We start from the raw sequence: 42408 nt of genomic DNA on the forward strand, positions 1-42408 counted from the left end.
GCGGGCGGCGCTCGCCGCCCGGCATACCTCGAGCACGACCGTCGACCCGTAGAAGCGGGTCGATCGGGGCGCTTTGCGCCAAAAAACCGCAAACAAACAATAACAACAGCCGGGAATCACACCATGAAACGGATCACTTCATCTCTCCTGCTGGGCGGCGGACTGCTGGCAGCCTTGCCTGCAGTCGCGGGAGACATGCTGCTCTGGCAAACCAACAGCATCAGCTACCTGTACGGCAAAGACTTCACCGTCAACCCCGCCATCCAGCAAACGGTAACCTTCGAGCACGCCGACAAATGGAAATACGGCGACAACTTCCTGTTCGTCGACAAGACCTTCTACAACGGCGCAACCGACCGTAACAAAGGCAACAACACCTACTATGGCGAATTCAGCCCTCGCCTGTCGTTCGGCAAGATCTTCGACCGCAAATTCGAGTTCGGCCCAATCAAGGACGTGTTGCTGGCCATGACCTATGAGTCTGGCGAAGGTGATAACGAGGCCTACCTGATCGGCCCAGGCTTTGACCTGGCAGTTCCCGGCTTCAACTACTTCACCTTGAACTTCTATCAGCGCAACACCGAGGGCAGCCGCCCGGGCGATCGCGTATGGCAGATCACACCGACGTTCTCCTACACCATCCCCGCAGGCAAGTCCGACATCCTCGTCGACGGCTACATGGACTGGGTCGTTGACAACGACAGCACTCGCCGTGGCACCTACCACGCCAACCTGCACTTTAACCCGCAGGTCAAATACGACCTGGGCAAAGCCTTGAACCTGGGCGCCAAGCAGCTTTACGTGGGCGTGGAGTACAGCTACTGGAAAGACAAGTACGGCATCGAGGACACCCAGCGCTTTGACACCAACGAGAGCGTCACCAGCTTCCTGGTGAAAATGCACTTCTAAAAGCTGACTGAGTGCACAGTATTAACCCCTTGCGCCCCTGAACAGGGCATTCAAGGGCCGGCGCGACAGCCCCACGCTGCGCGCCCTTCAATCGAGGGCAGGCCGCATCCTGCCCTCGTTTGCTGACGGCTCAGTCAATATCGCCGTCAACGGGTGCCTCTACGCACCTCACCCTCGCGACATCCATCACTTCAGCGTGGACAGCTATCCGCCCAGCCAGTAATCTGCGCGCCCTTTTACACAGGGCAAGACGGCATGCGCCCGGGTTTGCTGACCCACCCGTCAATAAACACAGGCGTTCGACAGACGCCTTGCCCGCTTGAAGCGCCTCTTTTCCATCGGTTCACAGCACGGTCGAACACGCTGATTGCGCGCGCCCCGAAAGGTTGGCGCAACCCTTGCTGTATCGCTGCGCCGAACCGAAAAACCGACCATTAAGTCAACAAACGGCATCACTCGAGAATGCCGACAACAGAACAACGAGAAATCAACCTTTGGAGCACACCATGCGTACCCGTAATAGCCTGATCCTTGCCGGCGGCCTGCTGGCTGCCAGCAGCGCCATGGCCGGCGACCTGCTGCAATGGCAGAACAACAGCCTGACCTACCTGTACGGCAAGGATTTCACCGTTAACCCGGAGATCCAGCAAACCTTTACCTTTGAACATGCGGACGCCTGGAAGTACGGCGACAACTTCCTGTTCATCGACAAGATCTTCTACAACGGCAAGAAAGACTCGAACGCCGGCCCTAACACCTACTACGGCGAATTTACCCCTCGCCTGTCGTTCGGCAAGATCTTCGACCAGAAACTTGAGTTCGGCCCAGTGAAGGATGTGCTGCTGGCCATGACCTACGAGTTCGGTGAAGGCGACAACGAGTCGTACCTGATCGGCCCGGGCTTTGACCTGGCAATTCCAGGCTTCGACTACTTCCAGTTGAACTTCTACCAGCGCAACACCGAAGGCAGCCGCGCAGGCGATAACGTCTGGCAAATTACCCCGGTATGGTCCTACACCATCCCGATGGGCAAATCCGACGTTCTGATCGATGGCTACATGGACTGGGTCGTGGACAACGACGAAACCCGCAACCGTGGCACCTACCACGCCAACCTGCACTTCAACCCACAGATCAAATACGACCTGGGCAAGGCCTTGAGCCTGGGTGAGAAGCAGTTGTACGTGGGTGTCGAATACGACTACTGGAAAGACAAGTACGGTATCGAAGACACCCCAGCCTTCGACACCAACCAGAACACCACCAGCCTGCTGGTCAAAGTGCACTTCTGATCGGTTGAGCCGCGACAGCCAGGGCCAAAGCGTTAAACAGCGCAGCCCTGGCACGCATCCAGATAATTGCGGCACGCCCAAGCACACGCTGTCATGAGCATTTAAAGCGAACGGCCAGACAACTGGACGTCGTAAAAACACAAGTTTGTCTTTTCAGTTATACGCTTCCTGCCAACGTACAACTCACGACAATAGTCAAACACGTTACATAAATAGCGCGCGAAATGCGCCTGCGCATGATTTACCAGACAGTGCGCAAACGGCGGTATGCCACTCCGAATGCCAGCGTCGGCAACAATAGGCCGACGACAATCAAGCCAGTCATCACGACGGGTTTATCGAGTAATTTCAGGACATCGATCACCAGCGATCCAAGGCAGACTGCGAGCGCCAGTATTGGCACTGTCCAACGGCTAAACCTTTCCCATTGCGGAAAAAGCAAATGCGCGTTGAAGGTCAATAGCAAACAAAGGCACAACCATGCCAATGCCGCAAACATATAAATGCTCAAATGAACTACACCGTAGGCCACGGCACTACCGAGCATAAGAGGCTCCCTGACGCGACACGATATCGCGAACAACTTTTATTATCATTCACGCCATCCATGTGCGTGTATTGCAGCCGCCGAGCGTAGTTCAGTTTTTCATCCATGCCTAGCAATGCATTGACGTTTTTTTCTCTTTGAGCCTGTTATGTTTCACCGCTGCCATGAACACACGACACAACACCGCCGCTGATGCGGCTGCAATACTGCTTTGCCTGCAAAGGCCAGGGCTTCAAGAAAGACAAAAGGAATTCATATGCGCGTTCCACAATCAGCGCCACAGCGCTACCTCTTGCTACTGACCTCAGTATGGCTGGCGATTTTTCTGCTCACCCGAGGCGTGCTGTTTTTCAGCCACTTGAACGAGGCCGGGAGCAATGTCTTCTCGATCTTCGGTATCGGGCTGCTGTACGACCTGAGCTTCCTGCTCTATGCCGCACTGCCACTGGGCCTTTACCTGCTGCTGTGCCCTGCGCGGCTGTGGCGCTCGCGAGCACATCAGTGGTTCCTGCAGGGCATCATGGTGCTGAGCGTGTTCGTGATGCTCTTCACTGCTGTCGCCGAATGGCTGTTCTGGGACGAGTTCGGCGTGCGCTTCAACTTCATTGCTGTCGACTACCTGGTCTATTCCGATGAAGTGTTGAACAACATCCTCGAGTCCTACCCGATCGGCCTGCTGCTGAGCATCCTGGCCGTTATCGCCATTGCCCTGAGCCTGGCACTGCGCGCACCGCTCAAGCGGGCCCTGAATGCACCGGTGCCCGCTTTTCGCCAGCGCCTGATGAGCTTTGCCGTACTGGCCGTGCTGGCCGGGCTGTGCGTGCAGGTGATCGACCAGGACCGCCCGCGTGGCCAAGGCGGCAATGCCTACCAACATGAATTGGCCAGCAACGGCCCTTACCAGTTCTTCGCCGCGTTCCGCAACAACGAACTCGATTACCCGCAGTTCTATAGCAGCCTGCCTGAGCAGGATGTCAACGCGCAGATCCAGAGCGAGCTGCGCCAACCCGATGCGAGTTTCGTCGGCAAGGAACCCCTGGATATTCGCCGCACCATCACCAGCAACGCACCGGCGCGTACACCCAACGTGGTCCTGGTGACCATTGAGAGCTTCAGCGCCAAGTACATGGGCAGCAACGGCGATAACCGCAACCTGACCCCAAACCTGGATGCCCTGCGCAAACAGAGCCTGTACTTCAACAACTTCTATGCCACCGGCACCCGGACCGACCGTGGCCTGGAGGCCATTACTCTGTCGATTCCACCAACCCCTGGCCGCTCGATCGTCAAGCGCGTGGGTCGTGAAAGCGGTTTCGCCAGCCTCGGCCAGCACATGAGTGAAGCCGGCTACGACAGCGTGTTCGTCTATGGTGGCCGTGGCTACTTCGACAACATGAACGCGTTCTTCAGCGGCAACGGCTATCGGGTTGTTGACCAGAGCAGCGTGAAAGAAAGCGACATCAGCTTCAAGAACGCCTGGGGCATGTCCGACGAAGACCTCTACAACCAGGCCATGCAGCTGGCAGACGCCGATTTCGCCAATCAGGTGCCGTTCTTCCTGCAACTGATGACGACCTCCAACCACCGCCCGTACACCTACCCTGACGGCCGTATCGATATCCCGTCTGGCGATGGCCGTGAAGGTGCGGTGAAATACACCGACTACGCCATCGGTCGTTTCCTTGAGCAGGCCCGCAGCAAGCCGTGGTTCGACAACACCCTGTTCATCTTCGTTGCCGACCATACCGCAGGCAGCGCGGGCAAAGAGGACCTGCCGGTGCGCAACTACCAGATCCCGCTGTTCATCTACGGGCCGAAGTTGATCGAAGCGCGTGAGGAATCGAAACTGGCCAGCCAGATCGATCTGGCGCCTACCCTGCTTGGCCTGTTGAACATGAGCTACACCTCGACGTTCTTCGGCCGCAACCTGATGCTTGAAGACACACTGCCACCGCGCGTACTGATTGGTAACTACCAGCACCTGGGCCTGTTCGATGGCCAGGACCTGGCCATCCTCAGCCCTCGCGATGGCCTGCGCCTTCATGAGCAGGCCCTGGGCGAAAGCCGTGAGGTGCTGGGTGACAGCAACAACCCGCTGATCAAGCGCGCCATTGCCTACTACCAGGCAGCCAGCTACGGCTTCAAGCATCACCTGCTCGACTGGGTGCCTGAAGACATCGAAAAGACAGCCGGTAAAAACTGATTGAACTGACGCGGCGCCCATGAACAGGGCGCCGCACTTAGCCTCTTGCAGCCCGCCAGAGCTTGCTGGCCAGCGATACCACGGCCAGTACGGCGGCACCGGCAAGAATACCGATGCCCGCATTGAGCAGGCTTGAGGTCAGTACCCCGCCCCGCCCTTCACTGAAGGCTTCGACGGCATGATGCAGCGGCGCAACGCCATGCACCAGAATCCCGCCCCCGACCAGAAACATCGCCGCCGTGCCAACGACCGACAGCCCCTTCATCAAGTACGGTGCGGCCTGCAGAATGCCCTTGCCGATCGTCTGGGCGGCCCGCCCGGTTTTGTGCGTGAGCCACAGGCCAAAGTCATCCAGCTTGACGATACCGCCAACCAGGCCGTACACCCCTACGGTCATGACAAAGGCAATACCCGACAACACGACGATTTGCTGTGTCAACGGCGCGCCAGCGACCGCACCCAGGGTGATGGCGATGATTTCCGCCGACAGGATGAAGTCGGTACGCACGGCACCTTTGATCTTGTCCTTCTCATAGGCCACCAGGTCGACTGACGGGTCGGCCACCGCTTCACTCAGGGCGGCATGCCCGGCATCGTCCTCGGCTGCACTGTGAAGAAATTTATGCGCCAGCTTCTCGAACCCCTCAAAACACAAGTAGGCGCCACCGACCATCAACAATGGGGTCACCGCCCACGGGATGAAGGCGCTGATTGCCAACGCCGCAGGCACCAGAATCACCTTGTTCAGTAGCGAGCCCTTGGCCACGGCCCATACCACGGGCAACTCCCGGTCGGCGCGTACGCCACTGACCTGCTGAGCATTGAGCGCCAGATCGTCACCCAAAACCCCGGCGGTCTTTTTCGCCGCTACCTTGGTCATCACCGAGACATCGTCCAATACGGTGGCGATATCGTCGATCAGCACCAGTAGACTGCTTCCTGCCATGCTTGCGTATCCAGAGAGTTGAAAGGCCCAAAGCATAGCGTGACTGTGCGTGAAAGTGGCAGCCTTGAGCCTCGCGCAAACCCGGTGCTACCATGCGCCACCGCCTGCCCAGGCCTGGGCCGCCTGCGGCCCGACACAAGGAACAGCGCCAATCATGAGCAGCATTCGCGAGCGCAACAAAGAGCTGATCCTGCGCGCAGCCAGCGAAGAATTCGCCGAAAAGGGCTTCGCCGCCACCAAGACCAGCGACATCGCGGCCAAGGCCGGGCTACCCAAGCCCAACGTCTACTACTACTTCAAGTCCAAGGAAAACCTCTACCGCGAGGTGCTGGAAAGCATCATCGAGCCGATCATGCAGGCCTCCACCCCGTTTAATGCCGAGGGTGAGCCTGAGGAGGTGCTGAGCGCCTACATTCGCTCAAAAATCCGCATATCACGCGACCTGCCCTTTGCCTCCAAGGTCTTCGCCAGTGAAATCATGCACGGTGCGCCGCACCTGAGCCCGACACAGGTTGAACAACTCAACCTGCAGGCCCGGCACAACATCGCGTGCATTCAGCGCTGGATCGACCGCGGCCAGATCGCCCCGCTCGACCCACACCACCTGATGTTCAGCATCTGGGCCGCAACCCAGACCTACGCCGATTTCGACTGGCAGATCTCCGTCGTCACCGGCAAAGCCAAGCTGGACGATGCCGACTATGAGGCCGCGGCACAGACCATCATTCGCCTGGTACTCAAGGGCTGCGCCCCCGACGCCCATACCACCGGTTGATCTGGGAGCAGTTCACCAGACGAGCGCCGCGCACGCGCTGACAACCCGCCGCTACCCTCAGGCTGCCACGCCCGCATCCGCGGTCAGCCCTACCTCCTCGATCGCACTGATCGCGCACTGTTCGTCGATGTCCGAGGTATCACCACTGATACCGATCGCTCCCAGCACCACACCCCTCTGATCACGGATCAGCACCCCACCCGGCGCCGGAACCACGGCGCCCTGGCCCAGGCCATTGAGCGCCGCGAAAAACGCCGGGCGCTGCTGCGCGTCCAGCGCCAGCAAGCGCGAGCCCTTGCCCAGGGCAATGGCGCCCCAGGCTTTACCCATTGCCACCTGCGGACGCAGCAGGCTGGCACCGTCTTCACGTTGCAGGGCCAGCAGATGACCACCGCTGTCGAGCACCGCAATGGTCAAAGGTGCAGCAGAGATCTTGCGCCCGGCGGCAATGGCGCCGTTTACCAGGCTGACAGCGACTTTCAAGGTCAGAGCGTTCATGGACAGGTCCTCTTGTTGTTAGAAGCCCAGAGGGGCAAGTGAAAATCCAATACGACAAATAGAACACAATGGAGAATATTTTTGTATACAATAATTTTCGCCAGATGATCACAATCGGACAAAATGCCTTTTCTAGCGGCACGACGAGCAAAGCACTGGCAGCCGATGAAAATGGATTGACCAGAGCCACATACCGTGAATACACTCTGACGCAAAGCCATTTGTATACAATTACAAAACCAATGAGGCACAAAACCATGAGCAAAATGAGAGCAATTGATGCAGCCGTTCTGGTGATGCGCCGCGAAGGTGTTGAAACCGCTTTTGGCATCCCGGGCGCAGCGATCAACCCGCTGTACTCGGCGTTGAAAAAAGTCGGCGGTATCGATCACGTCCTCGCTCGCCACGTTGAAGGCGCCTCGCACATGGCCGAGGGCTACACCCGTACCAAGGCCGGCAACATCGGCGTGTGCATCGGCACCTCCGGCCCAGCCGGTACTGACATGGTCACCGGCCTGTACAGCGCCTCGGCAGACTCGATCCCGATCCTCTGCATCACCGGCCAGGCACCTCGCGCACGCCTGCACAAGGAAGACTTCCAGGCCGTCGACATCACCAACATCGTCAAGCCGGTGACCAAGTGGGCGACCACCGTTCTGGAACCCGGCCAAGTGCCTTACGCCTTCCAGAAAGCCTTCTATGAAATGCGTTCCGGTCGCCCAGGCCCGGTACTGATCGACTTGCCGTTCGACGTGCAGATGGCCGAAATTGAATTCGACATCGAGGCCTACCAGCCACTGCCCGTGCACAAGCCTGCGGCCAACCGCGTGCAGATCGAGAAGGCCCTGGCCATGCTCGACAGCGCTGAGCGCCCACTGCTGGTCGCCGGTGGCGGCATCATCAACGCCGACGCCAGCGAGAAACTGGTCGAGTTCGCTGAACTGACCGGCATTCCCGTGATTCCAACCCTGATGGGCTGGGGCATCATCCCTGACGATCACCCACAGATGGTCGGCATGGTCGGTTTGCAGACCTCGCACCGCTACGGCAACGCCACCCTGCTGAAATCCGACATGGTGCTGGGTATCGGTAACCGCTGGGCCAACCGCCACACCGGTTCCGTGGACGTCTACACCGAAGGTCGTCGTTTCATCCACGTCGACATCGAGCCCACCCAGATCGGCCGCGTGTTCAACCCGGACCTGGGTATCGTCTCGGACGCGGGCGCCGCGCTGGACATGTTCCTGGAAGTGGCCCGCGAGTGGAAAGCCGCCGGCAAGCTCAAGTGCCGTGGCGAGTGGCTGAAAGACTGCCAACAGCGCAAAGCCAGCCTGCACCGCAAGACCCACTTCGACAACGTGCCGGTCAAGCCACAGCGCGTATACGAGGAAATGAACCAGGTGTTCGGCAAAGACACCTGCTACGTCAGCACCATCGGTCTGTCGCAGATCGCCGGCGCCCAGTTCCTTCACGTCTACAAGCCACGTCACTGGATCAACTGTGGCCAGGCCGGCCCACTGGGCTGGACCATTCCGGCCGCGCTGGGTGTGGTCAAGGCTGATCCGACCCGCAAGGTGGTCGCACTGTCCGGCGACTATGACTTCCAGTTCATGATCGAAGAACTGGCCGTCGGCGCGCAGTTCAATCTGCCTTACGTCCACGTGCTGGTGAACAACTCCTACCTGGGGCTGATCCGTCAGGCCCAACGTGGCTTCGAGATGGATTACTGTGTACAGCTGGCGTTCGAGAACCTCAACGCGCCGGAGCTCAACGGCTACGGTGTTGACCACGTTGCCGTGGTTCAAGGCTTGGGTTGCAAGGCGATCCGCGTCTTTGAGCCGGGCGAGATCGCGCCGGCCCTGCTCAAGGCCCAGAAGATGGCCGAAGAGTTCCGGGTACCGGTTGTGGTCGAGGTGATTCTCGAGCGTGTGACCAATATTTCCATGGGTACCGAAATCAACGCCGTCAACGAATTCGAAGACCTGGCGCTGGTCGGCAACGATGCACCGACTGCGATTTCGCTGCTCGACTGATCGCACAAGCGGCCCCTGCCCTCGCGGCAGCGGGCCCTTACTTTGCAAGGAGACAACCATGCCACGTTTCGCCGCCAACCTATCCATGCTGTTCACCGAACAGGACTTCCTCGACCGCTTCAAAGCGGCCGCCGATGCCGGGTTCACCGGGGTCGAATACCTGTTCCCGTACGATTACAGCTCGGCTGAAATCAAGCAGCAACTGGACGCCAACGGCCTGACCCAGGTGCTGTTCAACCTGCCGGCCGGCGACTGGGCCAAGGGTGACCGCGGAATCGCCTGCGACCCGGGCCGTGTTGAAGAATTCCGTGCCGGTGTCGACCTGGCCATCGCTTACGCCAAGGTACTGGGCAACACCCAGGTCAACTGCCTGGCCGGCATTCGCCCACAAGGCCCGGATTGCGCCACGGTGAAGAAAACCTTCATCGACAACCTGAAGTACGCGGCCGACAAGCTCCAGGCCGAGGGCATCAAGCTGGTGATGGAGATGATCAACACCCGCGACATCCCCGGCTTTTACCTGAACACCACCCAACAGGCGCTGGAAATCCAGGACGCCGTGGGCAGCAGCAACCTGTTCCTGCAGTACGACATCTACCACATGCAGATCATGGAAGGTGACCTGGCGCGCACGATGGAAACCCACCTGTCGCGCATCAACCACATCCAGTTGGCCGACAACCCGGGCCGTCACGAACCGGGTACCGGTGAAATCAACTACCGCTTCCTGTTCGAGCACCTGGACCGTATTGGCTACCAGGGCTGGGTCGGCGCTGAGTACAAGCCACTGACCACCACTGAAGCAGGCCTGGTCTGGCTGAAGACCCACAACGCACTCTAACGCGCACTCACGCCCCAGGGGCGCTGCGCGCCGGCCGTATGCATACAACTACAAGAGGCATTTCTCATGGCTAAAATCGGATTTATCGGCACAGGTATCATGGGCCGCCCAATGGCTCAGAACCTTCAGAAAGCGGGCCACAGCCTGTTCGTCTCCACCCACCACGACGCGGCCCCGGCTGAACTGCTCGCCGCTGGCGCCGTCGCCCTGGCCAACCCGAAAGAAGTGGCTCAGGAAGCTGAATTCATCATCGTCATGGTGCCGGACACCCCGCAGGTCGAAGCCGTCCTGTTCGGCGAAAACGGCGTAGCTCAGGGTGTTGGCCCGAACAAAGTCGTCATCGACATGAGCTCGATCTCGCCGACCGCAACCAAAGTCTTCGCAGAAAAAATCAAGGCCACCGGCGCCACCTACCTCGACGCACCGGTCTCCGGCGGCGAAGTCGGTGCCAAAGCCGCGACCCTGAGCATCATGGTCGGCGGTTGCCCGAATGCCTTCGAGCGCGCTCTGCCACTGTTCCAGGCCATGGGCAAGAACATCACCCGCGTCGGCGGCAACGGTGACGGCCAGACCGCCAAGGTTGCCAACCAGATCATCGTCGCCCTGAACATCCAGGCCGTTGCCGAAGCGCTGCTGTTCGCCGCCAAGAACGGCGCAGACCCTGCCAAGGTGCGTGAAGCGCTGATGGGCGGTTTTGCTTCCTCGAAGATCCTCGAAGTGCATGGCGAGCGCATGATCAAGGGCACCTTCGATCCAGGCTTCCGCATCAGCCTGCACCAGAAAGACCTGAACCTGGCCCTGCAAGGCGCCAAAGAGCTGTCGATCAACCTGCCCAACACTGCCAACGCCCAACAGGTGTTCAGCACCTGTGCCGCCATCGGTGGTGCAAACTGGGACCATTCGGCACTGATCAAAGGCCTGGAGCACATGGCCAACTTCTCGATCCGTGGCGACAAGTAAGACCTGCTCTACCGTGAGATGAGGTGTCGTCACTACGGCCCTCACCGCCGCCAAGGCCGCCCTACCTGCGCCGGCCCTGGCGGCGATTGCAGACGACACCGCCCTCTCAGACAGACACAGAACAACACGATTGGGAGCCTGCCATGTCGGTCGATCCGCAACACTTTCTGCGCGAACTGTTCGCCACGGCCATCGAAGCCGCCCACCCGCGCCATGTCCTTGAGCCCCACCTGCCCAGCGATCGCAGCGGTCGCGTCATCGTCATCGGCGCTGGCAAAGCCGCAGCCGCCATGGCCGAAGTGGTCGAAAAAAACTGGCAAGGCGACGTCTCAGGCCTGGTCGTCACCCGTTACGGCCATGGCGCCAATTGCTCGAAAATCGAAGTAGTCGAAGCCGCCCACCCGGTACCCGATGCCGCCGGCCTGGCAGTGGCCAAGCGTGTGCTGGCGATGGTCAGTGACCTGAGTGCCGACGACCGGGTGATATTCCTCCTGTCTGGCGGTGGTTCGGCCCTGCTCGCACTGCCAGCAGACGGCCTGACCCTGGCCGACAAGCAACAGATCAACAAGGCCCTGCTCAAATCCGGCGCCACCATTGGCGAGATGAACTGCGTGCGCAAGCACCTCTCGGCGATCAAGGGTGGCCGCCTGGCCAAGGCCTGCTGGCCGGCCACGGTGTACACCTATGCGATTTCCGATGTACCGGGCGATCTGGCCACGGTCATCGCCTCCGGCCCCACCGTGGCCGACCCCAGCACCTCGGCAGAAGCGCTGGCGATTCTCAAACGCTACAACATCCAGGCACCGGCCGCGGTCATCGACTGGCTGAACAACCCCGCCTCGGAAACCGTCAAAGCCGGTGACCCCGCCTTGGCCCGCAGCCACTTCCAGTTGATCGCGCGCCCCCAGCAGTCGCTGGAAGCGGCCGCGGTCAAAGCCCGCCAGGCCGGTTTCAACCCACTGATCCTAGGCGACCTTGAAGGCGAGTCGCGGGAAGTGGCCAAGGTTCACGCCGGTATCGCCCGGCAGATCGTCCAGCATGGTCAGCCATTGCCGGCACCGTGCGTGATCCTCTCTGGCGGTGAAACCACCGTGACCGTGCGCGGCAATGGCCGTGGCGGGCGCAATGCCGAATTCCTCCTGAGCCTGACCGAAAGCCTGAAGGGCTTGCCTGGCGTCTACGCCTTGGCGGGCGACACCGACGGCATCGACGGCTCGGAAGACAACGCCGGGGCCTTCATGACCCCCGACAGCTATGCCCGCGCCGAAGCCCTGGGCCTGTCGGCTGCCGACGAGCTGGACAACAACAACGGCTACGGCTACTTCGCAGCGCTCGATGCCTTGATCGTTACCGAACCGACCCGGACCAACGTCAACGACTTCCGCGCCATCCTGATTCTTGAGACTGCCCAACATGACACCTGACAAAAAAGTCAAAATCCTCGCCACCCTCGGCCCTGCGACCAATGGCATCGACGACATTCGTCAACTGGTCGAGGCCGGGGTGAATATCTTCCGTCTCAACTTCAGCCACGGTGAACATGCCGACCACGCCCAACGCTACCAGTGGATCCGCGAAGTCGAGCAACAACTGAACTACCCGCTGGGCATCCTCATGGACCTGCAGGGCCCCAAACTGCGCGTTGGCCGCTTTGCCGAAGGCAAGGTCCAGCTGCAACGCGGCCAGGCCCTGCGCCTGGATCTGGACCCAACCCCGGGCGATCAACGCCGGGTCAACCTTCCACACCCGGAAATCATCGCCGCGCTGGAGCCGGGCATGGACCTGCTGGTCGACGACGGCAGATTGCGTCTGCAAGTGACCGCCAAGCACGCCGACGCCATCGAAACCCAAGTGCTCAACGGTGGCGAGTTGTCCGACCGTAAAGGCGTCAACGTGCCACAGGCCGTGCTGGACCTGAGCCCGCTGACCGCCAAAGACCGCCGCGACCTGGCCTTCGGCCTCGACCTGGGTGTGGACTGGGTGGCCCTGTCGTTCGTACAGCGTCCCGAGGACATCCGCGAAGCCCGCGAACTGATCGGCGACCGCGCCTACCTGATGGCCAAGATCGAAAAGCCCTCGGCAGTCACCCAACTGCAGGCCATCGCCGAACTGAGTGACGCGATCATGGTTGCCCGGGGAGACCTGGGTGTAGAAGTGCCCGCCGAAAGCGTGCCGCACATCCAGAAACGCATCATCGGCACCTGCCGACAACTGGGCAAACCCGTGGTTGTGGCCACGCAGATGCTCGAGTCGATGCGCTTCTCTCCGGCACCGACCCGTGCAGAAGTCACCGACGTTGCCAATGCGGTAGCCGAAGGCGCCGATGCGGTGATGCTCTCCGCCGAGACCGCATCGGGCGACTACCCACTCGAAGCCGTGCAGATGATGAGCAAGATCATCCGCCAGGTGGAAAGCGGCCCGGACTACCAGGCCCAGCTTGATGTTGGCCGGCCCCAGGCCGAGGCGACCGTGTCCGACGCCATCAGCTGCGCAATCCGGCGCATCAGCAGCATCCTGCCGATTGCCGTCCTGGTGAACTACAGCGAGTCGGGCAACTCGACCCTGCGCACGGCCCGCGAACGGCCACGCTCACCGATCCTCAACCTGACCCCGAACCTGAACACCGCACGCCGCCTGACCGTTGCCTGGGGCGTGCATTCGGTGGTCAACGACCGCTTGCGCCAGGTTGACGAAGTCTGCTCCACCGCATTGGAAATCGCCCAGGCGCAGGGTATGGCCGAGCGTGGCGACACCCTGTTGATTACCGCCGGTGTGCCTTTCGGCAAGCCAGGATCAACTAACTCACTGCGGATCGAAACACTGATCTGACAACAAATCGCAGGCAAGCCAGCGCCTACCTGTGTGTTGGCGCTGGCTTGCCTGCGAGGCTTGTCTGCGATAGAGCAACCCCAAAATACGTTTCACCCCAGACCGACTGCCATGTACACCAAGAATTTCGTGAACCCGTGCCCCGACTGGGCCACGGCCTTGCTCAACGGCTTCAGCCAGGTACTGCTGCAGCGCAATCCGCTGTGCGGCCTGTTCTGCCTGCTGGCCATCCTGCTGACGGCCCCCGACCTGATCGGCGGCGCCTTGCTGGGAGCGCTGGCCGGGCTGCTCACTGCCCAGCGCCGTGGCTACACCCGCAGCGACCGCCAAGCGGGCCTGTACAGCTACAACGGCGTCCTGATTGGCCTACTGCTCAGCCACGCGTTGCCCTGGACGGCAATCCTGCCGCCGCTGATCATTGCCGCAGGCGGCATGAGCAGCATACTCGTCCACCAGTGGCTCAAGCGCGCGGGCCCCAACAGCTGGCTGCCGGCCTATACCGCACCGTTCGTACTGCTCGGCTGGGCGACACTGGCGCTTAGCGAGCCGGCCGTGAGCAACACAGCGGTCGATAGCAACCCGTTGTTCGCCCTCGCCCGTGGCATGGGCCAGATCTTCCTGCTCGACCAGCCTCTGGCCGGCCTGCTGATTGCCCTCGGCCTGCTGATCGCCAACCGTTACGCCGCAGCCTGGGCCCTGCTCGGCTCAGCCCTCGGCGGCAGCGTGGCAATGCTTGCTGGTGGTGAACCCCATGCGGCCTTCAATGGCCTCTATGGCTTCAACGCCGCACTCGCCGCGCTCGCCTTCAGCCAAACCCGAAGCCAGCCCTGGCGCCCACTGCTGGCCATTGCCCTGGCGATTCTGCTGCAACCGGGCTTCACCCACCTCGCTATACCGGGCCTGACTGCACCCTTCGTGCTGGCGTGCTGGCTGCTGCATATCGGTATTCGTGCAGTGCGCCAGCCGCTTACCCACGGCTCACGTCGCTTGCACAGCTAAGACCCAACCCCTAGGCTCTGCTCCGTTAATTACCGGAACGAGCCTATGGACACCCCTGTGAGCTGGCGAGAGCGGCTCTATATCATTGTTTTCCAAACCGACACCCGCGCGGGCCGGCGCTTCGACAGCATCCTGCTGCTGATCGTCCTCGCCAGCCTGGTCACCGTGGTACTGGACAGCATCGACGAGATACACCGCGACTACGTTGGGCTGCTGACGACGCTCGAGTGGGGCTTCACCGCGATTTTCCTGGTCGAATACATTCTGCGCCTGTACTGCTCGCCCAAACCGCTGCGCTATGCCTTCAGCTTCTACGGCCTGGTAGACCTGCTGGCGATCGTGCCTGGCATCATTGCCCTGTACTACAGCGATGCGCAGTACCTGTTGATTGTCCGGGTGATCCGAATGCTGCGGATTTTCCGGGTGCTCAAACTGATGCCCTATCTCAAGCAGGCCAACTACCTGCTCGCGGCCCTGCAAGGCAGCCGCCAGAAGATCATCGTGTTCCTGCTCAGCGTGTCGACCCTGGTAACGGTGTTCGGCACCCTGATGTACGTGATTGAAGGGCCGGACCGTGGCTTTACCAGCATCCCGAAAGGCATCTACTGGGCCATCGTCACACTGACCACCGTCGGCTACGGCGATATCGTGCCGAAGACCCCTTTAGGGCAGATGCTCTCATCACTGGTGATGATTGCCGGTTACTCGATCATTGCCGTGCCCACCGGCATCTTCACTGCCGAGCTGGCCAACGCCATGCGCGGTGAAAAGCTGCAGCACCCCTGCCCGGTATGCCGCAAGGACAGCCATGAAAACAGCGCCGCATTCTGCTCACGCTGTGGCAACGCGCTGTTCAAGAAAAGCGAATAAACAAATCACTTTTTAATCTTTTATCGACTAAGGGCGAACCGCTATAGTCGCGGGCATAATGCCGCTAACCCCACTAGAACAAGGAATGCGCAGTGAAAAAACTCTTCAGTGCCTCGCTTCTCGCCGCAGGCCTGGCCTTGGGCAACCTGGCCCAGGCCGCGCCACCCCTGCTCAACGTCTCCTATGACGTGATGCGCGACTTCTACAAGGACTACAACAGCGCCTTCCAGAAGCACTGGGAAGCCGAGCACAAAGAGAAAATCGCCGTACAGATGTCCTTCGGCGGCTCGAGCAAACAAGCACGCTCGGTGATCGACGGCCTGCCTGCCGATGTCATCACCATGAACATGGCCACCGACATCAACGCCTTGGCCGACAACGGCAAACTGGTCCCGGACAACTGGGTGACCCGCCTGCCGAACAACAGTGCGCCCTTCACCTCGGCCACCGTGTTCATCGTCCGCAAAGGCAACCCGAAAGCCCTGAAAGACTGGCCAGACCTGCTCAAGGACGGCGTACAGGTCATCGTGCCTAACCCGAAAACCTCGGGCAACGGCCGCTACACCTACCTTTCGGCCTGGGGCTATGTGCTGAAGAACGGTGGTGACGAGAACAAGGCCAAGGCCTTTGTCGGCAAACTGTTCAAACAGGCGCCAGTGCTCGACACCGGCGGCCGTGCCGCCACCACCACCTTCATGACCAACCAGATTGGCGACGTGCTGGTAACCTTCGAGAACGAAGCCGAGATGATTGCCCGGGAGTTTGGGCGCGATCAGTTTGAAGTGATCTACCCGAGCGTTTCCGCCGAAGCCGAGCCACCGGTGAGCGTGGTCGACAAAGTGGTCGACAAGAAAGGCAGCCGTGCCGCCGCCGAAGAGTACCTGAAGTACCTGTGGTCGCCCGAGGCCCAGGAAATCGCCGCCAACAACTACCTGCGTCCACGCGACCCTGCCGTACTGGCCAAATACACCGACCGCTTCCCGAAAGTCGACTTCCTCTCGGTAGAAAAGACCTTCGGTGACTGGCGTACCGTGCAAAAGACCCACTTCAATGACGGCGGCGTCTTCGACCAGATCTACACCGGGCAGTAAGCGAAGAACACTGCATTCTGTGTGAGCAGGCTTGCCTGCAAGTTCGCGGCGCCTGCATCGCGGGCAAGACCCGCTCCTACAATCTCTGTTGGAGCTGGCTTGCCTGCGATGGTTTCGGTGGGGTGCCAATGAGTTCGCGGGCCTGCATCGCGGGCAGGCCCGGCTCCTACAATCCCTGTTGGAGCTGGCTTGCCTGCGATGGCGTCGGTGGGGTGCCAGTGAGTTCGCGGCGCCTGCATCGCGGGCAAGACCCGCTCCTACAATCTCTGTTGGAGCTGGCTTGCCTGCGATGGCTTTGGCAAGCCAACTCCAACAGGGTGCGCATATACCCTCTCACCTTATTGGCTGAACCCAGCCATAGGAATTATCCTACAACCTCTGTCCACCTCGAGTGATTGCACGGGGAAGCGCTTCGCACGTAGTCTCGAACGGTCGCTGACGTTTCAGCGATCGGGTTTGGCGACCCGGGAATATATGCAGAGATGCCCCGATTTCGATGGTTGGCGTGTTAGACGTCTGCGTCGTTTTTATGGTGGCTGTGCGCGGGAGGGCTTCGGCCCTGCCGGATTTCCTGTGTTGACCGGTTCGCCAACCTGCGTACAGCTGCCACCCTTTCGTTTGGCGACGATTCAGGTGGTAGCTCCAGTTCAATACAGGAGTTCATCGTGAAAAAAATCGTCCCCGATCCCCCCGCGTTTCTTTTCGCCAAAACAGCCGAAACCACCTTTGGCGAGTGCGAAGGCCACCCGCCGTTGTTTACCGTGCGACCGGGCATCAGTGCTGAAGACGCACTGGTCCATGCGGCGCTTTTCCTCAAGTGCGCCATCGATACGTGCCCTCAGGCCGTGCAGTACACCGACGAAACGGGCCGTGGCTTTGCCTGGAGCACGCTGCATTCCGTGCAAATGGCCAAAGGGCTGGTCGATGCCGTGCTCGACGGCATCGAAAGCCACAACCTGAACGCGCACCGTGACGCGCAAAACCACTAGACGCCTCGGGTAAACACCAGTGCCTTGAGGCCACCCGCCGGATCGTTGTCGGGAAACTCCGGCGGGTTGCTCAGGCGCTCGACGAAATGCAGTTGTGGCGCTTCGGCGGCCATGCCCTCGATGAGAAACTCAGGGCCAATGGCCGGGTCGTTGACGCACGCCAGCACCACGCCCTGCTCCGTCAGCAGTTCCGGCAAGCGGCGCAGGATCTTGCTGTAGTCGTGGGTCAGGACAAAGCTGCCACGCTGGAAGGTCGGCGGGTCGATGATGATCAGGTCATAGGGGCCGCCCTTGCGCACCTTGCCCCAGGACTTGAACAACTCGTGGCCGAGGAAGCTTACCCGCGCCAGTTCATGCTCATTCAACCGGTGGTTCTCGCGCCCACGGCTCAAGGCGGCCTTGGCCATGTCGAGGTTGACCACCTGTTCGGCGCCACCGGCAATCGCCGCCACGGAAAAGCCGCAGGTATAGGCAAACAGGTTCAAGACGCGCTTGCCCGCCGCCTGTTCACGTACCCAACGACGGCCATGGCGCATGTCGAGAAACAGCCCGGTGTTCTGCTTCAGGCCCAGGTCGAGCTTGTAGCGCAGGCCGTCTTCGTCGATCAGCCAATGCTCGCTCGGTGTACCCAGCAACCAATGCCCCGGGCTGTCCGGCAGATAGCGGTGTTGAATCAGAATCGCCTGCCCGGGCCACTGCGGGCCTGCCGCCAGCGCCAGCAGCATCTGCTCGAGGGCCGGCAACTGGCCCTCAGGCGGTTCGCGAAACAATGACACCAACAACACGCCCTGCAACCAGTCGACGGTGATCTGCTCAAGCCCCGGCCAGCAGCGACCGCGGCCATGGAACAGGCGCCGGGTTTCCGCCGGAGCGGGGTTGAGGGCGTCGAGCAGGTGTTCGCGCAGGGTGTCGATAACAGAAGTCATGGCAAGGATCGAGGCTGTAAAGCGGCCTATTCTAACCCGACTCCCCCACCCTGGGCGCAGGCCTTGCCGGCTTGAACCACCAGCCCTGCTGCATACCGGCCGCCGCCAGCAAGATCGCGGCGACACCTAGCCACTGCAGCAGGCTCAGGCGATGGTCAAAGGCCAGCCAGTCGACGAAGATCGCCGCAATCGGGTAGATGAACGACAAGGCGCCAGTCAGGGCGGTTGGCAGTTTTTGAATGGCGCCGTACAGCAGCACGTACATCAGCCCGGTGTGAACCATGCCCAATGTCACCAGGCTGGCCAGCTCGCTCGCTTCGTGCGGCAACCCGCTGGTGTTGGCCCAGGGCGCCAGCAGCAACACGCCGGTGCCGACCTGAATCAACGCGATCAGGTGCGGTGGCGTGCCGCTCAGACGCTTGATGATCAACGCGGCGACGGCATACAAGAATGCTGCCCCCAAGGCCAGGCCAATCCCCGCCAGGTAGTCTTCCCCCGAACCTTGCTGAGCGCCATGAGCGCTGACAATCGCCAGCATGCCGGCAAAGGCAATGCTCAACCAGAACACTTTCGGCAGGGTAATTTTCTCGCCGAGAAACACTGCAGCCAGTGCCACCAGCATGAACGGCTGGACGTTGTACACCGCTGTACCAATGGCAATCGACGCCCGCGAATAGGAGGCGAACAGCAACACCCAGTTGCCGACGATGGCCACGCCACTGAGCACCGCCAAGGCGAAGGTAGCCCGACTGAGGATACCCGGGCGCAGGAAACCGAACAGCGCGCAAATCACCAGCAAGGTGCCGGCACCGAACACGCAACGCCAGAACACGACATCCAGCACCGGTTGCCCGGACACCAGCACAAACCAACCGATGGTCCCCGAAATCAACATGGCGGCGACCATTTCCAGCGACCCACGACGTATTGAACTGTCCATCACTCACCTCCGATACGATGGACAAAGTATGACGAGCGCCGAGGTGGCCATTCCAGCGGAAAAAGCAGGCTAAACTTGGCGTTAACCTTTTTTATCAAGGCACTTTTTCCTTTTTGCCTAACGAGGCGGATATGACTGACGACATCGACCAACTGCTGATCAACGCCCTGATGGAAGACTCTCGACGCTCGCTCAAGGCCCTGGCCCAGCTCAGCGGGCTGTCGGCGCCGAGTGTCAGTGAGCGCCTGCGCCGCCTGGAAGAGCGCGGCGTACTGAAGGGCTATACGGTGGATGTCGACCCACGCAGTTTTGGCTACCAGTTGCAGGCCATCGTACGTATCCGCCCTCTGCCCGGTCAGTTGCAGGAGGTCGAACGGCAGATCCAGGCCATCCCCGAATTCACTGAATGCGACAAGGTCACGGGGGACGACTGCTTCATTGCCCGCCTGCATGTGCGCTCGATGGAGCAACTCGACACCCTGCTCGACCGCCTCAACAGCCATGCCGAGACCAACACCGCCATCGTCAAGAAGACCCCGGTCAAGCGCCGTTTACCGCCGATGAATTGAATGGCCAATGGCCGGTTCAACTCCAGCCGTAGCGCACCAGGTGGAAAAACACCGGGGCGGCAAAACAGACGGAATCCAGCCGGTCGAGCATGCCGCCGTGGCCTTCGATCATGTGCCCCCAGTCCTTGACGCCACGATCACGCTTGATGGCCGACATCACCAGGCCACCGGCAAAGCCCAGCAGGCACACCACCAACGCAAGCAGCGCGGCCTGCCAGGGCGCAAACGGGGTAATCCAGTACAGCGCCGCACCGATCAGGGTCGCCAGCGCGATGCCGCCGAAGAAGCCCTCGGTGGTTTTCGACGGCGACAGGTTGGGCGCAATCTTGTGCTTGCCCCACAGCTTGCCGCAGACGTACTGCAACACGTCCGACAGCTGCACCACCAGGATCAGCCAGGCGATCAGCAACAGGTTGCGCCCCTCATAGCCTGGAATATCCAGGGTCAGCAACGCGGGCACGGCGGACACGCAGTAGACCGCAATCGTCAGGCCCCATTGGACTTTCGAGGTGCGCTCCAGAAAGTGCGTGGTGTCGCCGCCCAGTGACGACAGGATCGGCATCAGCAGGAACAGGTAGACCGGGATGAAGATCGAGAACAGCCCGTACCAGTCCATCCCGATCAACAGGTACTGCACCGGCAAGGCAAAGTAGAACGCGGCCACCAGCGCCGGATAGTCGCTTCGCCGGGTAGGCGTCAGGGTCATGAACTCGCGCAGGGCATAGAACGACACGCCATAGAACAGCAGGATCACGCCGACCTGACCGATCATGAAGGCGATGCCGATCACCGCGACCATCACCCACCAGGCATTGATGCGGGCATTAAGGTTGTCGATCACCGGGTTCGGTGCCGAAGCCCGCCATTTCAGGAGTTGGCCGACGACCGTGGCCAGGACCAGAATGCCGCCAATACCGGCAAACAGTTGCAGTGTTGTGCTGTCCATTTCAGACCCCCTCCTTTGCCAGGGCCAACAAGGCGTCCCGTGATCGTTCAAGGAACATGGCCTTGCTCTCATCCGCCGCCAGCGAAATCGGTTCGCCGAAGTTCAAGGTGCATAACAGTGGCAACGGCAACACCCGGCCTTTGGGCATCACACGGTTGAGGTTGGCGATCCACACCGGAATGATCTCGATGTCTGGCCGTTGCCGCGCCAGGTGGTACAGGCCACTTTTGAACGGCAGCAAGGTTTCATCGCTAAGGTTGCGCGTGCCCTCAGGGAACAGGATCAGTGAGTCACCCTGCTCCAGCGCATCAAGCATCGCCTGCAACGGCTGGCTATCTGGAAGCGCATGCTGGCGGTCAATCAGCACGCCGTTGAACACCCGCTGGATCAGGAAACGCCGCAACCGCCCGGTTAGCCAGTAATCGGCACCGGCCACAGGGCGGGTACGCTGACGCAAATGGGCGGGCAGCGAGGCCCAGAACAGCACGAAGTCACCGTGACTGCTGTGGTTGGCAAAATAGATACGTTGCACCGGCTCAGGGCTACACCCCAGCCACAGTGCACGTGCGCCGGTCAGCAGCCGCGCACCGGAGGTTATGGCGAAGGCAACCAGAGAAACAAGCATCGAGAATTCCTTACGCGATGAGGGAAAGCCACGGCATGCACAGGCACGCCAGGAACACGATCAGGCATTGCGCACACACCCATAACGCCTGGAACCGAAGCAAGCGCAATGCGCCCCGGCTACGTTCAAGCAGGCTTCTGGAACCCGTTGCCGCGGGCTGCAAGCCCAGCTCGTACAGTGCGCTATCAAGGGCCTCGGCCTTCAGGTCAAAGGCTTGTGGCGGCTGTGCCAGGCAGGTGAACAGGTCGGCATCCAAGGCAACCCGCAGGGCGAAGTACTTTTGTACCAACCCACAGAACAGCAAGGCTCCGGCCAGCAGCGCAGCAAACAACGAAGGTGCAACCCCAAACAACGGCGCCAACCCGACAAGCAACGCCACCCCCGTCAGCACCGTGGAAAACCGGTCCAGGTCACGCCCTCGGCGCAGCAGGTTGACGACCAGCTTCAGGTGCATCTCAGTAGCCATCGGACACCACCGTTGCAAGAGGTATAAGGGCCTGGCGCTGAGCCTGGGCCAGCACCACCTGCGGTCGTGCCTTGCGCACACAGGCCAGGGCGCTGTCGATGTCGCGGCAACGGCGGGTGTACAACAACCAGGCCGCCACTGCCGTTGCGCTGCGCGAGTAACCCAGCGCACAGCACACCAGTACCGGCCCCTGCTGGCGCAAGGCCTCGATGGCCTGCGCCGCCGCCTCGCAGCGGGCTGCGCTTGGCGCCGTCAGGTCGAGCACCGGGAAGCTGCGATAGGCCTTGCCACGGCTGTCGACCGGCAATTCCGCACACAGGTCTACGATCGCAGCAAACGGCTGGGCCTGCCCTGCGGCTGGAATTCGCCCAAGCCAGACGTTGTCAGCGACCTGAACGGGATGTGGGTGCTGCCGCGTCCATACCCGGGAGTTGACCCAGGCAGCCAGCAGGTAAGGCGCCAGTAACCCTTGAGCAGCGGCTGACAGCCGCCCGTCCGCACGCTTCTGAAAGCCTTCGGCACCGAACAGGGCGTAGTTCAGCGCCACCAACAGCAACGACAGCGCCGGCCACAGTAGCCACAGTGCGCTGCCTTTCAGGGTCAAGGCCAGCGCCACCAGCACCGCGCTGCCCAGACCGTAGCGCACAGCCAACAGCCGGCGTTTCGGGTCGGTCGCCCGTTGCAGCGTACGCAAGGGGCTTTGCCCCTCGCTGGGCCAGAGCCACAGGCAGAACAAGCCCGCGGCCACACCGGTCGGCACATCAATGAAATGGTGTTGCCAGGTAGTCAGGACCGACAGACCAATCAGCACGAACCAACCGTGCAACAGAACGCGCCAGACGCCACGGGCATACCGGGCAAAGCAGGCCCAGAGCACGACCAGTAAGGTGATGTGCAGCGAAGGCGCCTGATTGAAGGGTTTATCGAAGCCCATAAGCAGGTCGAACATCAGCCCGAACGTCCCTTCCAGTGGCGGGCGCTCGAAGGTGAAACGCAGGGGCCAGAGAAGAAAACAGGCAATGCAGATCACCTGCGCACTGAGCAGCCGCAGACCATGCCGGTCCATTTCGCGGCGACTGGCCGGTAGCAGGAATGACAAACCGTACAGCAGGTCAATCGACCAGTAAGGCACGATTGTCCAGGGCCATAACGGCAGGTGTTGTTCCCAGGCAAAGACCAGGCTGCCAACATCATCACGCTGGCCGGTAAACCGGTTGGCGAAGCCGTAACTGGCGAAAAACAGTGGCCCGAGCAGTAACAGCCAGAGCACACCGCGCTTCCACAGCCCGGCCTCCCTTGCCTCAACAGGCGCCATCACGACACCCGTTGAGCCAGAGACACGGTGAAGATACCCCACTCGTCCACACGCTGGGTCACCTTGCGGAAACCGGCACGTTCAACCAATTGGTCCATTTCAACCTGGCTGCGCCGACGCATCACCCAGGCCTGCCCTTCACGGTGGCTGGTCAAGGCGCGGGCAATGAATTCCAGTTGCGGGTGCCAAGGCTGCCCGGTGTACACCAGGTAACCCCCTTCTTCCACTGCAGCGGCCAGACCGGCCAGCGAATCACTCACCATGGCATTGCTGGCGAACAGTTCATAGAGCCCGGAAACCACGGCCAGGGTCTTGGGTTCCAGCGCGGCCAGGTCCTCGCGGTCGAAGGCATCGCCTTTGACGAAGCGGGCGATATCACCCAGCCCTTTCTGCTCGATCAGGGACGAACCATCACGTACGTTCAGGTCGCTGTAGTCGCGCAGCAGGATCGACTCAGGCCGTTGCGCGCCCTGCTCCAACGACTCGAGGATATAGCGACCATGCCCGGCAGCAATGTCGACGATATGCACGGGGCGCTGCTGTTCACGCAACGATGCCATCGCCTGGCGCAACAGCTCCTCGACGTGCACCTTGCGCTGACGGATACCGCGCCAGCCAATAGCGTTCAGGTAGTTGCGGTCGATCAGGCGGCCCAGCGGCGAGTTGCCGGTGGGCTGGTTACGGTAGACGTAGTCCAGGGTACTGCCCGAATCGAAGCCGGTGTCGAAACCCAGCTTGACCCCGGCACTGAGCGTGGCACCCAGTTTCAGCCCGGCACGAGTCGCCCGCCAATACAGTTCACGCGGCGAGTTCAGCGGCAAGGGTGCGGCCAGGGCTTCGGACTCGGCGCAGCTCCAGCCGATCTGGTCGGCGTCGAGCAATGACGGCCTGACGATGGGCTCGGCGAAGTTGTGCAAAATGAAACGGCGCATACGCTGGGTAGCCTGTGCGCGCTCGAGCTCCCCCAGGGTGTCGTGGAAAAAGCCTGGCAGGATGTGTTTTTCCTTGCACACGCTGCCCAGCCGGTCGAAGAACTGCTCCTGCGGTTTGCGGTGCACGACAAAGTCGGCACCGGAGATCAGCAGCTGGGTCGGTGTCTGGATCGACTGCGCATCAGCCACCACCCGCTCGGCGGCGTCATACAGCCCCAGCAGCATGTTGACCGAAATCGGCCGGGTAATCAGGGGATCGCTCTCGTAAGAGGCAATGCGTTGCGGGTCATGGCTGAGGAACTTGGCCTTGACGTAGCTGTTGACGAAGAAGTTGCCGCGCCAGGCGCGCATGAGCTTCAGGCCCGTACGGGCAAACGGTACATAGAGCTTGACCTTGAAGGCCGGCGAAGCCAGAACCAGTGCACGTATTGGCGGCGCATAGTCGTGAACCCAGGTCGCGATCAATACCGCACCGACGCTTTGCGCAACCACCGCCATGTGGTCAACCGCAATACCGTACTGGTCACGGATATGCTCGATGAAGGTCTGTACATCGCGCACGCTGGTGGCAAAGCCAGGGCTGTCGCCCCGCGCACCTGGCGACTCGCCATGACCGCGTGCATCCCAGGCAAACACATCGAAGCCCGGCAGGTCCAGTTCGTCGGCCAGGTGAGCCATCCGCCCACCGTGTTCATGCCCTCGGTGGAACAGCACCAGCGCCCGGCGAGGCGCGGCCTCATCGCGCTGAACCGCCGGCCAGTGGCGGTAAAACAGGCTGACGTTGTCATGGGTACTGAAGGACTGCTGCAGGGCTTCGCGCATCAATTGATTCATTCCGTTGGATTGATGGAGGTGCAAGGCTGTGCCAGCCCCTGGCGGACACGGTTGACGATGGTGTACACGAGCAGGGCCAATACCAGGGCCAACAGGCCGTTGATCCAGACGCTGCTCAACAGGCCGCTGGCGACACCTGCGCCCAGCACGCCAAAAACAAACGCACGGTCACTCTTGCCCATCGGCCCGTCGTAACGGCGTTCAGCCCCGACCATCAGGCCCAGTACCCCGGCGTATTCACTGATCACGGCCAACACCACCACCAACACCACCAGCAATGGCGACACCCCAACCAGCAGGGCAAACGGCAGGTACAAGGCACTGTCGGCGATCACATCGCACAGCTCATTGAGGTAAGCCCCCAGCCTGGACTGCTGACCGAACTCACGGGCCAGCATGCCATCCACGGCATTGAGGGCCATGCGCAGGAACATCCACACCGGTATCAGGGCAAACAGCCAGGCCCGGCTGGCAAACAGTGCCACCAGCAACCCAATGAGCAAGGAAACAACTGCCGCCGTCACAGTGACCTGATTGGCCGTCACACCGCGCTGGTGCAAGCGGGTGACGAACGGACGCAGTACGCGCTGGAAGCGCGGTTTGAGGTGGTAAATCGAAAGCATCAACACTCATCCTTTAACTGATGCAAAACGACCCTGGAACCCTGCCTCGGCCGTACGCTGCCCTCTTGGCAACTGCCCGTAATGCCGCACAGGGTATTGTTTCACGCCCGACTAACCTGGCGAGATCGCCAACAAGGGAAACAATTCCCCCATTCGACATCCCTGACACACTAACGGTCACAGAACAGGCAAAGGGCCATCAGCCTCAACGTGGCACGGCGATGTACCACTTGGGCTTCATGCGCCCGAAATCCTGGCGCCGGTTGTGCTTGAGGGCTTTTTTTGAGTCCAGCACAAAACAGCCCTCTGCATCGCGCACGAAGACAACCCAATGCCAAAAAGGCCGGCCAGCCACCAGCCGCCACTTGATCGCCAACAGGGCGCGGTCGGGCAACGCCTCCCACCCGTCAAAAGGGTGCTGCTCAGGGGCCACAACGATACCCAGTTCGCCGAGCAGACGGCGAACATAGTGGGTGTCCGACCACAGCGCGCGGTCTTCGGCAAAGATACCCAGCGCATTGGCCACCTGCCGCGCCTGGCCATAATCAATCTGTGCCAGGGCGGCACAGGCGGCAATGCCGCATCCGGTAGGTTCCTGCTGTACAACAGCATCCATGCGATAAGTCTCCATTGCGTCAGATCAGTGAGGAAATGCTCTCCAGGCGCCGCTCGGCAGGCTCAGGCCGGCCAAACAGATAACCCTGGAAGTGAGAACAGCCTTGCTCTACGAGGCCCTTGAACTGGGTACGGGTTTCAACACCTTCAGCGGTGGTCTGGATGTCGAGGCTCCTGCCAATACCTGTGATTGCACTGACAATGGCCAGCGCCTCACGGCTGCGCTCCATATCCTGAGTAAAGGTTTTGTCGATCTTGATTCTGTCAAACGGGAACGAGCGCAGATAGCCCAATGACGAATAACCCGTACCAAAATCATCCAGGGCAATACGTACGCCCAAGGCCTTGATCTGCCGCAGGGCTTCAATGTTGCCCAGCGAATTTTCCAACAACACCGATTCGGTGATTTCCAGTTCCAGCCGATGAGGTTCAAGGCCCGAGCTCTTCAGCGCATGCTCGACCAGCGCGACGAACTGGCTGTTTCTGAACTGCATGGGTGACAGGTTTACCGCCACCGTCTGTTGCCCCGACCAACTGGCGGCCTCGCGGCACGCCTCCTTCAGCGCCAATGCTCCCACTTCGTGAATCAGGCCGGACTCTTCGGCAATCGGTATGAAATCCAAGGGCCCGACCTGACCGTTGACAGGATGACGCCAACGCATCAACGCTTCGTAGCCCACCACCTGCGTGTGGTCCTGGTCGGTGATCGGCTGGTAGTACAACTGTAACTGTTCGCTGGCAATCGCATCGCGCAGTTCCAGTTCGATGGTGCGCCGGTTACGCGCCGCCTCATCCATGTCCAACCGGAAAAACTCATGGCAGTTACGCCCATTGCGCTTGGCTTCATACAACGCCATATCAGCATAACGCAGCAGTTTTTCCGGTGTGCTGTGATCGCCAGGCGCCAAGGCGATCCCCACACTGATGCCCACTGATACACGGTGCCCATCGATCAGGAACTCCGGCTTTACCGCCTCGATCAGCCGTTGAGCAGCTTCCGCCGCATCAGCCGGCTTCGAAAGCCCCGGGAGAATCACCGCAAACTCATCCCCACCCAGACGGGCCAGGGTGTCATGGCTACGCAACACCTTGCGCAATCGCTCGGCAAGCTGGCGCAGCAGTTCATCGCCGTATTGATGCCCGAGGGCGTCGTTGACGTTCTTGAAGTTGTCCAGGTCCAGACAAAGGGTGGCTGTCACACAGGACTTCAGGTTATCGAGAAGCAAAGCGTCATTCAGCCGCTGGCGCAGTTGCACGCGGTTGGGCAAGCCCGTCAGGATGTCGTGATGCGCCAGAAAGCGAATCCTTTCGTTGGCCGCGTTCTCTTCAGTAATGTCATCGGCAATCAACATCAGGTAACGCTTGCCTGACTCATGGCCGTGAATGCTCAGTGCTCGTGAGCGCAGCGTGCGAACACCGCGCGGCGTCTCAAGCTGCTCCTCAGAACGGTGTGCAACCTCGGTCAGCAGGGCTATGTCCGCCAGTTGCTCAAAATACTCGCTTATCTGCGGGGCCAGGCATTCCTCACTGCGTTTACCGACCATGTCCGCGTGCGGGCAATCGAACAGTGTTTCAGCCTGTCGGTTGGCCAACAGGATCTGCCGCGTCACGGCATCTTGAACCACAACGCTGGAGGGGATATTGGCAATCACGGTATCCAGGAACATCGACATTGATGCCATCTGTTCACTATAACGTTCAGCCAGCTCCTTGGCCTCGAGCAGTTGCTGCTCTCGGTTACGCAACTCCGTGATATCACGGGTGACCTTGGCGAAGCCGATGAACGCGCCCTGTTCATCGTAAATGGCGTCGATGACCACGTTCGCCCAGAACGCGCTTCCGTCTTTGCGAAAACGCCAACCCTGGGCCTCGAAGCGGCCCGTACGACGTGCGATCTCAAGCCCTCGCTGAGGCACACCTGCGGCCTGTTCCTCCGGGGAGTAAAAGCACGCGAAATTCCGACCGACTATTTCCTCTTGCCGATACCCCTTGGCGCGTTCGGCACCGGCGTTCCAGTTCGCCACGGTACCCTCTGGGCTTAGCATGTAGATCGCATAATCGACCACACCCTGCACCAGCAACCTGTACATCACATCTGAATTATCTAGGGTCATTGCACTCATTGCCGCCAATCGTCCATTAACACGTCGACCGAGCAAGAACCCAGTGTCCGAAGACGCGAGCAACGAGACCAAGTCGATAGCACTATGCTACCAATCTTGTCCTACAGACAGACAAAAAATCAGCTCAAAGGAGGGGCAAGAAACCTAAAAACAGATGGCTGGTAGAGTGGGCACGCACTGGCACAGCCGGGTGGGTAATGGCCGTGCCAGCCTGGGGCCGCGGTCAATCGTCGCGGGTCAGTACTTCCAGCAATTCGATCTCGAAGACCAGGTTCGAGTGAGGCTTGATCACCGGGCCCATCTTGCGTGCGCCATAGGCCAGGTGAGATGGCACGAACAGCTTGCGCTTGCCGCCAACCTTCATGCCCATCAGGCCCTGGTCCCAGCCCTTGATCACGCGCCCGGTGCCGATGACACACTGGAACGGCTTGCCCCGCTCATAGGAAGAATCGAACGGTGTGCCGTCTTCGAGAAAGCCGCGGTACTGGGTGGTGATCAAGGCCCCCTTTACCACGGCCTTGCCTTCGCCCACCTGGATATCGGTAATTTGCAGTTCGCTGCTCATGCTTGTCCTCGTTGAAACGTACGTACGCTATTGCCGCAGCCTTTTCTCAGGAATGCGCGCGTTTGGCAAGCACCGACAAAAACCAGGGGCGATACAGGTTTGTAATTTGTGGCACCTGTCTCGCGAACTTATCCATTCCCTGAAGTGGCACCACCGGTTGGTTTCGCCTCTATACGGCGACCCACTTTTGAACGGCACAAAAGTGGGCAAAACGCCCTGTCCCGACATCCGGCCCTACGCTGCGCTTCGGGTTCCTTCCTTACGCCATCGCTCCCGTGTGGACGCGCCGACGGGCCATCCATGGCCCATCAGCACTTGCTACTTCGCGCACTGAAAAACAAAGCCCACGCAGGAAATCCACGCTCTGCACGAGTGCCACCATCCCCCATTGTCCCAGCCGATCTCGGCAATCTGTAAGCCGGCAACACCCTCAGTTCAGGCAACGCTTACCGCCCGCTGGGGTTCATGCTGACGCATCGACCAGCACACGCCGCCAATCACCAGCACAATCGCGGCGGCTTCCAGCACGCTCGGGCCGCTGTGCCGCCAGATGAAGGCATACAGCAGGGCAAACAGCGTTTCGAATACGATCAACTGGCCACTCATGGTCAACGGCATCCGCTTGGACGCGGCGTTCCACAGCAAGGCGGCCAACCACGAGCCAAACAAGGCGCTGCCCAGGCTGTAAAGCCAGAACAGGCTCCAGCGGCCAGCCGGCGCCTCGACGTGCAACTGAGCCGGTTGCCACAGCCAGATCGCAGCGACCAGCAGCAAGCTGAACAGGCCCGTGGCCACACCACAGAACACCGACCACTGGTGGCTGTCGAAATGCCCGGACTGCTTCAGGTAGCGGCTGTTGTGGACGGCGTACCAGGTCCAGCTCAGCAGCGCACCCAAGGCGTACAGCACACCGATAAACTTGTCAGCCATGGCGCCCGGCTCTACGGCGAAGGTTTGCAGGTTGATACAGAGCATGCCGGCGAGGATCAAACCTAATGGGCCGGCCAGCCGCGACAAGGCAATTGCGCCGCTGTCATGGCGACCGTACAGGGTGATAGTCAAGGGCAGTACCCCGACAATCAGCGAAGCTGGCGCCACGCCCAGGCGCTGAATCGCGGCCACCAGGCAAATGAAGTAGATCAGGTTGCCGATCACTGATAGCCGCGTGAGCATCCACAGGTCGCTCAGGGTCAATTTGCGCAAGGCCTGACGCAGGGGAATGGCAAGCACCAGCGAAATCACCCCGAACAGTACGAAGCGTGCGCAGCTGAGCAGCACCGGGCTGAACTCCGGCAACAACTGCGGCACCATCAGTACCATTCCCCACATCGCTCCGGCCACGCCGGCATAGGCCACACCCCGTTTCACCGCACACACCTCTTGATGGATTGATGCGCGCAGGCTAGCCGCTCACACGCCCCTCGACAAAAGATCATTCGGCATGCAGCCATTCCCATATGGAATACCTTTCCCCCGTCAGCCTTCGATCTTATGATCAGGGCATTCCGTAAACGCAGGCCTGGAACATGAGCCGCTTCAACCGACACTTGCCGCCTCTCGACACCTTGATTGCCTTTGAAGCGGTCGCCCGCACTGGCAGCTTTACCCGCGCTGCCAGCGAGCTATGCCTGACGCAAAGCGCAGTCAGCAAGCAAATAAAGGTGCTGGAGGATCACTTGTCGGCGCCGTTGTTCGAGCGGCGCGCACGCGGTATTGCCCTGACCCAGGCCGGTACCGCCTTCAATGCCATCGTCGAACCCATGCTGGAGAGCCTGCTGGCTAATGTGCTGCGGCTCAAGAGCGGTCATGGCAGCCGCAATGTCAGCGTTATCTGTACACACGCTGTGGCGCAGTACTGGCTGTTCCCGCGCCTGTTGCGCTTCAACGAACAACACCCCGAACTGACGGTGAACATTCACGCCAGCAACGAGATCAGCGAGAGCGTGATCGCCGACTACGACTTCGGCATCCTCTACGGTCATGGCCGCTGGCGCTCGCTGCAGGCCAACAAGCTGTTTGACGAATGCATCTATCCGATTGTCAGTGCCCAACGCCCACTGCCAGCGGTGCACTCACTCAGTGAGCTGCAGGCCTTGCCCCTGATTCAACTGGACGCCTCAGCCTGGAACTGCCTGGACTGGCACGACTGGTTCAACCATCAGGGCGTCCGCTACAAAGCACCGGCTGACGCAGTGACGTTCAACCAGGTCAATCTGGTGTTCGATGCAGTGATGCAGGGCATGGGTGTGGGATTGGGCTGGGAGTTCATGGCGCGCGAGCGGATCGACAGTGGGCAGATCCGCGCGGTTTCGGACTTTGTCGTGCATACCGGGCAGGCCGACTACCTGGTGCACGACAAACAGGTGATGCCTTCGCCTGCGGCGAAGATCTTTGCAGACTGGCTGATGGCGAACGGTTGACCCCGCCCGCGTGTTACTGCGTGGTGCGTATCAGGCGGTGACCGGGGTCAGAACAGGCTTGCCGGAAAAGAACGCCTGCAGGTTCTGCAACACCAGACGCACCGTATCACCCGCCGCTTCCGGCGACTGCCCGGCCACGTGCGGGGTCAACACCACATTCGGCAGTGCCTTGAGCGCTTCAGGTACCGCAGGTTCTTCATCGAAAACGTCCAGCGCAGCACCGGCGATGCGCTTTCGCTGCAACGCATCGACCAGGTCGGCGGTACAGACCACGCTGGCCCGGGCGATGTTCACCAGGAAGCCCTCTTCGCCCAATGCCTCCAGCACCGTGGCGTCGATCAGGTGCCGGGTACTGGCACCACCCGGCGTGGCAACCACCAGAAAATCCGATGCCTGCGCCAACGCCAGCACACTGTCACAGTACGTGTAGGGCACGCCGCTACGTGGCTGGCGGCTGTGGTAACTGACCTGCATATCGAAACCAAGAGCGCCACGCTTGGCGATGGCCTGGCCAATCGCCCCCAAGCCGAGAATGCCCAGACGCTTGCCGGCCAGCGACGGGCTGATTACCCGGTTCCACTCGCCACGACGGGTTGAAGCATCGGCACGGGGGATATCACGAACCACCGCACACAGCAGGGCCATGGCATGGTCAGCCACCGTCGATGCATTGGCGCCCGCCCCATTGGTGACGGTGATACCGCGTGCTGCCGCTGCCGCAAGGTCAACCTGCTCATAGCCGGCACCAATCACGCAGATGATTTTCAGGTGTGGCAATGCCGCCATTTCATCGGCATGCAGGCCCAGCGGCCCGCGCGTAAGCACCACATCGATTTCACTGCCATGGCGAGCAATGGCCTCGCGCCGTAGCGCTGGCGTCTGCGCAAGAATCAGGTTGAAACCGTTGTTGCGCAGCAGGTGCAGGTAGTCGTCGACCGTTTCTACCAGCACCAGTACCGTCTTTGTCATGCCTTGCTCCAGAACTGTCCGCGAGGGCGCATTGTGCGCCAGCACGGACTAGTTGGAAAAGGCCCGTCCCAGACCACCCGGAACACCGCTGCTGTCGGTTTCCTGCCAAGGCCCCTGGAGGCTGGTCGACCAGCTCCAGCCGTTATTCCAGCGGTAGTAGGTGCGCTGTCGGTAGAAGGTGTTGGTCTGGCCTTCGAGGACGTAAACCCCGAGGCGCGGATCCCAGTGGCTGGCACCGCCGGGTGGCGGTGCGAAGCTGGCCGAGGTGCGCGGCATCGGTTTCTGCGAAGGGGTAACGGTTGGCTTGCTCGGCACGGTGCCCGGGCGCGGCGTCGGCTTGATCACCGGCCCTGGTGGTTGACGCCCTATGGGCGGTTCAGGGTAAGTCGAAGGCTGCTGCACCGTACACGCACTCAAGCCCAGAAACAGGGTAATCAGGGTGAGGCGTACGGTGCTGTTCATGAGGCTACTCGCTTAAGGATCCGGGCTGTCGATGGTCAGGTGCTGCTGCGCCTCGGTACTGCTGGCCAGCGGCGAACTGCGGCCGATCCACTCACCCTTGGTCGGCTGGCCTGCGCGAGAGACGCGCGCAACCAGTTGGACTTCAGGAAAGTTCGACAGTTTCATGCTCGGCATCATTGCGTCGCTATCCGCCAATTCGACCTCGATGGGCAACTGGGCCACCGTCACCCGCTTCACTGCCAACGGCATGGGCGGGCCTTCGCTCGCACGGGCAAAGATAAACACGCTGTCACCTGGCTGAACCTTGTCCTTCAGCGCTGCCGCCAGTTCGACCCGTACCTTGAGCCGCGCCGGTGCCTTGTCGCTGACGGCAGGGGTTGTTACGGGCTCAACACCGCTGGCCTTGAGCCTGTCGGCAGCACGTGCCACGCCGCCTTCCAGCGCCGCACGGGAGGCATCACCGGCAGGCAGTTGCGCCAACAGGCGGTTCCAGTAATCAATGGCCTGTTGATAGCGCTGACCTTCGAACGCGGCAATACCCAAGAGCCCAAGGCTGGTGACTTCCTGCGGATCAGCCTTGAGGGCTTCGTCGGTCAGCCCCTGCAGCTGCGGGGTCCACTGCTTGCCGTTGGCAAAGTAAAGCGCCTGCGCCCACTGCCCGAGCAGCTCGGGCTGGCGCCCGGCCAGGCCCACGGCACGCTCGAAGGTCTTGGCGGCATCGGCGGAACGCTCTTGCGCCATGTAGGCACGACCAAGGAAGTACAGGCCCTCGGCCGAATCAGGCTGGGCAGCAACGGCGCGCTCCAGGCGTGCGGTCATTTCTTCCAGCGACTGCGGTGCCTGGGCAAATTCCTGGGTCAGGGCCACTTTGTCACTGGCGCCAAAATGCAGGTACAGGCCCAGGGCCATCAATGGCACCAATACCGCAGCCAGCAGTGGCAGCGGTTTGCCAAGGCGAGCCAGCCGTGCAGGCTCGGCATTTTCGGTATCGTCGAGCAGCTCGCGGGCCGCTTCGTCACGCCCACTCGCCAGTTGTTCGGCGCTAAGTACACCGGCAGCCTGTTGCGCCTGCAACTCGGCGACGCGCTCCTGATACAGGGCAACGTTCAGTGCGGTACGGTCTTCTTCCAGTTGCGCACGACGTCCGCGCAGCACCGGGATCAGCAAAAAGCTCAGGGCTACCAGTAACAGCAGGCCTGCAGCAAGCCAGAAATCAGTCATGGGTCTGTTCTTTTTCCAACAGTTTGGCGAGGCGCTCACGCTCCTCGGGAGAAAGGTCGGCGGTGCCGTTCACAACCGGGGCGCGGCGCTTGCGCACGATCACCGCAAGCACCACGACGCCGCCCAGCAGCAGTGCACCGGGGCCGAACCACAGCAACCAGGTACGTGCAGTCAGGGCCGGTTTGTAACGGACGAAATCACCGTAACGGTCAACCATGAAGTCGATGATCTGCTGGTTACTCTTGCCCTCGCCCAGCATCCGGAAAATTTCCCGACGCAGGTCGGCGGCAATGGGTGCGTTGGAGTCTGCGATGTCCTGGTTCTGGCATTTGGGGCAACGCAGTTCCTTGGTCAGGTCGCGATAACGCTCACGTTCAGCATCATCGGCAAACTGATAGGTATCAATTGCCGCCTGGGCCACGCCGGCCAGGCTCAGGCCCAGTAAGGCCGCTGCTAGCCAGCGCTTCATTGCCGGCCCTCGTCGACAAGGCCTTGGTACAACGGCGCCAGTTGCTCGCGCCAGACAGTCTCGTCGACGACACCCACGAACTTGTGACGGATGATGCCCTTGGCATCGATCAGGAAGGTTTCCGGCGCGCCGTATACACCCAGGTCCAGACCCAGGGTGCCCTGCTCATCGCGGATATTGAGCTGATACGGGTTGTGGAAGTCCTTCAGCCACTTCAGCGCCGCCGCATTGTCGTCTTTGTAATTGACCCCGTAGATCCGCACGCCCTGTTCGGCCAGCTTGTTCAGCACCGGGTGCTCGACCCGGCAGGACACGCACCAGGTACCCCAGACGTTGACCAGTGCCGGCTTGCCCAGCAGGTCGGCCTGGGTCAGGGTGCTCTCGCCCTCCACGGCTGGCAGGGAGAAATGCGGGAACGGCTTGCCGATCATTGCCGAAGGCAGTTCAGCCGGGTCCAGGTACAACCCGCGATAGAGGAAGACCGCCACCAGCAGAAACACCGCCAGCGGCAGCACCATGATCCAACGCTTCATGCAGTTGCTCCAGACATGCCCAGTACTTCACGTACACGGCTTTTCACCTTGACCCGATAACGCCCATCCAACGCGGCCAGCAGGCCACCCAGGCCAGTCAGCAGACCGCCCAGCCAGATCCAGCGCACGAACGGTTTGACATGAACCCGTACAGCCCAGGCGCCGTTGTCCAGCGGTTCGCCGAGAGCAACATAGAGGTCGCGAGTGAAGCCGGCATCGATGCCCGCTTCGGTCATCACCGATTGCTGCACGGTGTAGAGGCGTTTCTCCGGGTGCAGGACGCTGATCTCACGCCCATCCTTGACCACCCGAACCGTGCCCTTGTCGGAGGTGAAGTTCGGCCCCTCGAAATGCTTGGCGCCCTCGAAAATGAAGTGGTAGCCCGCCAGTTCTACTGACTCGCCCGGCGCCAGGCGCAGGTCGCGCTCGGCACTGTTGTTGCTCGACAGCACCACACCCAGCGCGCAAACCGCCAGGCCGAAGTGAGCGACGTGCATCCCCCAGTAGCTGCGGGTGAGGCTTCGCATGCCCTTGAACACACCCTTGTGGCGGGTCTTGTCGAGAAGGTCACGCACGCCGGCAAGCACGATCCAGGCCGCCAGGGCAAAGGTGGTCAGTACTGGCCAATCGAAGTCATCCACGATCAGCCCGCCGATCGGCGCCAGAATGGCGCTGCCGACCAGTACCGGGGTGAGCATGCCCAGCAGCCATTTGCCGGGGGTGTCTTTCCAGCGCACGAGAACACCTATGGCCAACACCACCATCAACAGGGCCATCAGGGGCAGGAACAGTGCATCGAAGTACGGTGGGCCGACGGACAGCTTCGCCCCGGTCAACGCGTCGAGCACCAGCGGATACAGCGTGCCGAGCAGGATCATCGAGGCCGCGACCACCAGTATCAGGTTGTTGGCCAGCAGCAGGGTTTCACGCGACCAAAGGGCAAAGCCAACCTGGCTCTTGACGACTGGCGCACGCAGCGCGAACAGGGTCAGCGAGCCGCCGACCACGCACAGCAGGAACATCAGGATGAACACACCGCGCTCCGGGTCGGAAGCGAAGGCATGCACCGAGGTCAACACGCCCGAGCGAACCAGGAAGGTACCCAGCAAGCTCAACGAGAATGCGGCAATGGCCAGCAGTACCGTCCAGCTCTTGAACACGCCGCGTTTTTCAGTCACGGCCAGGGAGTGGATCAGGGCAGTGCCAACCAGCCACGGCATGAACGAGGCGTTCTCTACCGGGTCCCAGAACCACCAGCCGCCCCAACCCAACTCGTAGTAGGCCCACCAGGAGCCCAGGGTGATACCAATGCCGAGAAAGGCCCAGGCGATGATGGTCCAGGGCCGCGACCAGCGCGCCCAGGCCGCATCAAGACGACCGCCGAGCAACGCAGCGATGGCGAAGGCAAACGCGACCGAGAAACCGACATAGCCCATGTAGAGCATGGGTGGGTGAACGATCAGGCCCACATCCTGCAACAGCGGGTTGAGGTCACGACCATCGGTCGGCACCTGCGGCAACAGCCGCTGGAACGGGTTGGAGGTGACGATCAGGAACGACATGAAGCCCACGCTGATCATGCCCATGATCGCCAGCACGCGGGCGAGCATCACCTGTGGCAACTGCCGGGAGAAGATCGACACGGCAAAGGTCCAGCCGCCGAGGATCAGCGCCCAGAGCAGCAGCGACCCTTCGTGAGCGCCCCACACCGCGCTGAACTTGAAGTACCAAGGCAGGGCGCTGTTGGAGTTGCTGGCGACATAGGCAACCGAGAAGTTATCGGTCATGAAGGCGTGGGTCAGGCAGGCAAAGGCGAAGGCCAGGAATGCGAACTGGCCCCAGGCCGCAGGCCGTGCCAGGCTCATCCACAGGCTGTCACCGCGCCAGGCACCCAGCAATGGCACACTGGCCTGGACGCAGGCAAAGCACAGCGCCAGGATCATGGCCAATTGGCCCAGTTCGGGGATTACCAAAGCGGCGTTCATGGTTTGCCTCCGGCCTGGCCAGCGTCAGTCGCAGCCTGACCGCTTTCCTTCAGGGCTTTGGTCACTTCTGGCGGCATGTACTTTTCATCGTGCTTGGCCAGCACTTCGTCCGCCACTACCACACCTTCGGCATTCAGTTTGCCGAGTGCAACAATACCCTGCCCTTCGCGAAACAGATCCGGAAGAATGCCGCGGTAGGTAATGGGCACGGACTTGTTGAAGTCGGTGACCACAAAACGCACGTCCAGCGAATCACCGGAACGTTGCAGGGAACCTTTTTCAACCATGCCGCCCGCACGGATACGGGTGTCCAGGGGCGCCTCGCCATTGGCGATCTGGGTTGGGGTGTAGAACAGGTTGATGTTCTGCTGCAAGGCACTCAATGCCAGTGCCACGGCAACGCCGAGGCCGGCGAGCAGGCCGAGAATGATGAACAGGCGCTTCTTGCGTTGCGGATTCACTGATTGCTCTCCCGGCGCAGACGGCGCGCCTCTTCTTGCAGGTAACGGCGACGGGCCAGGATTGGCACCGCGACGTTGATCGCCAGCACTAACAAGCTAATGCCGTAGGCCGACCAGACATACAGGCCGTGGTGGCCCATGGCGAGAAAATCGCTGAAGGAGGTGAAACTCATCGTGCCAACTCCCGACCCAGGGTATTCATGACTTCACTTTTCACCCAACTGCTGCGGGCTTCGCGCTTGAGTACTTCAAGGCGCATGCGCATCAGCAGTACCGCGCCGAAGAAGCAGTAGAAACCCAGTGCCGTGAGCAGCAACGGCAACCACATTTCCGCCGGCATCGCCGGTTTCTCGGTCAAGGTAAAGGTTGCGCCCTGGTGCAGGGTGTTCCACCACTCCACCGAATACTTGATGATCGGGATATTGATCACCCCGACAATCGCCAGCACTGCACAGGCCTTGGCCGCGCTCTCACGATTGCTGATCGCCTGCCCCAGGGCAATCAGACCGAAGTACAGAAACAGGAGGATAAGCATCGACGTCAGTCGGGCATCCCAGACCCACCAACTGCCCCAGGTCGGCTTACCCCAGATGGCGCCGGTAACCAGCGCCACGGCGGTCATCCAGGCGCCAATGGGCGCAGCGCACTGCAATGCAATGTCGGCGATCTTCATTTTCCAGACCAGGCCGACCACGCCGGCCACTGCCAGCATCACATAGCAGGACTGTGCCAGCATGGCGGCAGGCACATGGATGTAGATGATGCGAAAACTGTTGCCCTGTTGGTAATCCTGAGGGGCAAAGGCCAGGCCCCAGACCACACCGACCGTCAACAGCAGCACGGCGGCGATCGCCAGCCACGGCAGCATCCGCCCACTGATGGAATAGAACCACTTGGGCGAACCCAGTTTATGAAACCACGTCCAGCTGATTGCGCTGCTTTTCATCACGGTACATCCAGGGTCTTTGCTGGGCAGCGAGCCCAGACCTCATTATTCGCCGACGCTGATCTTCAGGCCAGCCGCTATTGCAAAGGGTGCCAACGTTACTGCCAGGGCGGTCAGGCTACCAAGCCAGAGCAGATAACCGGTCGCCGGCATCGCTTGCAGCGACGCCTGCAACGCGCCACTGCCCAAAATCAACACCGGGATATACAACGGCAGAATCAGCAGCGCCAGTAGCAGGCCACCGCGTTTCAAGCCGACTGTCAGGGCCGCACCCACAGCGCCCAACAGGCTCAACACCGGGGTGCCGAGCAAAAGTGATGCCAGCAGCACGGGCAGGCTGGCACTTGGCAAGCCGAGCATCAAGGCCAGCAGCGGTGCCAACAATACCAGTGCCAGGCCGGAAAAGGCCCAGTGTGCCAGCACCTTGGCCAATACCAGAAGAGGCAGGGGGTGCGACGAAAGGACCCACTGCTCCAGCGATCCATCCTCGAAATCACTGCGAAAAAGCCCGTCCAGCGAGAGCAGGACGGACAAAAGTGCAGCCACCCACACCAACCCAGGTGACAAGGTTTGCAACAATTGTGTCTCAGGACCGACCGCCAAAGGAAACAGTGCAATGACGATGGCGAAGAACACCAAGGGGTTGGCCAGTTCGGCCGGACGACGGCACAGTAGCCGCGCTTCGCGGCTCAGCAACAGGACAAATACACTCATGCGGCCCACTGCCCCAGGTTCAGTTCACGGTAACCGGAGGGTTTGCGCTCCAGCGTGTGGTGCGTGGTGAGGATCACCATGCCACCCGTTTCACAGTGGTGTGCCAGATGCGCTTCGAGCTGGGCCACCCCCTGCTTGTCGAGCGCGGTGAACGGTTCGTCGAGAATCCACAACGGCGGGCTGTCCAGGTACAACCGGGCCAGGGCCACGCGACGCTGCTGACCGGCCGACAGGGTATGACAAGGCACGTCCTCGAAGCCACGCAGGCCCACCGCCGCCAGTGCCTGCCAGATCGCCTCGCGCCCGGCCGGGCGGTGCAAGGCACACAACCAGGCAAGGTTCTCCTCTGGCGTCAGCAGGTCCTTGATCCCCGCCGCATGGCCGATCCACAGCAGCAGCCGGGCCAGTTCGCCGCGTTGCTCAGCCAAGGGCTTGCCTTGAACCAGAATCTCGCCACTGGTCGGGCGCATCAAACCGGCCAGCAACCGCAACAGGCTGGTTTTACCGCTGCCGTTGGGGCCGCCGATCTGGAGCATGTCGCCGGCGGCCAACTGCAGATCGAGATGCTCGAAGAGCATTCGCCAGTCGCGCTCGCAGGCCAGATCCACCGCTTCGAGTTGAGGGGTCACAGGTTTGCCTTATTGGTTCGGATGACTGTCTCAAGTCGGTCCCGGCGCGGCCGTTATACTGGAACGGTGACGCGGCCGACTGGTCTGTTCAAAAGAGCACCAGACCGCGAGCTCAAGGCTCCCCGAAAGTTCGGGCCGCATTATACATGCCATGTCCTACTGCAAAGAGGGCTATTTCGACAGGTTGTAACTTGATGACAGGCGAAATCAACAGCGTCGGCACGCAGGCACTGGCCAATCCACAGGCGCGCGGTGCCGCCATGACCGGCGAACTGCTCAGGCTTTTGCAGCCTCAGCAGGGCCTGCTGGCCCCCGGCGAAACGGCAGACGCCGAAGTTCTCTCGCTGAAGCAGAATGGTCAAGACTTCCAGCTATTGATCAAGTTGACCCAGGACAGCGGGCGGCAAACCAATGTACAAGCCAACAGCAGCCAGCCGCTGGCCCAAGGCACCCAGCTTACCGTCAGCCAGCCCAGCGCCTCGGCCCTGGCTATTGGCGTGCAACAGGCCAAGGCCAGTACTGTCACCACATTGACCCAGATCGACACCCGCCAGTTGCCGGTCGGCACCCTGCTGCAAGGCAAGGTACTGACCAGCCAGGCCCTGCCCCAGGCCAACGGCCAGGCCAGCGTGTTCCGCTCACTGGTGAGCCTGCTCAATACTGTCCAGGCAGGCGCCACGCTGGCCGTGGACAGCCCGCGCCCGCTGCCGCTGGGCAGCTTGCTCAGCGCCGTCGTACGCGGTGAACAACAGCTGTCGTTCATGCCGCTGAGTGGTCGCCAGGACCAGTTGGCAATCGCCCAACACCTGAGCAGCCAGCAAACCCGCCAGGCATCATTACCAGGCCTGCTGGCGGCCTTGCAGCGGATCGCCAGCGATGATCAACAACCTGCCCCATTGCGTACCCGTATCGACACGCTGCTCGCCAGCCTGCCGGATGTACGCCAGCTCAGCGATGCGAAGGGCCTGGCCCACGCCATGAACAACAGCGGCCTGTTTCTGGAAGCCAAGTTGCTCAACGGCCTGCCAAGCGGCCTTGCACCGGACCTCAAGGCCCAGGTAGTACGCCTGATCGCACAGATACTGCCGGGGCTGCCCACCAGCACTCCATTCAACCCCGCCACCGCAGCGACCACCCTGTCCCAGGCCATGCCGGGCATGCTGCGCAACGCGCTGGGCATGCTCGGCCAGGTGGGTGCACGGATCACCCCTTCCAGCTTCCCCCTGCCCTCACGGCTGTTGCAAAGCCTGGAGGGCGAAGGCGACCTTGAGCACGTGCTGCGCCTCGCGGCGGCGGCCGTCTCTCGACTGCAAAGCCATCAACTGGCTAGCCTGGAGCAAACCGGCAGTACCGCCGACGGCACCCTGCAGACCACCTGGCAACTGGAAATTCCGCTGCGCACTGGCCAGGACTTCATGCCCTTGCAGGTCAAGCTGCAGCGCGAAGAAACGCCTGAACAACAGGCCGACCCGGAACGTGAAAAGCGCGACCCTCTGGAAATGCTCTGGAAGATTGAGCTGTCGTTCGACCTCAGCCCGCTGGGGCCGTTGCAAGTGCAGGCGCAGCTTGCCCAGGGCTGCCTGTCGAGCCAGCTGTGGGCCGAGCTGCCCAGCACAGTGCGCCTGATCGAAAGCCAGCTGAGCGAGCTGCGCACTCGTTTACTAGCACGGGGGCTGAGCGTCGGCGAGCTGAACTGTCATCACGGCACGCCGCCGCAAGGGCCGCGTACACGCCTGGAACAACGTTGGGTAGATGAAAACGCATGACTGAGCAAACACCCCGCCAGGCCATTGCCCTGAGCTACGACGGCCAACAAGCGCCCACCCTCACGGCCAAAGGCGATGACGCACTGGCCGAGGCGATCCTGGCCCTGGCGCGCGAGCACGAAGTGCCCATCTATGAAAACGCCGACCTGGTGAAACTGCTGGCACGGATGGAACTGGGCGACCGTATACCCGAAGCGCTGTACTTGACCATCGCCGAAATCATCGCCTTCGCCTGGCAACTCAAAGGCAAGGTGCCGGTGGATTTTGTAGATGAGGGACCGCAGGAACGGGATGTAACGCCACAGGCACTGGGCCTACAGGCACCGCTGTAAAGGGAAACGGGGGATTTGTGGCACTTGTCTCGCGAACTTATCCATTCCCTGCAAAGGGACGCCCTGCAGCGCCTGACATTCCGCGCACCGACAAGCAGAGGCTCGCTGTTTTGCCTGCCTGCGAAGATTTTGGGCTTTTCAGCGTTGCTTTTTATGCACTGAACTCGCAGGCGCCGCCAAATTGTCCCTTCAGGAGGTCGAACGCAGGCAGTGCGTAGTCGGGTGCCAGGCAGGGATGCC

General features: G+C 61.1%; 43 protein-coding genes. 17 read left to right on the top strand and 26 right to left on the bottom strand.

Features of this window, described 5'->3' with window-relative positions:
- The first annotated feature begins 123 nt into the window (after positions 1-123).
- Positions 124-909, top strand: a complete 786-nt coding sequence (locus EKA13_RS13040) for an outer membrane protein OmpK (protein ID WP_065759811.1) — start codon at positions 124-126, stop codon at positions 907-909.
- A gap of 506 nt (positions 910-1415) precedes the next feature.
- Complete coding sequence (locus EKA13_RS13045) at positions 1416-2201, top strand: outer membrane protein OmpK (RefSeq protein ID WP_065759812.1); 786 nt, start codon at positions 1416-1418, stop codon at positions 2199-2201.
- A gap of 241 nt (positions 2202-2442) precedes the next feature.
- Here EKA13_RS13045 and EKA13_RS13050 read toward each other — a convergent pair whose 3' ends face one another.
- The gene (locus tag EKA13_RS13050) at positions 2443-2748 is read right to left on the bottom strand and encodes a hypothetical protein (protein ID WP_065759813.1); all 306 of its coding nucleotides are present in this window, start codon (positions 2746-2748) and stop codon (positions 2443-2445) included.
- Positions 2749-3004: 256 nt separating this feature from the next.
- On the opposite strand from EKA13_RS13050, the gene EKA13_RS13055 reads away from it, so the two are divergent.
- A complete protein-coding gene (locus EKA13_RS13055) occupies positions 3005-4951 on the top strand; it encodes an LTA synthase family protein (protein ID WP_065759814.1) in 1947 nt (648 codons plus the stop codon).
- Positions 4952-4988: 37 nt separating this feature from the next.
- On the opposite strand, the gene EKA13_RS13060 is transcribed toward EKA13_RS13055, so the two are convergent.
- Positions 4989-5897 carry a DUF808 domain-containing protein gene (locus tag EKA13_RS13060; protein WP_065759815.1) on the bottom strand — a complete coding sequence of 303 codons (909 nt, stop codon included), beginning with the start codon at positions 5895-5897 and terminating at the stop codon, positions 4989-4991.
- 154 nt (positions 5898-6051) lie between these two features.
- On the opposite strand from EKA13_RS13060, the gene EKA13_RS13065 reads away from it, so the two are divergent.
- The gene (locus EKA13_RS13065; protein WP_065759816.1) at positions 6052-6672 is read left to right on the top strand and encodes a TetR/AcrR family transcriptional regulator; all 621 of its coding nucleotides are present in this window, start codon (positions 6052-6054) and stop codon (positions 6670-6672) included.
- 57 nt (positions 6673-6729) lie between these two features.
- On the opposite strand, the gene EKA13_RS13070 is transcribed toward EKA13_RS13065, so the two are convergent.
- Complete coding sequence (locus tag EKA13_RS13070) at positions 6730-7170, bottom strand: GlcG/HbpS family heme-binding protein (RefSeq protein WP_065759817.1); 441 nt, start codon at positions 7168-7170, stop codon at positions 6730-6732.
- 257 nt (positions 7171-7427) lie between these two features.
- On the opposite strand from EKA13_RS13070, the gene gcl reads away from it, so the two are divergent.
- The 9 genes from gcl to EKA13_RS13115 all read left to right on the top strand — a co-directional run bounded on the left by gcl (position 7428) and on the right by EKA13_RS13115 (position 17782).
- Positions 7428-9203: a glyoxylate carboligase gene (gene gcl, locus EKA13_RS13075; protein WP_065759818.1), complete on the top strand. Its 1776-nt coding sequence runs from the start codon at positions 7428-7430 to the stop codon at positions 9201-9203.
- Positions 9204-9261: 58 nt separating this feature from the next.
- The gene (gene hyi, locus EKA13_RS13080; protein ID WP_065759819.1) at positions 9262-10044 is read left to right on the top strand and encodes a hydroxypyruvate isomerase; all 783 of its coding nucleotides are present in this window, start codon (positions 9262-9264) and stop codon (positions 10042-10044) included.
- Between the two features lie 66 nt (positions 10045-10110).
- Entirely contained in the window at positions 10111-11004 is an 894-nt protein-coding gene (locus tag EKA13_RS13085; RefSeq protein WP_065759820.1) for a 2-hydroxy-3-oxopropionate reductase, read from the top strand.
- 143 nt (positions 11005-11147) lie between these two features.
- Complete coding sequence (locus EKA13_RS13090) at positions 11148-12428, top strand: glycerate kinase type-2 family protein (protein ID WP_065759821.1); 1281 nt, start codon at positions 11148-11150, stop codon at positions 12426-12428.
- Positions 12418-13833 (top strand): pyruvate kinase, encoded by a 1416-nt coding sequence (pyk, locus tag EKA13_RS13095; protein WP_065759822.1) that lies wholly within the window; start codon positions 12418-12420, stop codon positions 13831-13833. The genes EKA13_RS13090 and pyk overlap by 11 nt, the downstream gene beginning before the upstream one ends.
- A 111-nt stretch (positions 13834-13944) precedes the next feature.
- A complete protein-coding gene (locus EKA13_RS13100; protein ID WP_065759823.1) occupies positions 13945-14832 on the top strand; it encodes an urea transporter in 888 nt (295 codons plus the stop codon).
- A gap of 45 nt (positions 14833-14877) precedes the next feature.
- The gene (locus EKA13_RS13105) at positions 14878-15702 is read left to right on the top strand and encodes an ion transporter (RefSeq protein ID WP_065759824.1); all 825 of its coding nucleotides are present in this window, start codon (positions 14878-14880) and stop codon (positions 15700-15702) included.
- A gap of 92 nt (positions 15703-15794) precedes the next feature.
- Positions 15795-16793 (top strand): sulfate ABC transporter substrate-binding protein, encoded by a 999-nt coding sequence (locus EKA13_RS13110; protein ID WP_065759825.1) that lies wholly within the window; start codon positions 15795-15797, stop codon positions 16791-16793.
- A 662-nt stretch (positions 16794-17455) separates the two neighbouring features.
- Positions 17456-17782, top strand: coding sequence for a DUF3077 domain-containing protein (locus tag EKA13_RS13115; RefSeq protein ID WP_065759826.1), 327 nt, complete (start codon positions 17456-17458; stop codon positions 17780-17782).
- Here EKA13_RS13115 and EKA13_RS13120 read toward each other — a convergent pair.
- Both EKA13_RS13120 and EKA13_RS13125 read right to left on the bottom strand, forming a co-directional pair.
- Positions 17779-18708, bottom strand: coding sequence for a class I SAM-dependent methyltransferase (locus EKA13_RS13120; protein WP_065759827.1), 930 nt, complete (start codon positions 18706-18708; stop codon positions 17779-17781). The genes EKA13_RS13115 and EKA13_RS13120 overlap by 4 nt on opposite strands.
- A 31-nt stretch (positions 18709-18739) precedes the next feature.
- Entirely contained in the window at positions 18740-19648 is a 909-nt protein-coding gene (locus tag EKA13_RS13125; RefSeq protein ID WP_065759828.1) for a DMT family transporter, read from the bottom strand.
- A 131-nt stretch (positions 19649-19779) separates the two neighbouring features.
- Here EKA13_RS13125 and EKA13_RS13130 point away from each other — a divergent pair, with 131 nt between their 5' ends.
- The gene (locus EKA13_RS13130; RefSeq protein ID WP_065759829.1) at positions 19780-20217 is read left to right on the top strand and encodes an Lrp/AsnC family transcriptional regulator; all 438 of its coding nucleotides are present in this window, start codon (positions 19780-19782) and stop codon (positions 20215-20217) included.
- A 16-nt stretch (positions 20218-20233) separates the two neighbouring features.
- On the opposite strand, the gene EKA13_RS13135 is transcribed toward EKA13_RS13130, so the two are convergent.
- The 10 genes from EKA13_RS13135 to EKA13_RS13180 all read right to left on the bottom strand — a co-directional run bounded on the left by EKA13_RS13135 (position 20234) and on the right by EKA13_RS13180 (position 30629).
- Complete coding sequence (locus tag EKA13_RS13135; RefSeq protein ID WP_065759830.1) at positions 20234-21163, bottom strand: phosphatidate cytidylyltransferase; 930 nt, start codon at positions 21161-21163, stop codon at positions 20234-20236.
- 1 nt (position 21164) lies between these two features.
- Positions 21165-21788 (bottom strand): lysophospholipid acyltransferase family protein, encoded by a 624-nt coding sequence (locus EKA13_RS13140; protein ID WP_065759831.1) that lies wholly within the window; start codon positions 21786-21788, stop codon positions 21165-21167.
- A 10-nt stretch (positions 21789-21798) separates the two neighbouring features.
- On the bottom strand, positions 21799-22254 hold the full coding sequence (locus EKA13_RS13145) for a hypothetical protein (protein WP_065759832.1): 456 nt from the start codon (positions 22252-22254) through the stop codon (positions 21799-21801).
- Positions 22244-23569, bottom strand: coding sequence for a phosphatase PAP2/dual specificity phosphatase family protein (locus tag EKA13_RS13150; protein ID WP_065759833.1), 1326 nt, complete (start codon positions 23567-23569; stop codon positions 22244-22246). The genes EKA13_RS13145 and EKA13_RS13150 overlap by 11 nt, the downstream gene beginning before the upstream one ends.
- On the bottom strand, positions 23569-25323 hold the full coding sequence (locus tag EKA13_RS13155) for a bifunctional alpha/beta hydrolase/class I SAM-dependent methyltransferase (RefSeq protein ID WP_065759834.1): 1755 nt from the start codon (positions 25321-25323) through the stop codon (positions 23569-23571). The genes EKA13_RS13150 and EKA13_RS13155 overlap by 1 nt, the downstream gene beginning before the upstream one ends.
- An 8-nt stretch (positions 25324-25331) precedes the next feature.
- The gene (locus EKA13_RS13160; RefSeq protein ID WP_065759835.1) at positions 25332-25958 is read right to left on the bottom strand and encodes a CDP-alcohol phosphatidyltransferase family protein; all 627 of its coding nucleotides are present in this window, start codon (positions 25956-25958) and stop codon (positions 25332-25334) included.
- Positions 25959-26163: 205 nt separating this feature from the next.
- Positions 26164-26574, bottom strand: a complete 411-nt coding sequence (locus tag EKA13_RS13165; RefSeq protein WP_065759836.1) for a hypothetical protein — start codon at positions 26572-26574, stop codon at positions 26164-26166.
- Positions 26575-26593: 19 nt separating this feature from the next.
- Complete coding sequence (locus tag EKA13_RS13170; RefSeq protein ID WP_065759837.1) at positions 26594-28687, bottom strand: putative bifunctional diguanylate cyclase/phosphodiesterase; 2094 nt, start codon at positions 28685-28687, stop codon at positions 26594-26596.
- Between the two features lie 232 nt (positions 28688-28919).
- Positions 28920-29261, bottom strand: a complete 342-nt coding sequence (locus tag EKA13_RS13175) for an FKBP-type peptidyl-prolyl cis-trans isomerase (RefSeq protein ID WP_065759838.1) — start codon at positions 29259-29261, stop codon at positions 28920-28922.
- Between the two features lie 435 nt (positions 29262-29696).
- Positions 29697-30629: a DMT family transporter gene (locus EKA13_RS13180; protein WP_065759839.1), complete on the bottom strand. Its 933-nt coding sequence runs from the start codon at positions 30627-30629 to the stop codon at positions 29697-29699.
- A 158-nt stretch (positions 30630-30787) separates the two neighbouring features.
- On the opposite strand from EKA13_RS13180, the gene EKA13_RS13185 reads away from it, so the two are divergent.
- Positions 30788-31681 (top strand): LysR substrate-binding domain-containing protein, encoded by an 894-nt coding sequence (locus EKA13_RS13185; protein ID WP_065759840.1) that lies wholly within the window; start codon positions 30788-30790, stop codon positions 31679-31681.
- Positions 31682-31711: 30 nt separating this feature from the next.
- Here the strand turns inward: EKA13_RS13185 and EKA13_RS13190 are convergent, their stop codons facing one another.
- The 11 genes from EKA13_RS13190 to ccmA are packed head-to-tail and all read right to left on the bottom strand — an operon-like array spanning position 31712 to position 40070.
- Positions 31712-32650, bottom strand: coding sequence for a 2-hydroxyacid dehydrogenase (locus tag EKA13_RS13190; protein WP_065759841.1), 939 nt, complete (start codon positions 32648-32650; stop codon positions 31712-31714).
- A gap of 48 nt (positions 32651-32698) precedes the next feature.
- Positions 32699-33112 (bottom strand): hypothetical protein, encoded by a 414-nt coding sequence (locus tag EKA13_RS13195; RefSeq protein ID WP_065759842.1) that lies wholly within the window; start codon positions 33110-33112, stop codon positions 32699-32701.
- A gap of 12 nt (positions 33113-33124) precedes the next feature.
- Positions 33125-34333 (bottom strand): c-type cytochrome biogenesis protein CcmI, encoded by a 1209-nt coding sequence (ccmI, locus tag EKA13_RS13200; RefSeq protein WP_065759843.1) that lies wholly within the window; start codon positions 34331-34333, stop codon positions 33125-33127.
- Complete coding sequence (locus EKA13_RS13205; RefSeq protein WP_065759844.1) at positions 34326-34802, bottom strand: cytochrome c-type biogenesis protein; 477 nt, start codon at positions 34800-34802, stop codon at positions 34326-34328. The genes ccmI and EKA13_RS13205 overlap by 8 nt, the downstream gene beginning before the upstream one ends.
- Positions 34799-35335 carry a DsbE family thiol:disulfide interchange protein gene (locus EKA13_RS13210; protein ID WP_065759845.1) on the bottom strand — a complete coding sequence of 179 codons (537 nt, stop codon included), beginning with the start codon at positions 35333-35335 and terminating at the stop codon, positions 34799-34801. Before EKA13_RS13210 ends, EKA13_RS13205 begins: the two co-directional genes overlap by 4 nt.
- On the bottom strand, positions 35332-37320 hold the full coding sequence (locus EKA13_RS13215) for a heme lyase CcmF/NrfE family subunit (RefSeq protein ID WP_065759846.1): 1989 nt from the start codon (positions 37318-37320) through the stop codon (positions 35332-35334). Before EKA13_RS13215 ends, EKA13_RS13210 begins: the two co-directional genes overlap by 4 nt.
- Entirely contained in the window at positions 37317-37781 is a 465-nt protein-coding gene (gene ccmE, locus EKA13_RS13220; RefSeq protein ID WP_065759847.1) for a cytochrome c maturation protein CcmE, read from the bottom strand. Before ccmE ends, EKA13_RS13215 begins: the two co-directional genes overlap by 4 nt.
- Positions 37778-37954, bottom strand: a complete 177-nt coding sequence (ccmD, locus tag EKA13_RS13225; RefSeq protein WP_065759848.1) for a heme exporter protein CcmD — start codon at positions 37952-37954, stop codon at positions 37778-37780. The genes ccmE and ccmD overlap by 4 nt, the downstream gene beginning before the upstream one ends.
- On the bottom strand, positions 37951-38727 hold the full coding sequence (locus EKA13_RS13230) for a heme ABC transporter permease (RefSeq protein ID WP_065759849.1): 777 nt from the start codon (positions 38725-38727) through the stop codon (positions 37951-37953). The genes ccmD and EKA13_RS13230 overlap by 4 nt, the downstream gene beginning before the upstream one ends.
- A gap of 45 nt (positions 38728-38772) precedes the next feature.
- Positions 38773-39441 (bottom strand): heme exporter protein CcmB, encoded by a 669-nt coding sequence (gene ccmB / locus EKA13_RS13235; RefSeq protein ID WP_065759853.1) that lies wholly within the window; start codon positions 39439-39441, stop codon positions 38773-38775.
- Positions 39438-40070 carry a cytochrome c biogenesis heme-transporting ATPase CcmA gene (gene ccmA, locus EKA13_RS13240; protein WP_065759850.1) on the bottom strand — a complete coding sequence of 211 codons (633 nt, stop codon included), beginning with the start codon at positions 40068-40070 and terminating at the stop codon, positions 39438-39440. The genes ccmB and ccmA overlap by 4 nt, the downstream gene beginning before the upstream one ends.
- Before the next feature lie 194 nt (positions 40071-40264).
- Here ccmA and fliK point away from each other — a divergent pair, with 194 nt between their 5' ends.
- Both fliK and EKA13_RS13250 read left to right on the top strand, forming a co-directional pair.
- Positions 40265-41836 (top strand): flagellar hook-length control protein FliK, encoded by a 1572-nt coding sequence (fliK, locus tag EKA13_RS13245; protein WP_065759851.1) that lies wholly within the window; start codon positions 40265-40267, stop codon positions 41834-41836.
- A complete protein-coding gene (locus EKA13_RS13250) occupies positions 41833-42168 on the top strand; it encodes an EscU/YscU/HrcU family type III secretion system export apparatus switch protein (protein ID WP_065759852.1) in 336 nt (111 codons plus the stop codon). The genes fliK and EKA13_RS13250 overlap by 4 nt, the downstream gene beginning before the upstream one ends.
- The last annotated feature ends 240 nt before the right edge of the window (positions 42169-42408 follow it).

The sequence above is a fragment of the Pseudomonas defluvii genome, assembly GCF_001695625.1.
GTDB lineage: Bacteria > Pseudomonadota > Gammaproteobacteria > Pseudomonadales > Pseudomonadaceae > Aquipseudomonas > Aquipseudomonas defluvii.

Coding starts and splice junctions, on each gene's coding strand:
- EKA13_RS13045 (WP_065759812.1), top strand. CDS start 1,416: ATGCGTACCCGTAATAGCCTGATCCTTGCCGGCGGCCTGCTGGCTGCC.
- EKA13_RS13105 (WP_065759824.1), top strand. CDS start 14,878: ATGGACACCCCTGTGAGCTGGCGAGAGCGGCTCTATATCATTGTTTTC.
- EKA13_RS13190 (WP_065759841.1), bottom strand. CDS start 32,650: ATGACAAAGACGGTACTGGTGCTGGTAGAAACGGTCGACGACTACCTG.
- EKA13_RS13195 (WP_065759842.1), bottom strand. CDS start 33,112: ATGAACAGCACCGTACGCCTCACCCTGATTACCCTGTTTCTGGGCTTG.
- EKA13_RS13140 (WP_065759831.1), bottom strand. CDS start 21,788: ATGCTTGTTTCTCTGGTTGCCTTCGCCATAACCTCCGGTGCGCGGCTG.
- EKA13_RS13100 (WP_065759823.1), top strand. CDS start 13,945: ATGTACACCAAGAATTTCGTGAACCCGTGCCCCGACTGGGCCACGGCC.
- EKA13_RS13060 (WP_065759815.1), bottom strand. CDS start 5,897: ATGGCAGGAAGCAGTCTACTGGTGCTGATCGACGATATCGCCACCGTA.
- EKA13_RS13135 (WP_065759830.1), bottom strand. CDS start 21,163: ATGGACAGCACAACACTGCAACTGTTTGCCGGTATTGGCGGCATTCTG.
- EKA13_RS13250 (WP_065759852.1), top strand. CDS start 41,833: ATGACTGAGCAAACACCCCGCCAGGCCATTGCCCTGAGCTACGACGGC.
- ccmD (WP_065759848.1), bottom strand. CDS start 37,954: ATGAGTTTCACCTCCTTCAGCGATTTTCTCGCCATGGGCCACCACGGC.
- EKA13_RS13065 (WP_065759816.1), top strand. CDS start 6,052: ATGAGCAGCATTCGCGAGCGCAACAAAGAGCTGATCCTGCGCGCAGCC.
- ccmI (WP_065759843.1), bottom strand. CDS start 34,333: ATGACTGATTTCTGGCTTGCTGCAGGCCTGCTGTTACTGGTAGCCCTG.
- EKA13_RS13165 (WP_065759836.1), bottom strand. CDS start 26,574: ATGGATGCTGTTGTACAGCAGGAACCTACCGGATGCGGCATTGCCGCC.
- EKA13_RS13055 (WP_065759814.1), top strand. CDS start 3,005: ATGCGCGTTCCACAATCAGCGCCACAGCGCTACCTCTTGCTACTGACC.
- EKA13_RS13070 (WP_065759817.1), bottom strand. CDS start 7,170: ATGAACGCTCTGACCTTGAAAGTCGCTGTCAGCCTGGTAAACGGCGCC.
- EKA13_RS13145 (WP_065759832.1), bottom strand. CDS start 22,254: ATGGCTACTGAGATGCACCTGAAGCTGGTCGTCAACCTGCTGCGCCGA.
- ccmB (WP_065759853.1), bottom strand. CDS start 39,441: ATGAGTGTATTTGTCCTGTTGCTGAGCCGCGAAGCGCGGCTACTGTGC.
- EKA13_RS13120 (WP_065759827.1), bottom strand. CDS start 18,708: ATGACTTCTGTTATCGACACCCTGCGCGAACACCTGCTCGACGCCCTC.
- EKA13_RS13085 (WP_065759820.1), top strand. CDS start 10,111: ATGGCTAAAATCGGATTTATCGGCACAGGTATCATGGGCCGCCCAATG.
- EKA13_RS13040 (WP_065759811.1), top strand. CDS start 124: ATGAAACGGATCACTTCATCTCTCCTGCTGGGCGGCGGACTGCTGGCA.
- EKA13_RS13150 (WP_065759833.1), bottom strand. CDS start 23,569: ATGGCGCCTGTTGAGGCAAGGGAGGCCGGGCTGTGGAAGCGCGGTGTG.
- EKA13_RS13050 (WP_065759813.1), bottom strand. CDS start 2,748: ATGCTCGGTAGTGCCGTGGCCTACGGTGTAGTTCATTTGAGCATTTAT.
- EKA13_RS13125 (WP_065759828.1), bottom strand. CDS start 19,648: ATGGACAGTTCAATACGTCGTGGGTCGCTGGAAATGGTCGCCGCCATG.
- EKA13_RS13170 (WP_065759837.1), bottom strand. CDS start 28,687: ATGACCCTAGATAATTCAGATGTGATGTACAGGTTGCTGGTGCAGGGT.
- gcl (WP_065759818.1), top strand. CDS start 7,428: ATGAGCAAAATGAGAGCAATTGATGCAGCCGTTCTGGTGATGCGCCGC.
- EKA13_RS13130 (WP_065759829.1), top strand. CDS start 19,780: ATGACTGACGACATCGACCAACTGCTGATCAACGCCCTGATGGAAGAC.
- EKA13_RS13090 (WP_065759821.1), top strand. CDS start 11,148: ATGTCGGTCGATCCGCAACACTTTCTGCGCGAACTGTTCGCCACGGCC.
- pyk (WP_065759822.1), top strand. CDS start 12,418: ATGACACCTGACAAAAAAGTCAAAATCCTCGCCACCCTCGGCCCTGCG.
- EKA13_RS13215 (WP_065759846.1), bottom strand. CDS start 37,320: ATGAACGCCGCTTTGGTAATCCCCGAACTGGGCCAATTGGCCATGATC.
- EKA13_RS13210 (WP_065759845.1), bottom strand. CDS start 35,335: ATGAAGCGTTGGATCATGGTGCTGCCGCTGGCGGTGTTTCTGCTGGTG.
- EKA13_RS13185 (WP_065759840.1), top strand. CDS start 30,788: ATGAGCCGCTTCAACCGACACTTGCCGCCTCTCGACACCTTGATTGCC.
- EKA13_RS13230 (WP_065759849.1), bottom strand. CDS start 38,727: ATGAAAAGCAGCGCAATCAGCTGGACGTGGTTTCATAAACTGGGTTCG.
- hyi (WP_065759819.1), top strand. CDS start 9,262: ATGCCACGTTTCGCCGCCAACCTATCCATGCTGTTCACCGAACAGGAC.
- EKA13_RS13160 (WP_065759835.1), bottom strand. CDS start 25,958: ATGCTTTCGATTTACCACCTCAAACCGCGCTTCCAGCGCGTACTGCGT.
- EKA13_RS13175 (WP_065759838.1), bottom strand. CDS start 29,261: ATGAGCAGCGAACTGCAAATTACCGATATCCAGGTGGGCGAAGGCAAG.
- EKA13_RS13205 (WP_065759844.1), bottom strand. CDS start 34,802: ATGAAGCGCTGGCTAGCAGCGGCCTTACTGGGCCTGAGCCTGGCCGGC.
- fliK (WP_065759851.1), top strand. CDS start 40,265: ATGACAGGCGAAATCAACAGCGTCGGCACGCAGGCACTGGCCAATCCA.
- EKA13_RS13155 (WP_065759834.1), bottom strand. CDS start 25,323: ATGCGCGAAGCCCTGCAGCAGTCCTTCAGTACCCATGACAACGTCAGC.